The sequence below is a fragment of the Photorhabdus akhurstii genome (assembly GCF_019090985.1).
In the GTDB taxonomy this organism is placed as follows: Bacteria; Pseudomonadota; Gammaproteobacteria; order Enterobacterales; family Enterobacteriaceae; genus Photorhabdus; species Photorhabdus akhurstii.
In genome coordinates this window covers 2,479,871-2,537,541 of sequence record NZ_CP020335.1, presented here as the reverse complement: position 1 = coordinate 2,537,541, position 57,671 = coordinate 2,479,871, and the positions used below count along the sequence as shown (strand labels likewise).

52 protein-coding genes and 4 pseudogenes (2 of these 56 running past the window's edge) are annotated in these 57,671 nt (G+C 40.1%); 27 read left to right on the top strand and 29 right to left on the bottom strand.

Annotated features, from left to right (window positions below; all coding sequences use genetic code 11):
* On the bottom strand, positions 1-159 hold the start of the coding sequence (gene pntA, locus B0X70_RS11150; RefSeq protein ID WP_217471503.1) for a Re/Si-specific NAD(P)(+) transhydrogenase subunit alpha. The gene continues 1,371 nt to the left of window position 1, outside the view; 159 of the gene's 1,530 nt are visible here — the first part of the coding sequence; the start codon lies at positions 157-159; its stop codon lies beyond the left edge, outside the window.
* Between the two features lie 413 nt (positions 160-572).
* On the opposite strand from pntA, the gene ydgH reads away from it, so the two are divergent.
* Positions 573-1,526: a DUF1471 family protein YdgH gene (gene ydgH, locus B0X70_RS11145; RefSeq protein WP_036775644.1), complete on the top strand. Its 954-nt coding sequence runs from the start codon at positions 573-575 to the stop codon at positions 1,524-1,526.
* Between the two features lie 84 nt (positions 1,527-1,610).
* Here the strand turns inward: ydgH and stlE are convergent, their stop codons facing one another.
* From stlE to stlC, 3 genes are all read right to left on the bottom strand, one after another.
* Positions 1,611-1,853 (bottom strand): stilbene biosynthesis acyl carrier protein StlE, encoded by a 243-nt coding sequence (gene stlE, locus B0X70_RS11140; protein ID WP_036775642.1) that lies wholly within the window; start codon positions 1,851-1,853, stop codon positions 1,611-1,613.
* Positions 1,854-1,932: 79 nt separating this feature from the next.
* Positions 1,933-3,081 (bottom strand): beta-ketosynthase StlD, encoded by a 1,149-nt coding sequence (stlD, locus tag B0X70_RS11135; protein ID WP_036775639.1) that lies wholly within the window; start codon positions 3,079-3,081, stop codon positions 1,933-1,935.
* Positions 3,082-4,029 (bottom strand): stilbene biosynthesis aromatase StlC, encoded by a 948-nt coding sequence (stlC, locus tag B0X70_RS11130; RefSeq protein ID WP_036806319.1) that lies wholly within the window; start codon positions 4,027-4,029, stop codon positions 3,082-3,084.
* A 944-nt stretch (positions 4,030-4,973) separates the two neighbouring features.
* Here stlC and B0X70_RS11125 point away from each other — a divergent pair.
* Positions 4,974-6,365: an amino acid permease gene (locus B0X70_RS11125; protein WP_036775635.1), complete on the top strand. Its 1,392-nt coding sequence runs from the start codon at positions 4,974-4,976 to the stop codon at positions 6,363-6,365.
* Between the two features lie 376 nt (positions 6,366-6,741).
* Here the strand turns inward: B0X70_RS11125 and B0X70_RS11120 are convergent, their stop codons facing one another.
* Positions 6,742-7,584: an alpha/beta fold hydrolase gene (locus tag B0X70_RS11120; RefSeq protein WP_217471502.1), complete on the bottom strand. Its 843-nt coding sequence runs from the start codon at positions 7,582-7,584 to the stop codon at positions 6,742-6,744.
* A gap of 592 nt (positions 7,585-8,176) precedes the next feature.
* Here B0X70_RS11120 and B0X70_RS11115 point away from each other — a divergent pair.
* The 4 genes from B0X70_RS11115 to B0X70_RS11100 all read left to right on the top strand — a co-directional run bounded on the left by B0X70_RS11115 (position 8,177) and on the right by B0X70_RS11100 (position 13,086).
* On the top strand, positions 8,177-8,707 hold the full coding sequence (locus B0X70_RS11115; protein ID WP_036806324.1) for a fimbrial protein: 531 nt from the start codon (positions 8,177-8,179) through the stop codon (positions 8,705-8,707).
* A 114-nt stretch (positions 8,708-8,821) separates the two neighbouring features.
* On the top strand, positions 8,822-9,496 hold the full coding sequence (locus B0X70_RS11110; protein ID WP_217471501.1) for a fimbrial biogenesis chaperone: 675 nt from the start codon (positions 8,822-8,824) through the stop codon (positions 9,494-9,496).
* 37 nt (positions 9,497-9,533) lie between these two features.
* Positions 9,534-12,074: a fimbria/pilus outer membrane usher protein gene (locus B0X70_RS11105; RefSeq protein ID WP_217471500.1), complete on the top strand. Its 2,541-nt coding sequence runs from the start codon at positions 9,534-9,536 to the stop codon at positions 12,072-12,074.
* 19 nt (positions 12,075-12,093) lie between these two features.
* Entirely contained in the window at positions 12,094-13,086 is a 993-nt protein-coding gene (locus tag B0X70_RS11100) for a fimbrial protein (protein ID WP_217471499.1), read from the top strand.
* Positions 13,087-13,383: 297 nt separating this feature from the next.
* Here the strand turns inward: B0X70_RS11100 and B0X70_RS25960 are convergent, their stop codons facing one another.
* Positions 13,384-13,986, bottom strand: a complete 603-nt coding sequence (locus tag B0X70_RS25960) for a gp53-like domain-containing protein (protein ID WP_418889057.1) — start codon at positions 13,984-13,986, stop codon at positions 13,384-13,386.
* Positions 13,987-14,276: 290 nt separating this feature from the next.
* A pseudogene (locus tag B0X70_RS11090) lies at positions 14,277-14,579 on the bottom strand (helix-turn-helix domain-containing protein); the annotation flags it as partial.
* A 194-nt stretch (positions 14,580-14,773) separates the two neighbouring features.
* On the opposite strand from B0X70_RS11090, the gene B0X70_RS11085 reads away from it, so the two are divergent.
* Genes B0X70_RS11085 through B0X70_RS11075 form a run of 3 tightly spaced genes read left to right on the top strand, consistent with a single transcriptional unit; the run spans position 14,774 to position 16,245 of the window.
* Positions 14,774-15,139 carry a tlde1 domain-containing protein gene (locus B0X70_RS11085; RefSeq protein ID WP_036806337.1) on the top strand — a complete coding sequence of 122 codons (366 nt, stop codon included), beginning with the start codon at positions 14,774-14,776 and terminating at the stop codon, positions 15,137-15,139.
* Positions 15,136-15,669 (top strand): hypothetical protein, encoded by a 534-nt coding sequence (locus B0X70_RS11080; RefSeq protein WP_052105697.1) that lies wholly within the window; start codon positions 15,136-15,138, stop codon positions 15,667-15,669. The genes B0X70_RS11085 and B0X70_RS11080 overlap by 4 nt, the downstream gene beginning before the upstream one ends.
* 48 nt (positions 15,670-15,717) lie before the next feature.
* Positions 15,718-16,245 (top strand): hypothetical protein, encoded by a 528-nt coding sequence (locus B0X70_RS11075; protein WP_044467080.1) that lies wholly within the window; start codon positions 15,718-15,720, stop codon positions 16,243-16,245.
* A gap of 933 nt (positions 16,246-17,178) precedes the next feature.
* Here the strand turns inward: B0X70_RS11075 and B0X70_RS11070 are convergent.
* Positions 17,179-17,901 (bottom strand): hypothetical protein, encoded by a 723-nt coding sequence (locus B0X70_RS11070; protein ID WP_036806343.1) that lies wholly within the window; start codon positions 17,899-17,901, stop codon positions 17,179-17,181.
* 770 nt (positions 17,902-18,671) lie between these two features.
* Between B0X70_RS11070 and B0X70_RS25150 the strand changes: the two are divergent.
* Positions 18,672-18,755, top strand: a pseudogene (locus B0X70_RS25150) (type VI secretion system tube protein Hcp); the annotation flags it as partial.
* Positions 18,756-18,849: 94 nt separating this feature from the next.
* Here B0X70_RS25150 and B0X70_RS11065 read toward each other — a convergent pair.
* Together B0X70_RS11065 and B0X70_RS11060 are read right to left on the bottom strand one after the other, a co-directional pair.
* On the bottom strand, positions 18,850-19,572 hold the full coding sequence (locus tag B0X70_RS11065; protein WP_036775613.1) for a hypothetical protein: 723 nt from the start codon (positions 19,570-19,572) through the stop codon (positions 18,850-18,852).
* A gap of 11 nt (positions 19,573-19,583) precedes the next feature.
* Positions 19,584-19,934 (bottom strand): hypothetical protein, encoded by a 351-nt coding sequence (locus B0X70_RS11060; RefSeq protein ID WP_036775611.1) that lies wholly within the window; start codon positions 19,932-19,934, stop codon positions 19,584-19,586.
* A 620-nt stretch (positions 19,935-20,554) separates the two neighbouring features.
* On the opposite strand from B0X70_RS11060, the gene B0X70_RS11055 reads away from it, so the two are divergent.
* The gene (locus B0X70_RS11055; protein ID WP_036806349.1) at positions 20,555-21,088 is read left to right on the top strand and encodes a hypothetical protein; all 534 of its coding nucleotides are present in this window, start codon (positions 20,555-20,557) and stop codon (positions 21,086-21,088) included.
* A gap of 228 nt (positions 21,089-21,316) precedes the next feature.
* Here B0X70_RS11055 and hrpA read toward each other — a convergent pair.
* Positions 21,317-25,063 (bottom strand): annotated as a pseudogene (gene hrpA / locus B0X70_RS11050) (ATP-dependent RNA helicase HrpA); the annotation flags it as partial.
* Positions 25,064-25,348: 285 nt separating this feature from the next.
* On the opposite strand from hrpA, the gene B0X70_RS11045 reads away from it, so the two are divergent.
* The gene (locus B0X70_RS11045) at positions 25,349-25,951 is read left to right on the top strand and encodes an FMN-dependent NADH-azoreductase (protein WP_036806354.1); all 603 of its coding nucleotides are present in this window, start codon (positions 25,349-25,351) and stop codon (positions 25,949-25,951) included.
* A gap of 76 nt (positions 25,952-26,027) precedes the next feature.
* On the opposite strand, the gene B0X70_RS11040 is transcribed toward B0X70_RS11045, so the two are convergent.
* Genes B0X70_RS11040 through B0X70_RS11030 form a run of 3 tightly spaced genes read right to left on the bottom strand, consistent with a single transcriptional unit; the run spans position 26,028 to position 29,189 of the window.
* The gene (locus B0X70_RS11040; protein ID WP_036806356.1) at positions 26,028-26,354 is read right to left on the bottom strand and encodes a YdbL family probable chaperone protein; all 327 of its coding nucleotides are present in this window, start codon (positions 26,352-26,354) and stop codon (positions 26,028-26,030) included.
* Between the two features lie 13 nt (positions 26,355-26,367).
* Positions 26,368-26,565 carry a YnbE family lipoprotein gene (locus tag B0X70_RS11035; protein WP_036775603.1) on the bottom strand — a complete coding sequence of 66 codons (198 nt, stop codon included), beginning with the start codon at positions 26,563-26,565 and terminating at the stop codon, positions 26,368-26,370.
* Entirely contained in the window at positions 26,562-29,189 is a 2,628-nt protein-coding gene (locus tag B0X70_RS11030) for a YdbH family protein (protein ID WP_201447504.1), read from the bottom strand. Before B0X70_RS11030 ends, B0X70_RS11035 begins: the two co-directional genes overlap by 4 nt.
* Positions 29,190-29,430: 241 nt before the next feature.
* Here B0X70_RS11030 and B0X70_RS11025 point away from each other — a divergent pair, with 241 nt between their 5' ends.
* The 3 genes from B0X70_RS11025 (at position 29,431) to B0X70_RS11015 (ending at position 31,820) form a co-directional block, all read left to right on the top strand.
* Positions 29,431-30,435: a 2-hydroxyacid dehydrogenase gene (locus B0X70_RS11025; RefSeq protein WP_217471498.1), complete on the top strand. Its 1,005-nt coding sequence runs from the start codon at positions 29,431-29,433 to the stop codon at positions 30,433-30,435.
* Between the two features lie 21 nt (positions 30,436-30,456).
* Positions 30,457-30,873, top strand: a complete 417-nt coding sequence (gene hslJ, locus B0X70_RS11020) for a heat shock protein HslJ (RefSeq protein ID WP_036775598.1) — start codon at positions 30,457-30,459, stop codon at positions 30,871-30,873.
* A gap of 326 nt (positions 30,874-31,199) precedes the next feature.
* On the top strand, positions 31,200-31,820 hold the full coding sequence (locus tag B0X70_RS11015) for a hypothetical protein (protein ID WP_036775596.1): 621 nt from the start codon (positions 31,200-31,202) through the stop codon (positions 31,818-31,820).
* 68 nt (positions 31,821-31,888) lie between these two features.
* Here B0X70_RS11015 and B0X70_RS11010 read toward each other — a convergent pair whose 3' ends face one another.
* The 4 genes from B0X70_RS11010 to B0X70_RS10995 form a co-directional block, all read right to left on the bottom strand.
* Positions 31,889-32,530 (bottom strand): hypothetical protein, encoded by a 642-nt coding sequence (locus B0X70_RS11010; protein ID WP_040150527.1) that lies wholly within the window; start codon positions 32,528-32,530, stop codon positions 31,889-31,891.
* A 188-nt stretch (positions 32,531-32,718) separates the two neighbouring features.
* Positions 32,719-33,150, bottom strand: coding sequence for a cysteine cluster protein YcgN (locus tag B0X70_RS11005; protein ID WP_036775592.1), 432 nt, complete (start codon positions 33,148-33,150; stop codon positions 32,719-32,721).
* A gap of 24 nt (positions 33,151-33,174) precedes the next feature.
* A complete protein-coding gene (locus tag B0X70_RS11000; RefSeq protein ID WP_036806364.1) occupies positions 33,175-33,831 on the bottom strand; it encodes a fumarylacetoacetate hydrolase family protein in 657 nt (218 codons plus the stop codon).
* A gap of 264 nt (positions 33,832-34,095) precedes the next feature.
* Positions 34,096-34,368 (bottom strand): YcgL domain-containing protein, encoded by a 273-nt coding sequence (locus B0X70_RS10995; protein WP_036775587.1) that lies wholly within the window; start codon positions 34,366-34,368, stop codon positions 34,096-34,098.
* A gap of 140 nt (positions 34,369-34,508) precedes the next feature.
* Here B0X70_RS10995 and minC point away from each other — a divergent pair, with 140 nt between their 5' ends.
* The 3 genes from minC to minE are packed head-to-tail and all read left to right on the top strand — an operon-like array spanning position 34,509 to position 36,301.
* Positions 34,509-35,192, top strand: coding sequence for a septum site-determining protein MinC (gene minC / locus B0X70_RS10990; protein ID WP_036806368.1), 684 nt, complete (start codon positions 34,509-34,511; stop codon positions 35,190-35,192).
* Positions 35,193-35,215: 23 nt separating this feature from the next.
* Entirely contained in the window at positions 35,216-36,028 is an 813-nt protein-coding gene (gene minD / locus B0X70_RS10985; protein WP_036806371.1) for a septum site-determining protein MinD, read from the top strand.
* 3 nt (positions 36,029-36,031) lie between these two features.
* Positions 36,032-36,301, top strand: a complete 270-nt coding sequence (gene minE, locus B0X70_RS10980; RefSeq protein WP_036806374.1) for a cell division topological specificity factor MinE — start codon at positions 36,032-36,034, stop codon at positions 36,299-36,301.
* A gap of 143 nt (positions 36,302-36,444) precedes the next feature.
* Here minE and rnd read toward each other — a convergent pair whose 3' ends face one another.
* On the bottom strand, positions 36,445-37,572 hold the full coding sequence (gene rnd / locus B0X70_RS10975; protein WP_040150524.1) for a ribonuclease D: 1,128 nt from the start codon (positions 37,570-37,572) through the stop codon (positions 36,445-36,447).
* Positions 37,573-37,662: 90 nt separating this feature from the next.
* Positions 37,663-39,351: a long-chain-fatty-acid--CoA ligase FadD gene (gene fadD, locus B0X70_RS10970; RefSeq protein ID WP_036775576.1), complete on the bottom strand. Its 1,689-nt coding sequence runs from the start codon at positions 39,349-39,351 to the stop codon at positions 37,663-37,665.
* A 353-nt stretch (positions 39,352-39,704) separates the two neighbouring features.
* On the opposite strand from fadD, the gene B0X70_RS10965 reads away from it, so the two are divergent.
* Positions 39,705-40,238: a GNAT family N-acetyltransferase gene (locus tag B0X70_RS10965; RefSeq protein WP_052105699.1), complete on the top strand. Its 534-nt coding sequence runs from the start codon at positions 39,705-39,707 to the stop codon at positions 40,236-40,238.
* 97 nt (positions 40,239-40,335) lie between these two features.
* Here B0X70_RS10965 and B0X70_RS10960 read toward each other — a convergent pair whose 3' ends face one another.
* From B0X70_RS10960 to B0X70_RS10945, 4 genes and pseudogenes are all read right to left on the bottom strand, one after another.
* Positions 40,336-40,917: a Slp family lipoprotein gene (locus B0X70_RS10960; RefSeq protein ID WP_036806380.1), complete on the bottom strand. Its 582-nt coding sequence runs from the start codon at positions 40,915-40,917 to the stop codon at positions 40,336-40,338.
* A gap of 95 nt (positions 40,918-41,012) precedes the next feature.
* On the bottom strand, positions 41,013-41,708 hold the full coding sequence (gene tsaB, locus B0X70_RS10955; RefSeq protein ID WP_036806383.1) for a tRNA (adenosine(37)-N6)-threonylcarbamoyltransferase complex dimerization subunit type 1 TsaB: 696 nt from the start codon (positions 41,706-41,708) through the stop codon (positions 41,013-41,015).
* A 277-nt stretch (positions 41,709-41,985) separates the two neighbouring features.
* Positions 41,986-42,255, bottom strand: coding sequence for a type II toxin-antitoxin system RelB family anti-toxin transcriptional regulator (locus tag B0X70_RS10950; protein WP_246593491.1), 270 nt, complete (start codon positions 42,253-42,255; stop codon positions 41,986-41,988).
* 29 nt (positions 42,256-42,284) lie between these two features.
* Positions 42,285-44,197, bottom strand: a pseudogene (locus B0X70_RS10945) (ATP-dependent DNA helicase).
* 100 nt (positions 44,198-44,297) lie between these two features.
* On the opposite strand from B0X70_RS10945, the gene B0X70_RS10940 reads away from it, so the two are divergent.
* From B0X70_RS10940 to B0X70_RS10925, 4 genes are all read left to right on the top strand, one after another.
* Positions 44,298-44,642, top strand: coding sequence for a RidA family protein (locus B0X70_RS10940; protein WP_217471497.1), 345 nt, complete (start codon positions 44,298-44,300; stop codon positions 44,640-44,642).
* A 363-nt stretch (positions 44,643-45,005) separates the two neighbouring features.
* Positions 45,006-45,338, top strand: a complete 333-nt coding sequence (locus B0X70_RS10935) for a helix-turn-helix transcriptional regulator (protein WP_036775567.1) — start codon at positions 45,006-45,008, stop codon at positions 45,336-45,338.
* Positions 45,339-45,369: 31 nt separating this feature from the next.
* A complete protein-coding gene (locus B0X70_RS10930) occupies positions 45,370-45,738 on the top strand; it encodes a HipA domain-containing protein (protein WP_217471496.1) in 369 nt (122 codons plus the stop codon).
* A 357-nt stretch (positions 45,739-46,095) separates the two neighbouring features.
* Positions 46,096-46,332 (top strand): hypothetical protein, encoded by a 237-nt coding sequence (locus B0X70_RS10925; RefSeq protein ID WP_036775565.1) that lies wholly within the window; start codon positions 46,096-46,098, stop codon positions 46,330-46,332.
* 281 nt (positions 46,333-46,613) lie between these two features.
* Here B0X70_RS10925 and mdtI read toward each other — a convergent pair whose 3' ends face one another.
* The 3 genes from mdtI to zwf all read right to left on the bottom strand — a co-directional run bounded on the left by mdtI (position 46,614) and on the right by zwf (position 49,336).
* Positions 46,614-46,946, bottom strand: coding sequence for a multidrug/spermidine efflux SMR transporter subunit MdtI (mdtI, locus tag B0X70_RS10920; protein WP_269468763.1), 333 nt, complete (start codon positions 46,944-46,946; stop codon positions 46,614-46,616).
* A 1-nt stretch (position 46,947) separates the two neighbouring features.
* Positions 46,948-47,364 (bottom strand): multidrug/spermidine efflux SMR transporter subunit MdtJ, encoded by a 417-nt coding sequence (gene mdtJ, locus B0X70_RS10915; protein WP_036806396.1) that lies wholly within the window; start codon positions 47,362-47,364, stop codon positions 46,948-46,950.
* A gap of 496 nt (positions 47,365-47,860) precedes the next feature.
* Positions 47,861-49,336: a glucose-6-phosphate dehydrogenase gene (zwf, locus tag B0X70_RS10910; RefSeq protein WP_036775560.1), complete on the bottom strand. Its 1,476-nt coding sequence runs from the start codon at positions 49,334-49,336 to the stop codon at positions 47,861-47,863.
* Positions 49,337-49,679: 343 nt separating this feature from the next.
* Here zwf and B0X70_RS10905 point away from each other — a divergent pair, with 343 nt between their 5' ends.
* The 4 genes from B0X70_RS10905 (at position 49,680) to pyk (ending at position 55,327) form a co-directional block, all read left to right on the top strand.
* The gene (locus B0X70_RS10905; RefSeq protein ID WP_036775559.1) at positions 49,680-50,540 is read left to right on the top strand and encodes a MurR/RpiR family transcriptional regulator; all 861 of its coding nucleotides are present in this window, start codon (positions 49,680-49,682) and stop codon (positions 50,538-50,540) included.
* A gap of 600 nt (positions 50,541-51,140) precedes the next feature.
* Positions 51,141-52,043 carry a tail fiber protein gene (locus tag B0X70_RS10900; RefSeq protein WP_036775557.1) on the top strand — a complete coding sequence of 301 codons (903 nt, stop codon included), beginning with the start codon at positions 51,141-51,143 and terminating at the stop codon, positions 52,041-52,043.
* Between the two features lie 268 nt (positions 52,044-52,311).
* Positions 52,312-53,325: a tail fiber protein gene (locus tag B0X70_RS10895; RefSeq protein WP_217471495.1), complete on the top strand. Its 1,014-nt coding sequence runs from the start codon at positions 52,312-52,314 to the stop codon at positions 53,323-53,325.
* Between the two features lie 559 nt (positions 53,326-53,884).
* Positions 53,885-55,327, top strand: a complete 1,443-nt coding sequence (gene pyk / locus B0X70_RS10890; protein ID WP_036806405.1) for a pyruvate kinase — start codon at positions 53,885-53,887, stop codon at positions 55,325-55,327.
* A gap of 280 nt (positions 55,328-55,607) precedes the next feature.
* Here pyk and lpxM read toward each other — a convergent pair whose 3' ends face one another.
* Together lpxM and mepM are read right to left on the bottom strand one after the other, a co-directional pair.
* Complete coding sequence (gene lpxM, locus B0X70_RS10885; RefSeq protein WP_036775552.1) at positions 55,608-56,576, bottom strand: lauroyl-Kdo(2)-lipid IV(A) myristoyltransferase; 969 nt, start codon at positions 56,574-56,576, stop codon at positions 55,608-55,610.
* A gap of 157 nt (positions 56,577-56,733) precedes the next feature.
* Positions 56,734-57,671, bottom strand: partial view of a murein DD-endopeptidase MepM gene (mepM, locus tag B0X70_RS10880; protein WP_040150506.1) — the 3' portion only. 370 nt of this gene lie beyond the right edge of the window; only the last 938 of its 1,308 coding nucleotides appear in the window; its start codon lies off the right edge, out of view; it ends in the stop codon at positions 56,734-56,736.

Genomic DNA, 57,671 nt, shown 5'->3' with positions numbered 1-57,671 from the left:
TACTTGTTGGTAAGCACTATCTTCAAAACTGGCTAAACGCCCAGCTCCACTCTCAACAACGACATTAAATCCCAATTTCAGCAGGTGTTCCACAGTGTTCGGTGTGGCTGCAACACGTGCTTCATTGACAAGTCGCTCCTTCGGTACACCAATACGCATAATGTTCCCTTCCTAAAGCCTAAGATTAATGATGATTATTGCTTGCTACAGTTAACTTAGCGACTAAATTAACTTGATTACTGCCATCAGTAAAATCTATCAACAAATATTTTAATAACCAACTGAAAATATTATCGGTGATCGATCGCTAATGGGTAAAAAATAACTAAGTAGTATTATAATAAGTAGTACTATAAATAGTATTACCGGTGCAAATCGCACTTTTAACTGGCTCACTCCCTATGTTGCTAAAAACTTATGGCGCCCTATTCTATAAACTTGCATTCATACTGATAGCATAAATTCGTGGGACATTAGCTATTATTACATGTAATAATTATCGGCTATGTGATACACAACCATGTTCAGCAAGTTACAACTATTATTTAATGCGCAAGGTGGAAGGATTTTTTATGAAGCTGAAAACAACGATGATTGCAGCAGCGGTATTCTCATTAACGGGTATTACCACTGCTCAAGCAGCTCAGGAGTTATCCCCGGAGAAAGCAGCAGAGCTGAAACCGTTTAAACGTATTACGGTTACAGGCCCTTTTAATGCTATTTATGAAGCTGCCGATGCGGTTTCCCGTCGTGCGGACAAAATGGGTGCTGATGGGTTTTATATCCAAAGCCTTGATGATCTGAATAATAGTGGCAACCTGCGCGTTGTAGCTGATCTGTATCACAAAGATGCAGAGAAAATTGATAATTCACCTAAATATCGTGAGTTTCGCGGCATCAAAGAATTACCCAAAACAGAAGCTGTAACGCTGGAGCCATTCGATACGGTCACTATTAGCGGCTTTTATGACACTGAACCTGATTTGAAGGAAACCATTGCAAAAGAAGCCAAGAAAAAAGGCGCAGCGGCTTTCTTTATTGTTCGTCAGGTTTCAATCAATGATGGCGGTAATCAGACGGTTACCGCTTATGTTTATAAAGATGATGCGCCAAAACGCCAAATTCAGGCTGATGAAGCGGTTATCCCAGCAGATTCCGATTCTGGACGCACTGCATTGGCTGCTGGTGGCGAATCGGCTAAGAAAGTAGAAATTCCTGGTTTAGCCTCTTCAACTTCGACCAGTAATTCTGTTGGTCGCTTCTTTGAAACCCAGTATTCTAAAGGTGAGCGTTACACTGTCACCCTTCCTAACGGTACGAAAATTCAAGAATTAAATAAAATCAGCGCTGCTCAGATGGTACCTTTTGATTCCATCACCTTCTCAGGCTATTACAACAGCATGCCTGATGTTTCCTATGAAGTCGCTAAACGCGCCGCGGCTAAAGGCGCTAAGTACTACCATATTACCCGTGAATGGCAATCCAGTGGTGGAACCTCCACGATCAGCGCAGATCTGTTCAAATAACCCTATTGAACCAAAAACAAAAAAAGGCACACATGATAATCATATGTGCTTTTTTTATTCATAAAGATAATAAAGTTCTTCAAATTAGTTAGCGGATTCCAACTTCGAATCGATACAATCAATGGCGTTCTGTATCGTCACTATTTTTTCCGCTTCTTCATCATCAATAGTTATTCCGAAGTGCTCTTCCAGAGCCATAATCAATTCAACATTATCTAACGAGTCGGCACCTAATTCCTCGAATGTTTGTGTATTAAGAATCTGGGTTTCAGGTATTCCAAGTTGTTCTGCAACAACACTTTTGACACGATTCTCTAAATTTTCCACGCTGTATTTTCCTAGATGTACCCATTACGAGGGGAAACAGGTTGTTTCCCCATTCTTCATTAACACTAAGATTAAATATTTACACAACAGTCAGGTGCATGAATGCCCCTGTGAATCTGGCACTTTCAGGGATAAAACATAACAGACGCTGATCTTTCTTCAATTTACCCGACTTCATAAGCTCATCCAACATGATATAAATAGAAGCCGATCCGGTATTTCCTTTCATTGTTAAGTTAGTAAACCAACGCTCTTGTTCAATACCAAAATTAATATCTTCAAGACCCTTGGCAAATTTCATGCGGAAATATTCAGATGAGTAATGAGGCAAGAACCAATCAATAGATTCTGCCGATAAATTACGATCAGCAACTATCCGTCTCAATGGTTCGGTAAGTGTGAATTTAACAACCCTCTCATTTAAATATCTGACATCTTGTTTGATGCAGAAAACAGAATAGGCAAGCCAATCAGCCTGACTCATTTGAGCCCAACCTTTCAAACTGCCATCTGCTAACTTTTCTCCACCTGAGTACATACATGTCTCTTGCTCATTAGCAAAAGAGTAAATATCTATCCAATCAATTCGTAATGAAACACCATCAGGTCGAGGTTTGTTTTCAAGTAAAGCAGCGCCGGCGCCGTCAGAAAGCATCCAACGTAGAAAATCTTTTTCAAAAGCGATTTCAGGGCGTCGTTCCAGTTCTGCAACCCGAGCTTCGTTTTCACTCTGGAAATTGCGGGCATGCAATACAGTGGAAGGTACTTCCGACGTTGTTGAAACCGCATTACTTGTCGTTCCCGAGAGAACGGACAAATAAGCATATTTCATCGCTGTTATACCCGCAGCACAAGCACTGGAAGTTGAGATAACTTCACATGGTTTATTTTTGAGCTCTCCATGAACCATGAGACCATGACCCGGTATAATTTGATCAGGAGTACCACTGCTTGCTGCCAGAATTTGCATATCGTCTAAAGAGAAGTGTTCATCAACCAAACCTTTTACTGCCTCAGCCGCTAGTTGAGCAGATGTATAAGTTGCCTCACCTGTCTCTGGATCCAGTGCATAATGGCGATATTTGATACCATTATTGCGAAGGACTATATGACGAGATCTTGACGGACGACCACCAACAAAACCAAGAACAGATTCCATTGTATTATTATCTATTGGGTTTCCCGGCATAAACGCGGAAACTTTAGTGATATAAACGTTGTTACTCATTTACTTATTTATCTCCTTATCATCATAGCGGGCAGAACCAGAAGGTTGTTCATAGTATTTCTGTAATTCATTAAGACGTTCTTTAAGTAATGGGGTAAGCAAACGGCGAACAACCACTGAAATAGGAAAAACAACTAGTACCATCAATATCAAATAGGTTACAAACAACGCTAATAAAGAGCGTCTTACCCATATCCCTCGTTTGCCTACACGGCAAATCAGCCCGGACCAAAATCTAAACCCTCGATGCGCCGCACGTTCACCAAAAATAAAAGCTTGGTCGACAACCGCCGCACCCATACCTTTCAACATTGGAGCATCAACTTTCTCTTTATCCGTTTTGAGCGCTGCCAATAATGCATCACCAAAACGTGGAGCATCTTTAACATCTTCCTCCGATACGCCCGCCCGCGGTAAGCTAGGAAATGGCTGTCTTTTTCCTGTCATTAGCCATATTGGGGTTGTGAATACTGTTGCAAAAAAGTTTGCTTTATCAACAAAAACCACGTTATCGCGCAAATACGCTCCACTTTCATGCAACAATTTTTTGACAGTTTCCTGAGCTATCAACCACATGTTTCGGCAAGCAATAACTGTCACCACCGGTCGGCCATTAAGTACACGCTTTCCTTCTTTACTCTTAAGAAATGCTGTTATCGGAGGAGCCGGCGATAAATACCAAACCTGGTAGCCTAATATGACTAAATCAAAAGGTTCTTCGTCTTCCAGATTCAAAGGCGCTAGCTCAGGCGGATGCAACTGCACTGTTTCTGGGAAAACATCAACAAATTTGGAAAATTTCCAGGGAAACGCAAATTCTGGAATCGGTTTCAGAACAACTTCACGGATGTATATCTCATCAGACTCTTGCAGGGGTGAGATTAAACTTTTTACCACCTCGATCAATTGACCACTTTGGGAATATGACACTACAAGAACACGTTTCATATGTTCTAACCTTTATGAATATTTAATACTGAGCCATTCATCGGCACCTAAAAGATAAGAATTTGAATGACAGTTGTCCTCTAACCATCTGAGAATATTTTTTGGCATATGTACATATAATCATTCCTGAAAATTAAAAACATATACAAGAAAAACAAGTTAATAAATGGCAGAGTAATATTTTCACAAACAATATAAATCAAAGCAGTCGTTGTCAACATGATTTTTTTATTTTTATATAAGATTAGTTTTATATCACATTGTGGAAATTTAATTAGTTACTGATAGAAAAGTCAATGAAAAATATATTAACCTGAATATAAAATTAACAAAATCAATTAAATTTCAATAAATACTTAAATTAAATCAATAAATTAAAAAACACTCTAAATGTTTTAATTTAATGAAATATTTATAACATTATGAAATTACATACTCAATAGATTAATTTAACAAATTGACATGAAAACAAAAGATGATTATTACTTAGCAATAATATTGCATGACAAAATAAAAATTAGAGATGAAATTTTCCACAATCATTTTATTAAATTTTGAGATCGATCGAAAAAATTAAAATAAAAATTACTTAATTAGTAATAACACCATAGTACTTCATATTTATCACCTATTTACCTCAATACGACAAACAGCATTATAAAAATAACTCATATAAGCTTATAAAAATAAATTGCTTCTCACTACACTTCATCATCACCAAACTCACCATCAAACAATGCATAAATTTTATAGTTATTTGCATAGAAAACCATTGCATCCAGCTCATACCCTTCGTAGAATCCCCCTCTATTTCTAGGTTCAATCTGTCTATCTTTCCGTTCTATACAGCTTGGAAGCAACGAAAACCAGATACCCAGCTCATCTTTATGATCGGGTAATGAACTGGCTAATAATGCAGTTTATGTCACATTAGGAACATATCTTTGGAAAAGAAACTAGGTCTCACAGCTCTTACTGCTCTGGTACTCAGCTCTATGGTTGGTGCTGGTGTTTTCAGCTTACCGCAGAATATGGCTGAAATCGCCAGCCCGGCAGCGTTAATGATTGGTTGGGGAATAACAGGTGTCGGCATCCTGTTCCTGGCTACCGCACTGTTATTACTCTCTCGTCTTCGTCCGGATCTTGATGGAGGGATTTTCACTTATGCCAAAGAGGGCTTTGGTGAACTAATAGGCTTCTGCTCTGCCTGGGGATATTGGTTATGCGCAGTCGTTGCCAATGTTTCTTATCTGGTTATCGTTTTTGCCGCACTAAGTTTCTTTACTGACAAAGAGGGCATCGTCATCTTTGGTGATGGCAATACTTGGCAGTCCCTATTGGGAGAATCTATCCTACTCTGGTTCGTCCATTGGTTGGTACTCCGCGGCGTTCAAACCGCAGCCGGAATCAACAAATTGGCGACAATGGCAAAATTGCTGCCTTTAGGTGCTTTTATCATACTTGCCGCCATAGCCTTCAAAATGGATATCTTTAACCTCGACTTTAAAGGCATTGATCTAGGCGTTCCTGTCTGGCAACAAGTAAAAGACACCATGTTGATTACTCTTTGGGTCTTTATTGGTATTGAAGGTGCTGTTGTCGTTTCAGCCAGGGCGAAAAAACGGACAGACGTGGGTATTGCAACCATGCTGGCTGTCGTTGCAGCATTAGCAATATATATCTTGGTCACCCTACTCTCCCTTGGATTAGTACCACGATCTGAGTTAGCAGAAATACGCAACCCATCAATGGCAAACCTGATGGTGGGACTCGTTGGTTCCGCAGGCGAAATCATTATTGCCGCTGGATTGATTATCTCCGTCTGTGGTGCTTATCTGAGTTGGACGATCATGGCGGCAGAAGTGCCATTTATCGCTTCCCAACACGGCTCTTTTCCAAAAGTATTTAGCCAGCAAAACCGCAATAATGCACCGTCATCTTCATTGTGGTTCACTAATGGCGCGGTACAATTCTCTCTCGTTTTGATCTGGTTAAGTGGAAGCAATTACAATTCATTACTGGCAATTGCGTCAGAGATGATTTTAGTGCCCTATTTCCTTGTGGGAGCATTTCTTTTAAAAGTCGCTTTTGATCGTAGCAATAAAGGATTATTACTCATTGCCGTTGGAGCCTGTATTTATGGCATATGGCTACTTTATGCATCCGGTTTAATGAATTTGTTATTGTCTGTTGTTCTCTACGCACCAGGTCTTATAGTTTTTCTGTATGTACGCCATCAAAACCCGCAGAAAAACAGCTTACATCTGGCTGAAAAGCTCACTATTGCCGTATTGCTGATAACAGCAATCCCTGCCACTGGATTACTGCTCAAGTAGTCTCGTCAGATTCAGGCCATTACTTTCCTGTGATGGCTTTCTGGATTTTCATATAGCAGTTTGTCTGGTTTTTTGTTGTTCTTTCATATTTCTGTTGGTGTTGTGTTTAAAAGTATGTTGTAACTAATATTGTTAATACAACTTGATTGGTATGGTTTTTTAATCAATTTTGTCGACACAAGGTGTCGAAGAACAAAGCCAAGATGATTTTCAAAGCACCGATGTTGGTGGAGTATTCCAGCTCATCACCGGCATAAGGTGTAAAACTTGAGGCAGGATGTCTATTTTGCCTATTGGCATCATCCCTGATTGGGGCATTCACACCGCAACAAATTCGGTACGAATGCCCTGATAAGGACCAGATATTGTCCTTAAATTATTTCAGTTTGTCGGCCCAATCTGCAATTGCATCAGCTGTTTCAAGCGGCTTCTCCGCAGGTAGTGCATGGCTGGCCCCTTCAATCACTGAGACAGTAACGCGGTTCCCGAACTCGTTTTTCGCTTCCATCCGAGACGTTTCAGGTCTAAATGGATCGGAACTCGCCTGCAAATCGAGGATCGGCGCCGTCCCGCCCGCCCACCAATCCTTGCGATTGGTCAGCTTACGCGCCGAGGACTGACTTTTTATGACATCAGCATGCCAGCCCTCAAGCCAAGACGTCGGGTCATTGCCTTCCGCGAAGAAGGCAAGTCTAAGTTTCGCCAGCCGCTCTTCACGAGTGGATGTCGGATTACTAATCACCGTGATCGCATCCGAGAGCTCCGAGGGCCAAGATTTCGCTGCCCCTGCCAAAAGTACTATGCCACGCGTCATCTTAGGATAATCCGCGGCAATCGTTTTAGCGATCCAGTGGCCATAAGCGTGCCCTACTATGATTGCCTTACCTCCTTCCGCCGCAACCACGGCCGCAAAATCATCAGCAAAGTCGTGGAAGGTCACGTTTTCCATCGGACCAGTTGACCTTGAGATTCCGCGTGGTTCCGGCAAGGCAACGCGATAGCCACGCATCGCCAGCCGATCCGCGAGTGGCGCGAACTCCGCCGTTCCTCGCCCGGTTGAAGCAAGAATCATGAGCAATGGCCCCTCCCCTCGTACCGAATATTCGATCGATGCCACACCATTTGTGGCGATTTTTTGCTCTACTTGCATAGCCGAAGCAGGACGCGCGACTGCAAGAACGATGGACAAAAGGCCCAATACAAAGACGAACTGTTTCATTTTCCTTCCTTACAGTGTTAATTGCGTTGAGGATTCATACCTAAACTGAAATAGGTATTACCACAAACAATAAAATAGAAAGATCATATGAGAAAACTATAGAGTAATTTTTTCCAGATTACTTATCTCTATCAGAATAAACATGCTCAAAGAGAAAATGACATCAAGAGGTAATAACATCAAAATAATAGAACAAAAAAATAAATTCTTAAGCGTGATAAATTAATTGTGATTTATATCACAATTAATTTTATAACCAATTATTAACTAAAAGATATTCTCATTAATTAGCATAATGATTTATTACTTACAATAAATCACATTAATATTAAAAAATAATCCTGTTTAAGAAACAAAAACAGATAAAAATCTTAAATACAACACATTATCCAGTCATTCTTTGGATTTTTCCTAATTAATCGCTATGATCACCCGGCTTTATCCCAAAAAAGACACAGTTTGAGTTATCGTCGTTGTCATTGGGCAAAAGTCATAAATATTTACACGCTGTATTGATGTTTATACAGTTCCCATTAAATCAGTATTTCTATTTCCCTGACGCCGTGCTCGGCAGGGTTAGGATCTATTTAAAATGAAAGCTAAACTGATTATTTCATCCTTACTTGCATCTTCTGTATTTATTTCTGTAGCAAATGCAGCCGACGGAAAAATCAACTTTACAGGTAATATCATCGCAAATGCCTGTAAAATCGATACTGACTCTGCAAATCAAAACGTAAACATGGGAACAATTGGCTCAAATGCATTTAGTGGTGTAGATAGTACCGCATCAACAACACCCTTTAGCATTAAAATGAGTGACTGCCCACCAGAATATACTCATGCACAAGTTAAATTTGACGGGCAAATAGACAGTAGAAATAACAATCTTCTGGCCTTATCCAATGATAAAGGCCAGGCAGTCGCCGATGGTGTTGCTATTGGTATCTATGAAGAAGATAACTCAACGCTGATTCCTTTGGCAAAAGCTTCCAAATCTCAATCTTTTACTGATCAAAAAACAGCAGAACTGAAGTTCATTGCAAAATATGTTGCTACAGCTCAAACCATTAGCCCAGGCTCCGGTGATGCAGTCGCCAATTTTACGATTGTTTATAACTAAGACAGGCTAAATTTGGAACAGAACTTCATTCACGTTTTGCTTCTAATAAAGCAGTACAGGGCATGGATGCCCACAAAATAACGCATAAAAACACGATAAAACGGAGATATTACCGTGCAGTATCAACGCCTATTCACAATAATTTTTCTATATATTATCAGTGTAAATTTCGCTATCGCCGGTGTCGTCATTGGTGGAACCCGTGTTATTTACATGAGTGACAAAAAAGAAGCGTCTATTTCGATAAATAACCCAGAAAAAGATGCCCCTTACCTGATTCAATCTTGGGTCCAAGATGAAAATGATAATATGAAGACCCCTTTTATCGTTACTCCCCCCATCTTTAAACTCGCAGCAGGCCATGAAAATATCCTGCGTATTGTAAAAACAGCAAGTAATCTGCCTCAAGATCGGGAATCGCTTTTTTGGTTAAATGTAAAGTCTATTCCTACTTCTGTAAAATCAGATCAGAATCAATTACAAATAACAGTTAAGTCAAAGTTTAAATTGTTTTACCGCCCTGTCAATTTGGCAGAAAAGTCAAGTACCGCATACAAAGAACTCAAATTCCGTACGGAAAACAACTCATTGATCGCAGAAAATCCTACCCCTTACTTCATTTCATTCTCTTACCTTAAAGTAGATCAACATGAAATAAAACCTGTGGGCATGATTAAACCCTTTAGCCAATTAAGCTGGCCTCTGCCGGCAAAGAACATAAAGCAGGTAAATTGGAAAGCAATTAATGATTTTGGTGGCGTTACTGCCGAGGAAAAAACAACCATTTAATAAAACCGTTATATTAATTTATACCAGAAAGTTAATTATGGGAAAGTGCTCACAGCATAAGATTAATAAGCAACCATATGATATTGAACATTCATGGCTCTTATTATTGCCATTTATAGCTACGGGCGTATTTTTTTACCCTGCTAAAACTTATTCTGAAGATTATTTCAACATTCATGCACTAGAGATAGGTACTGATTCTGGTTCACCTGAAGATATTGATCTCTCTATTTTCACACAAGATGACTATCCGCCCGGTATTTACTGGGTAGATATTTACCTTAATAGAGACAAAATAGATACCAGGAACGTAACCTTTGTCACGATAAATAACAAATTACTGCCCAAGCTGACAATTAAGCAATTACAGGATATGGGAGTAAAAATTGATACATTTCCAGAGCTGTTCAGTTTGCCACCAGAAACAGAGTTGTCTGATTTAAGTCAATATATTCCATCAGCAAGCACTCTCTTCAATTTTAGTCAACAAAGACTGGATATCAGTATTCCACAAGCAATGTTAAACAATCAGGCAAGAGGTTATGTTTCTCCTGAATTATGGCAGCAAGGATTAACTTCATTACTAATTAACTATAATTATAGTGGTTCAAATACCTGGCAAGATAACCCATCTGGCTCTACGCAGACCCATTATCTGAATCTTCGAACGGGCGCTAATTGGCAAGCATGGCGTCTACGCAATTATTCTACCTATACCAGTCGTGACAAGAATTGGAAAAGTATTAACACCTATTTACAACGGGACATTCACGCACTAAAAGGACAATTAACCCTAGGTGATAGCTTTACCCCCTCCTATATTTTTGAAGGTGTCCAATTCCGCGGCTTACAATTAGCTTCTGATGACAATATGTTACCAGACAGCTTACAAGGCTTCGCCCCCAGTGTTCGAGGAATTGCCCAAAGTAACGCTCAGGTTACGATCAAACAAAACGGCTATATCATTTATCAAACTTATGTTTCACCGGGTCCATTTGTCATTAATGACCTTTTCCCAACCACAACAAGTGGAGATTTGGAAGTTATTATCAAGGAAGCCGATGGTCAGGAATACCGATCTACTCAATCCTTTTCAACTATACCGATTATGTTACGAGAAGGGGGACTCCAATATTCGATAACACTGGGCCAATATCAATCATCAAATAATCGTGGGCAAGAACCCAACTTTGCCCAAGGTGCATTAGTCTATGGTTTCTCGAATAACATCACTGCCTATGGCGGTACGATTTTTTCAAAAGATTATCAATCTATTGCTTTAGGATCAGGTTATAACCTTGGTATATTGGGTTCTCTCTCTTTTGACATCACTCATGCTAACACCGATTTACCATCCAATATAAGTACCAAAGGACAATCCTACCGTTTTCAATATGCAAAAGATCTTTCATTAACAGGAACTAATTTTACTCTGGCAGGTTATCGCTATTCAACACGTGGTTTTTACGATTTCAAAGAAGCCAATGATATAGATGACTCTAATAAAAGTGACTGGCGTTACCGTACCAATAAAAGAAGTAAATTACAACTGCATATTAATCAATCCTTGGGAGATTTTGGTAGTTTATATTTGTCCGCTCTTCAACAAAATTACTGGCAACAACCTGGCTATGAACGTAATATCAACGCAGGTTATAGCACCAATTATAATAATATTAATTACAGTCTAAATTATACCTATAGCCAACTTCCAGATACGAATAAAAATGAACAACTTTTTTCATTTAGCATACAGATTCCATTAGATCGCTGGCTAAAGAATAGCTGGACCAGTTACAATTTTAACACCAATAAAAACAAGGATATTTCCCACCAAGTCGGTTTAAGTGGTACCGCGCTGGAAGACAATAATTTAATCTATAGTTTACAGCAGAGTTACACAAATCACGGCACTGGCGCTGGCGGTCATATCCATGCGGAATATAAAGGAGCTTATGGTCAACTTAGTACCGGTTATAGTTATGATCGTCATTCTCACCAACTGAATTATGGCCTTCAAGGAGGAATTGTTGCTCACCCATACGGTATTACTCTTTCACAACATTTGGGAGATACATTAGCATTAGTCCGGGCTGATGGCGCTCAAGGAATAAAGATCCAAAATAATGTTGGTATTGCCACCGATTGGAATGGTTATGCAGTTATTCCTTATGTCAGCAGTTACCGGAAAAATCGGATTGCCCTAGATACTCATTCGTTAGCAGATAATGTCGATATCGACGTTAATGCCCAAACCGTTATTCCTACTCGGGGAGCATTAGTTCTGGCGGATTTTAAAACCCGGATAGGCCATAGAGCTCTAATCAATCTCTATTACCAAGAAAATCTTATTCCTTTTGGCGCGGTTGTCACATTAGAAAAACTCCGTGATATTGATGAAATAAATAGCGCGATTGTTAGTCATGAAGGGCAAGTTTACCTCACCGGTTTACCCGATAGTGGACGATTATTAGTTAAATGGGGTTATAAAGATATTCAGGAATGTGTCGTTAATTACAAATTACCAGAAAAAAGCCCTTTATCCGGTATTTACATAATAGAAGAGCACTGTAAATAACAACCTACAGGAAAATGCTATGTTTAATATTTACAATAAACTTAAGTATTTGTTCATTATCATCAATTTATTAATTGGTTTAATCGTTAGTTCTTATAGTCTTGCTGCTAACTGCCAATTTGAGAAAGGATTTAAGCCAGAAATCACTCATCTCTCTTTTGGAACCTTATATGTCCCAAGAGATCAACCTATTGGCACAACGATTTACGAATATCGTGCAGATGAATTAGCCAACAAAAACAATATTTTCTATTGCGATACAAACGTTAATACATCATGGGGATATACATCCTATAAAAGCGCAGATTATAACAAGGATACTATTTACGAGTCCGGTGTTCCCGGTGTTGGCATCAGAATAAATACCTGGGGTCCCGGCTATGGTATCGACTGGTTACCACGTATTGCTAATAACCCTGTAAGCTGCGACAATTCTGGTCGTTGGTATTGTGGTCAGACATGGGGTTATCTGACAATTCAGCTAATAAAAATAGCGCCAACAACAGGCTCTGGTTTTGTCAAAAATGAACAATTAATTCAAGCACGAGTAAATAACCACATCGTGCATACTTACCGTTTGGGAAATACCCGAATTATTACTAAAAGCTGTTCATTGAAGGATAGCAATATCACTGTTCCTATGGGCGATATTAAAAAAATCGATTTTTCTGGTATTAGCAGTACCGCAGGAGGGAAAGATTTTGAGGTTATTTTAGATTGTGATGATGATGTTCAGATTCAATTAATGCTTGACGGAAAGAGAGCAAAAAACAACTTATATCATGTATGGGCGCTTGATCAAAATGATAATCACACAACTGCTTCCGGTGTGGGTATGCAAATTCTTTACAACAACCAACCTGTCATTATCCACTCACAAATAAATATTGGTAATAGTTATTCAGGTGGGAAGTTATCTATCCCTTTACACGCCCGCTATTTTCAGACCGATCGCAATATTACTCCTGGGCAGGCAAATGTAACGGCAACAATGACATTAACTTATCAGTAATAAATTTATCTGCATCAGTTATAGAAATTTTATTTCTTGGCTGATGCCCTGTTATTTTATTGTTTTTATCTTAAAGATGCCAAGTGAAATAATGTGATCTTCACTTGGCAGATGGCAGCCTATAACTCTCCCATTAATACAAGCAACTAAACAGAAACACCCCGCTAAAGAGAATCCTAGTCATGCATTAAAAACTTTTTTAATCATATAGTTAACCTGCACGATATTATAAGTAAATAGTAAAAGTGTAAGCCAGAGTTGGTTTCAGCTTTCAGTTATTTACTTTAAGAATATTATTCAAAAACCTATTGCAAGATATTGTCCATTTATATTATTTGGCGGATCATTAGGAGTGAGAACCCATTCATTTCCAAGATAATCATTAGCCCGCCCACTCACCCAAGCCTGAAAACTATTTAATGACCCCCTACATGCTGCTGCCATTGGTAAACAAGCACGTCCAGTATCGATCATAACAACAGCTAGGCAAGCATGGTGAAAAGAAGTCGGTAGAATTACTGTGTTTTCAGTTAATACTTTAAATGAGTGTATTCCCCATTGAAGTATCAATCCACTGGGAAATTTCTGATAACCATTAGATGATAATTGAGAAGTAAACTGCTCCTTCGTATGATTCTTCAATGAATCTGTAAAAGCCTTATTAATGGTTTCCATATCCCCATTATCTTTAACATCATTCCCACTCTGTATGGATATAAAATTAGCTACAACAGATGCCATTGTTGATGACTGACGTAATACTTTATTTAATACATGAGTTGTAACATTATTTGGGGGAAACCCCGTTTTTAAACTTTGTTCCTCTTCATATTTACCTTGACTCACTACATTTGCATTATTATTAATAGAAAAAGCTTTAAAATCATTCTTGGGACTCATATATTCTCCTTGAATTAAATAACATTACTTTATAATTAACATATTAGAACGTTGTAAAAATCATTTATCTCAATTCACATCAATAAAAGTCTAGTTCAAAAAAACAATAATAGGATTTTATTTTAAATTAGGATATTAACTATTTTTATATAATTGATTGCAACAGGTAATTAAATATCAAGAAGTGATTATTCTCTCCCCTTTTGTATTTCTGGTAAACTCACATAATAAGCTACCATAATTACTATGATACAAATGCAACATCTTTAATCTGGAAGTAAACATGTTCGTATTCCCTTAAATAACTCATTCTTCAAATAATCAACCATCTGTTCAGGACTTAAATCTTTCCAAATTAACCGTTTTATCCATTTTTTTACTTCCAACGTTATTTTCACGGCTTTCTTAGCAAAATGATGATAAGCCAATACCTTCAAATGAACCATTCGGAGCAGTATGTTTGGACCTCTTGATTTTTCTTCAATTCTCTGCTGATGGTCGACGGGCTTCGCTTAAGTGACTCGGCAATGAAAAACCGTTTTTAAACTGGAAATCGGATATCTTTCTGTTGCGATCAGTTGCGTATAGGCCATAGTGGTTTTTTCTGTGGCGTGAAAGACACCTACTATAGCAACTGACCGCTTTTCTGAAAAATTGCGCTTATTAGTCGAATCCATTTCTCATAAATAAATTTACAAAAAATTTCTTTTATTTACAAAATTATGCTTTTAAAAATGTTTATTAAGTTTAAAGTTAAATTTATTAATATTTACTAATGGAAACAAGTATGACTTGGCAATATTCACAAAGCACTGGTGTACTTACACATAATGGCTCTTTTATTGCAAAGGGCTATAGCGGTCATGGCGCAGGGTTGAATAACCCATCCATGCAGGACGCATATTTAACAGGACCTATTCCACAAGGTCATTATAGAATTAACGGATACAATAATCATAAAGGCCCATATACTGTAAAACTCATTCCCATTTTAGGAACAAACACTTATGGAAGAGATGCTTTTAGAATCCACGGAGATAGAAATGATGGTTCATATCATCAAGCTTCTGAGGGGTGTATCGTTATAAACGGGGCAGAATTGAGAAAAAGTATTGCTTCATCCAGTGATGATATATTAGTTGTAGTACCATGAAAAAATTACTTCCAATACCAATAATAGCTTTAAACCTTTTAGCTTTTAATTCCTTTGCAACTGAGTTAGAGAAGAATAATCCATACCCTAATCTGACACCAAAGCAAGTTATTGAAAGAGTAAATTCAATGGGAGCAAGGAAATTCGTAACATCGACCTTACCTAATACCGATGACAGCACATGGGATTACATTTTATCCCATATATCAAGTGGTGATCCTGAATGGTTGAACATTGTTCCGATATTATCAACTGGGGTTGATGCAGGCTCAGCAGAAGATCTCACAATAGCTGTTGCAACAGCAATACCAAAGAATGCCTCTGTTGTTCTGTCTGTCCTTAATAATGCCAACATTTCAATTAGCACTGAATCTGTATGTTCATTGCCTTTTTATTCAGGCACCGAAGCAGAAATAAACAAATATATCGTCGAAAGCATCAGGGCACTTTACAAATCAAAAAAAGGAGAAAATTGTTTGAAAATACTTGTTAATACTATCGGTAAATCAAAAAAATTTCAGGAATACTAATCATGGCGTTTAGACATTCCCTTTTCTGGATACAATTTTGGTAGTTAAATGAAAAAACTGATTTTACTTTCAATACTGGTATCATTTAGCTCACTGGCCGCGGATCGTCATATTACAGCTACAAACCCATATCCGTATCTAACACCAGAGCAACTGATCCTACAAATAAAACAGCAAGGTGCAAGAGCAGTAATTGCAAATATGCCAGAAGGAGACAACGGAGAATGGGATTATATAACAGATCATATTGCAAGTGGAGATATAGCGTGGCTCAAAGTAGCACCTTTGCTTGCAAAAGGAAGTGATGCCCATTCATCAGAAACGCTATCAACAGCATTAGCAACTGCATTACCAAAAAACGTAAACGGAGTATTATCTATTCTTGATGATTCCAATATTTCAATTAGCACTGATTCTGTCTGTTCGCTACCTTTTTATCAAGGAACAGAAGCAGGATTAAATCAGTATGTCGTTGATAGTATTCGTGCACTGTATAAAAGTAAAAGTGGTGAAAAATGCTTACAAAAGCTTATTTCTGCCACAGGTAATTCAATATCGTTTTCTAACGGAGATTAATAATGGCTGCTCCTCTATAAATCGATAAAATAGCCATTAGTCGCGCATTAAATTCGCGACTATATGAAACATATTTGTCAACTAGAAAATATTTTGATAAATAATTGTTGGTGCAAAAAGGCTGAATATGAAAATAACCGTCATTAATAACGATACCCATATGGTTTTTTTTACATTTCGTTCTAATATGAAAAAATAGTTAACCAATATAGTTAAGAAGAAAAACATTACAATTGACATAAAAAGCATGGCGATGAATGGCATTTTGCACACCCTGTTTAAAAAAATCCATTAATGTCATCATAAATGAGAATGAGATGAATCATCAGTGGTAAAAATGGCGTTTTGTGACACAATTAACAATCATTTTCGATAAATTTTATTGATATATCGTTTAGGTTCGGGTGGTCAAATACGTCACAGATAACTTTGTGGCCGGGCGTGGAAACCCGATTAGCTAGATGACACAACAGTAGATGATCACATTGGTAAATAACTGACTACACTGGTTGGGCTTCGCTACGAAAAAATCACCTAGAAGCACAATGATGGAAATATAATCCATTCTGATAGCTGGAATAAAAGAATCTGAATAAGACTATAGAATATGATCTTTCCATATTATTCTATTAATGACGACAATTTAATGGTTATGTAAATAGCGTTTCATAATTCTGCTACACATGGCCTTCTTCAACCCATTGTTATATATGGAATTATTAGTGGTATAAGGTGTAGCACTATTTTAGAATCTTATTTACTATCCTATCACTATTGGTAAGATAATACCCATTTCCTCTATTGCCCTCTAATTATGGAATATTTAAGCAAACATAATAGACGATGAAGTGAACCTCTAATTGTTAAGCATTCAATTTTCAGGGTTCATTTCAGTCTTAAACGGCCAGATATAAAAAAACGCGAGAGGCAAGTTTATGAATGAGAATCTTTACTAATGATGTTAACTATATGGTGGCAAGATTCGGGCGATAAAGGTCTTGGGTCCCACTTAGATAACTCACTAACAGGCAAGTCTAAAGCACTCCAGGGAATAATACCATTAACCCCTATACCATATGGAGTTAATACATCTATGAACTGTTTTTTAATAACGTCGTAAATACGGACATCACCCAACTTAATAATACCAGAAGCCCACAAAGCACCACCTGCCAAGCTCTGAATATTGTCGCAAATAATATGTCCATGTTTTAATAACAAGATGTTATAAACCGAACGAGCCAAACCAGATCTCCGAAAATCTTCTGATACTTCAATAGCTCTTATCTGCTTGCCAGTTTTGGTTATCCCTTTATCGACAAAGTTAAAGTCATTATATGCAATTCTGCCAATTAAAGTGTCCTCTGATTCCTCATGCATATCAAGAGAAAGCAATTCATTAATAATCCGCTCAGAGCTATACCCACATTCTCTTAAGTGTTCGGCATATTCAGAGTAGAAATTAGCGGTCGAACAACCCATATAAACTATTTCTGAATAGTAATGATATTCACTCCCGACAAGGGCGTATTCTATAATTTTCAACAAATCATCTTCCAATGATAGATGATGAAATTCGTCTATAATATTCTCTGAAACACAACTTGGCTTTCTGCTCAAGTCCTTTGAATATGAACTAATAAGGTTAGGAGCCATCGCTATCCCTGTAAGATTTAATGGACAGTCGTTAGTTTGAAATTATCAATAAAGTTTTTAACAACGGATTCAATATGTTTCATGATGGCATCAATATTGCCATTGTATTCTGGATATTGCTTCTCAGGAGAAACAAGATATTTCACTCTTTCCCTTCTGACAACTAATTCGGCAAATGGGACCACATAGAAATTATCACTCTTATTATCATCTTTAAGAGTTACTATGAATAACTGCCTATTAACATCTTGTCGTTCACTGAGACGGAGAACAAAAAGAGTTTATTTGTATTATTATCTTTAAAAGAGTCAATAACTTCTGTTGAGTGGCTAATAGTCTGTATAGATCTGGTGTGTTCAGTCCTCATATAGCCTCCTAACATTATGAAATTCAAGTGAATAGATGATTAGCAGTTATCAAATTTATGTCACTTAACATGACATAAATTTATATCACATAACGTGATAATAGTTGGATTGCCCCCCTAGTTCAACAAATTTAACAACCAAAGTTGTGTTTTACTGCTCTGTGATGTACCAAAATGTTTCAGATTTTAAGCTATACTTACCTTGAGGTTAGGTTAGGAATTCTGATTTCTAAAATGTCTGTGCGGTAGTGCCCCAATCGTATAATTATCCAAAATTAACGTGAAGGTTTAGGTTCGGGTAAGTCAAATACGTCACAGATAAATTTGTGACCAGGCGTGGAAACCCGATTAGCTGGATGACGCAACAGTAGATGATCACATTAGTAAATAACTGACTACACTGGTTGGGCTTCGCTACGAAAAAATCACCTGGAAGCACAATGATGGAAATATAATCCATTTTGATAGCTGGAATGAAAAAATCTGAATAAGACCATAAAATAATTATTCTATTAATGACGACAATTTAATGATTATGTACTATCCTATCACTATTGGTAAGATAATACCTATTGGCAAGTTTATAAATGAGGATCTTTACTAATGATGTTAACTATATGGTGGCAGCAATCATGAGATATCGAGTTCGGTTCCCATCGAGAAAGCTCACTCATAGATAGATGCGTGGCGCTCCAAGGTTTAACACCATTAATCCCAATTCCACCTTCTGTTAGCACATCGACAAATTCATGTCGTATGGTGTCATATACCCTAACATCAGCTAATGTTATTATTCCACTCGCCCATAAAGTACCGCCAGCAACACTTTGAATGTTATCGCAAATAATATAATCGTGCTTTAAAACTAATCTTCTATATATTGAGCGTCCCAGACCTGCTGCCTGATAATCTGACGAAATAAACGCCCCCTTTATCTGCTTACCCGTCTTTTTTATACCACAGTCATAGAAAATAAAATCATTGTATGCAATGCGACCTATTAACTCATCCTCATCAGGATTGTGCATATCAAGATCTATTAGATGCTGGATGATTTCACCTTCGCTGTAGCCGGAATCAAGCATCTCAAGAGACTGAGACCTATAATAATCATCAGTGAAACATCCTAATCGAATGATCCCTATGTAGTAATGATACTCACTACCACTCAAGAGGTACTCAGTCACCTCTAATAAATCACCACCTTTTGATAAGTGGTAAAACTTTCCTACAATCTCTTCTTTTATACAGTCAGGTTTTCTACTTAAATCTTTGGTGTATGAATCGTTCAGGTCAGGGGCCATCTTTATCTCAGCTACACATTAGCAACAGGACTATATTTCTGAATAAAATCACAAACAGTTTTTTCAATACTGGTATTTATTGAAGGCAATCTATCTTTCAGTTCAGGATATTGATATACCGGATTTACAAGGTATCTTACTTTGTCTTTACACACTGTAAGTTCAGCATATGGGATCACTCGGAACTTGCTTGAATTGTCTGCATTTTCAACAGTAACGATAAACAGTTGACGCTTAATATCAACCCTACAGCTTAAGCGTCTAACAGAGAACATCCTTTGTGATGGTTCATCAAAAAAAGAATTGATGACTTCTGTTGAGTGGCTAATAGTCTGTATAGATCTGGTGTGTTCAGTCCTCATATAGCCTCCTAACATTATGAAATTCAAGTGAATAGATGATTAGCCGTTATCAAATTTATGCCACTTAACATGACATAAATTTATATCACATAACGTGATAATAGTTGGATTGCCCCCCTAGTTCAACAAATTTAACAACCAGAAGCCATCCCTAACTTGAGGTTAGAGCAGGTAGTTAGGAATTCTGATTTCTAAAATGTCTGTACGGCAGTGCCCCAATCGTAGTCATGATCTCATCCAATTTCAGAGACCTAAGTCGCTTTTATGACAGTTAACAGAAAGCCCCGATCAATAAAGATACATCCATATTGGTCACCGAATCTAACGGAAGTGCCTGGAACGAACTTAAAATAGGTTAAATTTAGGATGACAGGCCAGCCAATCACTGGTCCTCCGGCTTTTATGAATACTATAATTATCCAAAATTAACGTGAAGGTTTAGGTTCGGGTAAGTCAAATACGTCACAGATAAATTTGTGACCAGACGTGGAAACCCAATTAGCTGGATGACGCAATTACATAAAATTTGGAACCCACTCGCGTATTAGGCAATTAGAAAGATAGTGACAATGTAATATTGATATAATAAGCCACTATCAAAACAGCAACAGTGTTAAAGAATGACCAAGTATCATAGTCTCAAGAATAAAACCATTGGTGGAATCGGTAAGATTAGCAGTTATGACATTGAATTCACTTTTAACGGCAAAAAACCACAAACCTTTCGGTTGGTATTCTTTCCATTAACTGACGATGTTGTCGGAGCCGAAAGAATTGCTAAAGTGTACGATATTAATCCCAAAATTTTATTTGCTGTGTCTATTATCTTTTTCGATCAAGCTTATGAATTAATCCCTACGGACGAATTAAATGGTAGGACTCCATTTGATAAAATAGATAAAACTGTTCATTACAATAGAAATGAAAATAACTACCTTTTTAATGTTTTAATATCATACATTCTGGATTATATTGAAGAATCTAAAGTTCATTACTTGTACTTTAGTGGTTACAGTGATTCTCATAAAAGAACCTATGAAAGACTTTTACAAAAGGTACAATCAAGATTAATATTAGAGTATGAAGATTTAGGAGGAGGCGATTATGTTGTTAAAACGTGCTACAGCAACCAAGAAGAAGGCAACTCAGGCTGACTACGTTCGTAACCGCAAAAATAAAACCGCTATGGTTAATGCTTTCATTGAGGCTAACAAAGCCAAACATACGGAAAGTCCCTGCTAACCAGCTCATTCGTTTCAGTCTAAGTAAAAAGCCACCTTTAGAATAGGCGGCTTTCAGTTTGACTATTTAACTGACCTATAAAAACTGCATCGCAAATGTAAAACTTGGGACGCAGTTTAGAATATGACCTTCTTCTTTGATCAGGAAGCAATTTGCTCCATTGTTTGCAAAATTCTCTTATCCGAGACCGGATATGGCGTACCCAGTTGCTGAGCAAACAAGCTGATCCGCAGTTCTTCAATCATCCAACGAATCTCTTGTACCTCAGGCAACTGCTTTTGTTGCAGTGATAATTTTGCCAGCCATTGCTGCCACTGTTGCTGGACATTTTCGACACGCCCCATTTGTGCTCTATCTCTGTGCGGATCAATCGCTAATTTTTCAAGACGGCGCTCAATACCTTGTAGATAACGCAGGACATCCGGCAAACGTTTCCAACCATTAACGGTGACAAATCCTTTGAAAACCAGACCAGAAAGCTGCTCTTTGATATCCGATAACGCCAGGGCTAGTGAAATATCAATTCTCCCCTTAAGGCGTTTGTTAATAGCAAAAATAGTGGTGAGTATCTGTTCTACCTGTTTAGCTATTTCCACGACAGTATCGTTCAACTCAGCCCGAACTTTGTCCTGTAGCTGAATAAAATCCTGCTCATTCCAAGCTGGTCCACCATTCACTGCCATTAATTTATCCACACCACAGGAGATACAATCATCAATCAGATCCAGTACCTTGCCATAGGGATTAAAATAGAGTCCCAGTTTGGATTTATTCGGCAATTTCTCATGTAAGTATTTAATTGGCGAAGGAATATTGAGCAATAACAGACGGCGAGTACCTTCCCACATGGCAATCTGTTGCTCTAATTCAGTTTCAAACAATTTGATACCGATACTCTCTTTTTCATCCACCAGCGCAGGAAATGCTTTAACAGAGTAACCACCGCGTTTTTGCTCATATCGTCCCGGTAATTCACCAAAACTCCAGATATGTAGCCCACTCTGTTCAATTCCATCATCAGCAACAGAGGAAAGTGTCTCCTGAACTTTCTCTTTCAAGCGTAATTTCAGTGCAGATAAATCTTTACCCTCAGCGATAGTTCGATTCTTCTCTCCTACCACTCGGAATGTCATTTTGAGATGATCGGGTACTTGCTCTAACTGCCAATCATCACGTGACACCGTAACGCCAGTTATCCGCCGTAACTCCCTCTCAAGACTATCTAACAAAGTGGATTGAGGTTGAGATACTCGCTCCATAAATGCCTGAGCATAGTTTGGCGCAGGTACAAAATTACGACGAACCGGCTTTGGCAGTGATTTAATCAGCGCAACCACTAAATCATAGCGAATACCTGGGATCTGCCAATCAAATCCTTCATCCTTAACCTGATTCAGCACCGGCAGCGGAATATGAACGGTCACACCATCGGCTTGCGTACCTGGTTCAAACTGGTAACTAAGCCGTAATTTCAGTGCATCCTGACACCAGTAATTAGGGTAATCCAACGCACTGATTTTATCGGCATCACCTTTGATCAACATATTTTTTTCAAAGTTGAGCAAGTCCGGTTGCTCTTTACCTGTTTTCATCCACCAGCGATCAAAATGGCGGGCAGAAACTACATTCTGAGGTATCCGTCGATCATAGAAGCTAAATAGAGTTTCATCATCCACCAAAATGTCACGACGACGGGATTTATGTTCCAACTCCTCAATTTCCTCGCGTAATTTCAGATTCGCTCGGAAAAATGCATGTCGAGTTTGCCAGTCGCCTTCCACCAGCGCATGGCGGATAAACAACTCACGGCAGAGCATTGGATCAATTTTGCTGTAATTAACCTGACGATTAGCCACAATTGGCAAACCATATAAAGTGACTTTTTCCTTAGCCATTACCGCGCCCTGAGATTTTTGCCAGTGCGGTTCGCTATAATGATACTTCACCAGATGTGCGGCTAATGGTTCAACCCATTCAGGTTCTATCCGCGCAGCAATACGCCCCCACAAGCGGCTAGTTTCAACCAATTCCGCCGCCATTGACCATTTAGGCGGTTTCTTGAATAAACCAGAACCAGGAAAAATAGCAAAACGAGCATTACGCGCACCGGTATATTCCTGTTTGTCTGTATCTTTTTGGCCAATATGGGATAACAGCCCAGAAAGTAACGCAGTATGAATACTGCGGTAATCTGCATCCTGGCTATTTATCGACAAACCAATTTCTTTCACAACTTGTCGTAACTGAGCGTATATATCCTGCCACTCTCTGACCCTCAGGTAGTTAAGATAATCTTGACGGCAAAGCTTGCGAAATTGCGAAGAAGAAAGTTCCTTTTGCTGTTCTTTCAAAAAATCCCATAATTTCAGAAATGCAATAAAATCGGAGTCTTTATCAGCAAATCTACGGTGTTTCTCATCAGAAGCCTGTTGTTTCTCTAGCGGCCGCTCCCTTGGGTCCTGAATAGACAGCGCAGAAGTGATGACCATCACTTCACGCACACAACCATGATGACGAGCCTCCAATACCATACGCGCCAACCGGGGATCAACCGGGAGTTGAGCAAGCTGTCGTCCGATTAATGTAAGACGGTAATTACTCTTAGCCATTGCGCCTTGATTAATGGTGCTCTGATCAATAGCCCCAAGTTCTTCCAGAAGCCGAACGCCATCCTGAATATTACGTTTATCAGGCGGTTGCACAAATGGAAATGCGCTGACATCCCCAAGACCAATTGCCGTCATTTGTAGAATGACCGATGCCAAGTTAGTACGCAGGATTTCTGGATCAGTAAACTCCGGCCGAGAAAGGAAATCATCTTCTGAATACAGCCGGATACAGATCCCATCGGATACACGTCCGCAACGCCCTTTCCGCTGATTAGCCGACGCCTGTGATATTGGCTCAATCGGCAATCTCTGTACTTTCGTCCGATAACTGTAACGGCTGATACGTGCATATCCGGTATCAATCACATATTTAATTCCCGGTACAGTCAACGAAGTTTCTGCCACGTTAGTTGCCAGCACAATTTTCCGCCCCGTATGTGACTGGAAAATCCGGTTCTGATCACTGTTAGAAAGACGCGCAAATAGCGGCAGTACTTCGGTATGACGCAGATTCAGTTTATTCAGCGCATCGGCTGTATCGCGAATCTCCCTCTCACCACTCATAAAGATCAGGATATCCCCAGGCCCTTCCCGGTTGAGTTCATCAACAGCATCAATAATTGCCTCAAGCTGATCCCGCTCGCCATCATTATCTTCCCCCATCACCGGACGATACCGCACTTCTACCGGATAGGTTCGACCAGAAACTTCAATAATTGGCGCATGATTAAAATGACGGGAAAAACGCTCAGGATCGATAGTCGCCGAGGTAATAATCACTTTCAAATCAGGACGTTTTGGCAGCAACTGACGCAAATAACCCAGAATAAAATCAATATTCAGACTACGCTCATGCGCCTCATCGATAATGAGCGTGTCATATTGTTTAAGCAACCTGTCATTTTGCAATTCCGCCAGCAAAATACCATCGGTCATCAGCTTAACCAACGTGTTATCGCCCACATGATCACTAAACCGGACTTTATAACCGACAGCAGAACCCACCGAGGTTTCCAATTCTTCCGCCAAACGATTGGCAACCGCGCGAGCAGCCAATCGACGGGGTTGAGTATGGCCGATCAGACCTTTTATTCCCCGACCTAGTTCAAGACAAATTTTCGGGATTTGGGTTGTTTTACCCGAACCGGTTTCACCCGCAATAATGACAACTTGATGGTCACGAATAGCTTTGTAGATATCATCTTTCTTCTGGCTGACGGGCAAGTTTTCTGGATATTTGATCGTTGGACAAGCAGCCTGACGGTTAATGATTTTCTGAGACTCTTTCACTTATATTGATCCTTGTAACTTCTTAACTTTACTGATTAGCCAGCTTTTATTGATGATGCGGTTCTTATTGACGACATAGTAGCACATCTTATCTATTGGCAATAATTTCGGCGGATATTTCCCCATCACGCTATATCAACGTGGGTAAAAGTTTTTCAATAAATTTGAATGCTAAGCTCTAAATATTGCTCTATTACCAGAAGATAATAACTCATAGAATCACTATATCGTGATTAACAAGTGAATTACCAAAAGTTAATTTAAGGAATAAAAATGAGTAAAGTTCTGGTTCTTAAATCCAGCATTATGGCGCAGCATTCACATACTAACCAAATGGCAGATTTCTTCATTGAAAAGTGGCAAACCAATCATGCTGATGACACCATTAGGATACGTGATCTGGCCGCACAACCCATTCCTGTTCTGGATAATGAACTGGTTCATGCATTACGTCCAAGTGGCAGTGAAATGACTACTCGCCAACAAGAGGTATTAGCATTATCTGACGAACTGATTGCGGAATTGCAGGATAATGACATTATTGTTATCACTGCGCCGATGTACAACTTCCACATTCCAACCCAACTGAAAAACTATTTTGACCTGATAGCCCGTGCTGGCGTGACTTTCCGTTATACCGAAAATGGCCCTGAAGGTCTGTTAAAAGACAAACGGGTAATTATCTTGACCAGCCGTGGCGGCATCCATAAAGACGGCCCCAGTGATCTGTTAGTGCCTTATTTGCGTCTGTTCCTGAATTTCATTGGTCTCACTGATGTAGAGTTTGTTTTTGCCGAAGGTGTAGGGTTAAGTCTTGATGCAGCAAATCAAGCGCAACAAACTGCCCGTGAAGTTTTAGAAGCAATAGCTTCCTGACAGCCACGTTTTTGTTCATAATTCATACATTATCTATATTTATATTGCTGTTTTTTGCGCGTCATTCGACGCGCTTTTATTTCTTCAACCATTTACCATTAATACCAAGCACATATTCACCAGGTTCAGCTCTATTCACCAGTTTTTCGCCAGTAAGTTTAGCCACTTGTTCTGTAGAAATATTATTGCCAGCCGCAATTTCTGCGTATTTTTCCTTACGGGCCCGATTAATCTCTGCCACTAAAGCCTGTGCCTGACTATCTGCTTTTACTATAGCCAGATAACCACTGAACGTTTCACCCACCAGCCCTTCCTGCTTTGCTTCATTCAGGGTCATTCCTCCCACAAAAGGGCTGAACAATACACTTGCCAATAACAATATTCCCGTACCTGTTATCTTCATAATGCTAACCCCCCTAGAATAAACCCGTGTTATTCTTGAGCATCTCTTCAACTTGCCTGTCTACTTTTATCTGAATTTCATGCTCAATTTTGACATTCATATTAATATTAATGGGCTTCTCAGGTGTTGCCACTTCAAGGCGTATACAACCTGACAATATTAAAGATCCCATTGATAGTAAGAACAGCTTTGTTCTGGTTCGTTTTGTCATTTATCACTCCCATTTAATACAGATATATTCTGCTGTAACCAATCTTCAAGATTGTTGCCAAACCGTAAGCTACGCCATAAATGAAAGATATTCTCTTCATGATGGTAATTCAGCTTGACTTGCCGTTTTTTATCCCTTAATGAATTAACACCTTGAATTTCAGCACTAAGTGTCAAAACCCCTAAATTATTAAGACTGACTTGCGCCCGTAAGCGACTGATTTCTAAATAGCGTAACCAATCCATAGCGGCACCGGCGGAAATATTATCTTTGTTAATGGAATCTACCGTATCTTTATCCAGACGTAAGGTCATATGGTCGATATTGGTAATCCGACCTTGCTGAACTATCCAGCGTTCATTGTTAATAAACAACGGCAATTTTCCGCTGATTTTGCCGGACATCGCAAATTGTTTAACTTTCAACACAGTAAAAAGGCGACTTAACTCCAATTTATCAAGCGTCAAAATAGCCGGATGATGCTGAGGAAATCTTAATTTATCTAGGTTAATACGCCCATCCAACATACCTACATTTACATTAATCAATTCCAGCGGCTTTTGTTCCGATGGCGGATAAAATCCCTGTAAATCCGCCGTTAAATTATGCATTTCAAACAGATTATTAATTGTTTTCACTCGTAGCTGAACCGGCGATTTAACACCAAATTGCCAGATACTATCTTTCAGCCGCCACGGTAAGACAAAATTAAGGCCACTGATTTCACCATCTTTAAGCCACATGCTGCCATTTTTTACCACCCAGTGCCCTCCCGCGACAAAACCTTGCCCTTGTGTGGCAGAAAAAGCGGCCTGTGCATAAAGATCACCTGAGCGCAAGTTTATCCCTAAATCTTTAGGTACCAACGGCTGAAATGCAAGTAAGGATTGAGTAGGCCAACGCGCTTCACCACGCAATCTTGCTCCATCCCAACGACTGTAAAAAGGGATCGGGCCAATATTTCTTGATGAAAGATCACCATTAACAATAAAGTTGTTCGGGCTTTTCCCTGTCAATTTTGCTGTCAGTTCAGTGGGGGGCAGAAAGCCACCGGACCGAAACGATATTTTCTTCGTTGCCAGTCGTAACTCACCCTTAAAGGTGGGAGATTTCTCTGAACGTTGCCATTCCAATGGCTTTGTTAACTGTAGACGCGGCGTATCTACCTGAATCATGCCGTGTTTAATAACATTAAAGCCGGTAACCATTTCGTTGACGCTAATCAATGTGTCACGCCAGCGACCTTTTCCAGCGATATCCCATTTAGCCTGTAGTGACGGCAAATCGCCATCTCCCCAATAGTTCCAACGCCAATAGCCTTTATCCGGCATAAAATTCTCGGCATGACCATCAAGATGCAAACGGAATTTTCCCCAATCACGGTGTTGTGCATTAACAATCGCCTGTAACCGGCCAGTAAAACCTTCACGTGTCAGATAAGTTCCCGCTAACGGTGATCGAGCATCTTTAACAATAAACTTATCGGACAAACGCCCCCAAGTTCGAAACAACGAACCTGACTGGAAAGTCATTCTCGGATTAACCAGCGGACCACTAATTACCGCAGGCAATGACATAGCCATAATCATATCCTGCACATTAATCTGACCTGTTAATTGAAAAGGAAGTTGCATATTTAACGAGTTTATCCGGCCCGGTTTTATGGTTAACACTATATTCGCTTTACCACGTTTCCCCTGCGTGACCAAATTTATACGGCCACTAATCAGCAGGTTATCCAATCCTTGTTGCCAATGAGCAATCTTAATATTCACTCCACCCGCAAGAGGTTGTCCCGCACTCGTCCACCGCCATTTACCATCAGTAATATCAAACTGGTCTTGGTTAAACTGCCAAGGTAATTCAGCCAAAGGTACTACCGTCCCCTCTTCTCTGATAATAAGTTTGCCGGATTTCCCTTGCCAACCTAACTTGATATTTAGCGGGTGCATATATTGACTGGCAATAATTTTACCTTTTACTTCACCATGAGGAGGTAGTTTGTCCACATTAAGTGGTAAAGTCACTTCACCATTAAGGCTGATTTCCTGTTCTGGTAATTTAATTGCCAGTTGGTCAATAAATAACGATTCCTTACCATAAATATGCGCTGACAATTTAACATTCTTTCCCTGATAACTCAGTTTTTGCCCCTGAGGAGAGGAATTGAATTTTAGCTTTCCGGCAAAATCTTGCCAGGGATGAAAAGAAAGATTATCCACAGACAAACTTCCTTGTGGAATAAGAGCTAAAATATCAGCAACAGACAATGGAGCAAGGCCCTGAGTAGATTCGGGCAACTGATTTAGGCAATGGATATCTCCATTAATATCTGCGGCATTTAATTGCCAATGATAACTGTTATCTATCTCTGAATATGGGTAACTAACAGATAATCGCGATACACGAATGAGCCTGCAATCTTTCACCTGCAATGAAATATCAGCCAGTTGCAAAGCCCCATTTTTCCATTCTGGTTGTTTCAATGAAACCGTCATACCTGGAGGTAACCAATGACTGGTGACTTTAGGCAACCAATGAGGAATAGAAAACCATCCCGCCGCCATCAGCAATACCAGCAACATCAGTATGGTAATGAATATCTTTAACCCTTTGGTTATCAAGTTCTTTCCTCTCCTTATTAAGTCTTAGATCGGTTACTTCTATTGTTATTCCATAATTTAGCAGACAAACCTTAAACTAAAATATTGATTATTAAGCAAATTGTGTTGAACATATAGGGGAACAACAAGCAATACACTTATAGAGTTAATTAATTTATTGGTTTATTTAACCCTTTACGTCAGCAATAATTTAAGCCCAAAACAATTTATTAGCTACTTAAATTATAGCGGAGATAATCCCATGAAATTAGTCGTTTACAGTACCAAACAGTATGACTATAAACATCTGGAGCAGGTCAATAAAAAGCTCGGATTTGGTTATGATTTCGAGTTTTTCGACTTCCCTCTCAGTTCAAAAACTGCCAAAAACGCTATTGGCGCAGATGCTGTTTGTATTTTCGTCAACGATAATGCTGACCGTGAAGTGCTTGAAGAATTGGCTGAAATGAATATAAAAATCCTCGCATTACGTTGTGCAGGTTTTAATAATGTTGATCTGGATGCGGCTGAAGAATTGGGTATTCAGGTTGTACGGGTTCCAGCCTATTCTCCTGAAGCTGTTGCTGAACATGCCGTCGGATTAATGTTGTGCTTAAACCGCCGTATTCACCGAGCTTATCAACGTACCCGTGACGCCAATTTCTCTCTTGAAGGCTTAATTGGTTTCAATATGCACAACCGTACAGTAGGAATTATCGGAACCGGGAAGATTGGTATTGCTACCTTACGTATTCTTAACGGATTTGGTATGCGTCTGTTAGCTCATGATCCCTACCCCAATCAAACTGTTTTGGAGCTCGGTGCTAAATATGTCGATCTGGATACGCTGTATGCACAATCCGATGTCATATCCCTTCATTGCCCGTTAACACCAGAAAACCATCATCTGCTGAATGAAGTTGCTTTCAGCAAAATGAAAAACGGCGTAATGATCATCAATACCAGCCGAGGGGCTCTGATTGATTCCGTGGCAGCCATTAATGCATTAAAACAACAAAAGATTGGCGCTCTGGGTATGGATGTTTACGAGAATGAACGCGATCTCTTCTTTGAAGACAAATCTAATGACGTAATTCAGGATGATATTTTTCGTCGCTTGTCTTCATGTCATAACGTGCTGTTTACCGGTCATCAGGCATTTCTGACAGAAGAAGCCTTAACCAGTATCAGTGAAATTACGCTGGGAAATATCCAGCAATTACTCAACGGGAAAAATTGCCCGAATATTGTTAGTAAGTACCCTTAAAATAATATATAGGAGATAAACATGAAAAAAATATTACCTTTGGCAACAGCAACTTTATTGTTAGCCACATTCCAAGCTTCAGCGACAGAAAACGTGTCAGTTAATGATTTACAACATCACAAATTTGTCCTGGTGAGCGTTAACGGAGAAGGCGCGCAAAATCAAGATGGTCGCGTACCAACTATTGAGTTCGGTGAAAAAATGCATATTTCTGGTTCCATGTGTAATCTCTTTATGGGTCAAGGCAAACTGAAAAATGGTGTACTGACCGTTAAAAACTTAGCCAGCACTCAGATGCTTTGTTCTGATGATAAATTAAATCAATGGGATTACCTGATTGGTAAAGTATTAGCCGATGGCGTTAAAGTGAAGTTGAAAGGTCAAAAACTGACACTCTCTCACTCCGATAATACATTGGTTTATAAACTGAAAGATTAAGTTCAGTAATTAAAAACTCATTTATAAAGTTAGCATTAAACATTTAACAGAGTGAAATTCCTTGAATGGACTCAAGATTAAACTCTGTTTGTCTAAGTGTTTTATGTTTTATTTAGGTGCCGAAAAATACTTTTCGGCACCTATAGATATAATATCTAAGAATAAATTTATCACTGACATTGATATTTTAAATATTATAGGAGAAAAAAATCGACAAAAATAGATAATGTAATTTACTTTTAACTTATTCCTTCCAATTTAAATAAAGAGTTATACGCTTTTAAATTTAATAGATAGTTTACTAACTAAATAAAAGGAAATAATTTATGTCTAATATTACATCGACAGATATTCAATTTATCGACCTCATGAACGAAATGCGTCAACACGCAAAGCATATGTTAAATGACTCTAAAACTGAACAATTTGTGCCATCGACACCTGAACTCCAGGCATATGCAAATATACTTGGGGAACAATATGAAAGTGTAGATATTACCGAAAATAAGGAAATAGATGGTATTATTAATCAATTGAAAGATTCAGTGAAATCTGGTGCTAATTCAACAACAAACGTTTCCAAGGCAAGTGTAACTGATAGCACACAGAAATATCAGGAAGCAATTGCCGCTGATCCAGACAACGCAGACCAAGACTGGATCGATAACATGAATAAATCTCGTCAAAGAACCAAAGATGAGAACAACAGACAAATTGATACAAGTTACGATAAAGCCATTCAATTTGGGTTACAATTTCCTAACGCCAGAGCAGCAATCCAAAGTTTTATGGAAAAAACTAATGCATTCTTCTCCAGTTTGTTTGGCAGGCTTTCAAATTTTATACTTGATGCAGCCAGGCAACTCTCTGAATGGATAAGCAGAGCATGGGAATCAATTAAATCGTTCTATGATAAAATTAATGCTTGGGTTTCCGGTGCTTTGTAATTAACTAATAATGGTTCGAATTAGCTCGAACCATTATATTCACCTCAGATACAACTTGGAAAAATTAATTACTTATTAGGCAACTTGATTCTGGAAATAATCGCCAGTCTATCCATATAATATTCCGCATTACCCCATAACCAACTCTGCTCTTTACTGACATCATCTTCAGCTAAAATATTTCTTAACTCACAGGTCATAACATCATAACCGTAAACATAAAGCCCAAACTGTAACGCCTCATACATTCTGGCTTGCCAAAAAGAGGTGCCTTCTATTATTTGACTTATATTTGAAGCGACAACATCATAGGTTTTAATCAGATAGTGGAAAAAGATTTTAGCAGCCAAATCACTTAATGCTGCTTTATGCTGCGGTTTCCTCGTTCGCCACACAAGTATCTGCGAAGCGGGACGACAGTTAAGCACTAGGTCACTTATTACAATCACTTTATTGTAATAAACCACTTCTTTTGTTTCATCACTAAGTAACGCTAATTCAAAGTAAGGTTCATCTATATCATCCAAATCTAACCGGTTATCAACCCTGATTAACCGGTAACCTGGAGGAAAAATGAGTTCATCCACATCATGCACAATATTAGTACCAGAGGAATCAAGAGCATCATACAGAACACGATTGAACTCTAACTCACTCAATTGGATGAAATCATTGGTAATCTTTTCTATGTTTCCCACATGTATTGGCATACTTTATGCCTCCTATAATAGACCACAGGTTCAATTACCTAATGGTAATAGTATAGACGCAATTATATACAATCAACCTTTAGTTTATTCTTGGCGGATACACCCATTGGATAGCTTAACTCAGGAACAAGCCCCAACGAGGGAAACACAAAAAATAATTTGTTAAATTATAGTTAGTTAGATCATTATTAAGGTTTATTAATAATATGATCTTCCCACTCTACAACATCAATTTCTCGTACAGCGATATGCCTAACTGAAATTCTTTCGCTATGCATTGCTGATTTGGAACCTTTAATCAGAGGATGCCACGGTAACAATGACTTCCCTTCTTCAAGCAAACGATATGCACAAGTCTTCGGCAACCATTCGAAAGTCGGCAAATTATAACGGGTTAACTTGATACAATCCGGCTCATATCTGAAACGCTCTTCGTAATTTTTGCATTGGCACGTTTTTATATTGAGCTGATTGCAAGCAACATTAGTAAAATAAATTTCATCGGTATCATCATCCATCAATTTATGTAGGCAACACTGCCCACAACCATCACATAATGATTCCCATTCTTCATCCGTCATCTGATCTAGAGTTTTTACCTGCCAGAAAGGCTGAGACATAACTTCTACTATTCCTTATATTATTCAAATCACCCTGGTAGTGAGTGAATTGTCATTCAAAGTAACCTTTAACACATCACCGGCTTCCAGTGCTCCAACACCTTCCGGTGTGCCAGTGAGAATCACATCCCCCGGCCGCAAAGTGAAAAAGTGCGACATATGGCTGATCAGGGGAACGATTGGTGTCAGCATATCACTGCTATCACCGTTCTGCCGTAGCTCATCATTGACTGTCAGTGAAAACTGGACATTCTGTGGATCACCAAAATGGCTTATTCGAATAAACCCAGATATCGGACAAGAGCCATCAAACGCCTTACTTTTTTCCCACGGTTGACCTGCTTTCTTAAACTTAGATTGCAAATCACGCAAGGTGAGATCCAACGCAACAGCAAAGCCGGCGATCGCGGCGCTAACTCGCTCTTCATTTGCCTGTTTCAATGGTGTACCAATCAATACAGCTAGTTCAACTTCATGGTGAACGGCGCCAAAATCCTTTGGAATTGCAATTGGCTGATGTATATCACACAGCGCAGTTTCTGGCTTAATAAAAACGATTGGCTCTTCCGCTGGCTGAGCTCCCATCTCTTTAATATGTTTAGCGTAATTACTACCAACGCAAACTACTTTATTGACAGGAAGATCCAGTAATGCCCCCTGCCAGTCTCTGTGTTGATACATATTCGTTCCTCACTCTGGTTTATTAGGCAACACACCCATAATTATAGCACTTATTGCCATATCTCATCGGCCACCACGCCAAGACTCATCGCAAAATAAGGAGCACAGGAAACGGAAAGAGGTTACCGCTATTCAAAGGAAATTTTTCCTCTAAAATACAAACCTGATTGTTGTCCTTTAAAAGCACGGCTCACTGTGAATATTGTGGTGGTTAATAAAACCGCGATGACGATTAACTTTGCTCATCAAGCTCTTGGATTCTTCTTATTTTTCCATCTGGTTCAGATGTGCATTCATTAAGTTTTCAACCGGAGGTGGGATTTGCAGGTAAAAACCTTGCTCAATTAACGATATTTTTACCTTTTCTATATCAGCGCCTGCCAGTTTCTTTCTGTCTGCCAGAGAGATCATCATTGTATATTGAGGCTGACCAAAACTTTTCAGTAGCTCTTCGGGGACGCGAGAGAAATTATCTCTTTTTTCAACATAAAGGTATGTTTGCTCTCTTTTCGGACTTCTGTAGATCACACAAATCATTATAATAAACTCTTTTAAATTCAGGTCACAACTTGCTTGAATAATTCAGTAATTATAACATGTTTATTGTATTTCAAAATATCGTATCCCAGAGGTTGTTCTGGGGTGATCTCAAATTTGCTGAATCTGAGTCAGGATAGATGTCACAGTCGCCAATTGAGCTAAAAGGCAGTAATTTTACGCTTTCGGTTGTTCATTTACACAGTGACCAACCAGAAATCATTCTACAGGCCCTACAGGAAAAAGTGGAACAAGCACCGGATTTCCTGAAAAACGCGCCTGTTGTCATTAACATCTCCGCTCTGCCGGCAGACGCTGATCTGAAAGCGCTGCATCACGCTATTGATTCAGCAGGATTCCGTATTGTCGGAATGAGTGGTTGTCGTGATGAGCAACAACGCAGAGCGGTAATACAAGCATCCTTACCACTACTAAGCGAAGGCAAAAAACAAAAAGCCTCAGCAAAGGAAAATAAACCGGCAGAACCTGAGATTAAAAAAACTCGCGTAATTAATTTACCAGTTCGCTCAGGTCAAAGGATTTATGCCCAAGGCAGTGATCTTATTGTCACCAGCAATGTAAGCGCTGGCGCCGAGTTGATTGCCGACGGCAATATTCACATCTATGGCATGATGCGTGGTCGGGCGTTAGCCGGTGCATCCGGTGATCAGGAGTGTCTGGTTTTTTGCACCCATTTAAATGCAGAACTTATCTCTATCGCAGGGCAATATTGGCTCGGCGATAAAATCCCGACTGAATTAGCAGGAAAAGCCGCAAAACTTAGCCTGGTAAATAATGAATTAACTATTGAACCTTTAATCTAGCCCTTTTAATAAGGAATCACTTCATGGCACGCATTATTGTTGTTACATCAGGTAAAGGTGGCGTTGGCAAAACCACTTCAAGCGCGGCCATTGCTACCGGCCTTGCTCAAAGAGGTAAAAAGACCGTCGTTATCGATTTTGATATCGGCCTGCGTAACCTCGATCTAATTATGGGATGTGAACGCCGCGTAGTTTATGACTTCGTGAACGTAATCCAAGGTGACGTCTCGCTTAATCAGGCATTAATTAAAGACAAACGTACCGAGAACCTTTATATCTTGCCTGCATCACAAACCCGCGATAAAGACGCTCTCACCCCTGAGGGCGTTGAGAAGGTTTTAGTTGATCTGGACAAACAAGGTTTCGATTTTATTATCTGCGACTCCCCGGCAGGGATTGAAAGTGGCGCGTTGATAGCACTCTATTTTGCTGACGAAGCGATCATCACAACAAATCCTGAGGTCTCTTCCGTACGTGATTCGGACCGTATCCTGGGTATTCTGGCTTCTAAATCTCGACGAGCTGAACGGGGTGAAGATCCCATTAAAGAACATCTGCTATTAACTCGCTATAACCCAGGCCGGGTGAGTCGTGGTGATATGCTAAGTATGGAAGATGTTCTGGAAATTTTATGCATTCCTTTAATCGGTGTTATTCCAGAAGATCAATCTGTACTGCGTTCATCTAACCAAGGGGAGCCGGTTATTCTGGATACAGAATCCGACGCAGGAAAAGCGTATACAGATACTGTTGAACGTTTATTAGGAGAAGAGCGTCCTTTCCGTTTCATTGAAGAAGAGAAAAAAGGCTTCTTAAAACGCCTATTTGGGGGGTAAAACATGGCCTTGCTAGATTTCTTTCTGTCGAGAAAAAAGACGACAGCAAATATCGCTAAAGAGCGGTTGCAAATTATCGTGGCAGAGCGTCGCCGTGGTGATGCTGAGCCTGCTTATCTGCCTGATATGAAACGAGATATCTTGGCGGTAATCTGTAAGTACATACAGGTAGATCCAGATATGCTCTCTGTGCAATTCGAACAGAAAGGTGATGATATTTCCGTGCTGGAACTTAATATAACATTACCTGAGACAGAAGAAGCTCAAAAATAACACAGAAAGGCAGCTGTTTTATCACTACCGCCATCAAAGTAACCAAGCTCATTATATTATATGGCAGTCTGAGGTGGGGTAACCCTAACGGGAACCCCTTTCTCGCGCTTTAGCCTAGCATCAAGCTAATGCTCTGATATGGATTAATCAGGATAGTTCGCCAGAATCTCTGCAACAGGTTCAGCCAGCAACTCTCCCCGCCATCCACTAAGCAGCTCAGGCTTGCCATTTAATTGTTTCAATTTCCAATGAACACTGAGTAATTGATTAATCTGACGACGAGATGCCAATAATTCAGAATTAAATCTATGCTGCTCACTTACCTGATGGATCAGCGCTTTAATATCCTTAAACGCTTTACGATAACCAGGTTGATCAATCAGGTTCGTCACTGGCGGCGGGCATTCGCTTTCAGGGATATTTCCACTTTCAGCGACCATTGCCAATAGACGACGGCCATGACAACGAATCTCCTGCCCACTTAGCCCTAACGCATCCAACTCTGCCAAAGAAGTTGGCATATAACGCGCTACCTGCCACAGGTTTTCTTCACGAATGACGAAGTTCACGGCTAAATCGCGTTCTCTGGCCTGATTCAAACGCCATGCAGCCAGTTTTTTCAAACACGCAAGCTGCTGGGGGCGTAATTGACAGAGGTTGCCTATCTGCTTATAAGCAGATTCTGGTTCTAATATCTCTTTACGGCGTCGACTGATAAGCTGACATTCACCCGTCGCAGCCTCCATATATCCGGCCTGCGCTGTCGCAGTCATCAGGATATCCGCCAAAGGCAACAGATAATAAACATCCGCTGCCGCATATTCGCACTGTTTTTCACTTAACGGGCGAGCAAGCCAATCAGTTCGGGATTCGCTTTTATCCAGCTCGACATGAATATATTCAGCCACCAGCGCGGCAAAGCCACATGAAAGCGGGCGCCCAATAAAAGCCGCCAGGACCTGAGTATCAATCATCGGTTCAGGCAAACATTGGAAAGCATTCAGAAAAACTTCCAAATCTTCACTGCCGGCATGCAACAGCTTCAATATTTGAGGATGAGTAATTAACTCACGGAAAGGTTGCCAGTTGGTGATATTAAGTGGATCAATCAGAGAAAGTTGTTCGCCATCATACAGTTGTATCAAACCTAATTGTGGATAATACGTCCGTGTGCGTACAAATTCAGTATCCAATGCTACTTTTGAGTATTTTTTTGCCCTTTCGCAAACTTGCTGCAACTGAGCATCTGTGGTGATCAACTGATAATTCAAAACATAGTTCTCTTAGCCATTCATGGAATAAGCACGACAACGCCGGCTGATACCGGCGTTGTCGTGCTTATCAATATTATGAAGAGGATCTCAGGCTATAGCTACATTCCTGACCTTTTCCTCTTCATCACGCAGTTCCCTGCGAAGAATTTTACCTACATTAGACTTAGGCAATTCATCCCGGAACTCAATGATCTTCGGTACTTTATACCCTGTTAGATAACGACGGCAATGGGTTCTAAGCTCATCCTCGGTCAAACTAGGATCTATCCGAACCACAAACACTTTGACAGTTTCACCGGAACTTTCGCTTGATACACCTATTGCTGCTGACTCTAGCACTTTAGGGTGAGCTGATACAACATCTTCAACTTCATTAGGATACACATTGAAACCAGAAACCAAAATCATATCTTTTTTACGATCTACGATATGAATGGAACCCTGTTCATTAACATTCGCAATATCACCCGTTGCTACCCAACCATCTTTCAACACTTCTTCTGTTGCATCAGGGCGATTCCAATAACCAACCATCACCTGTGGTCCACGTATCCACAATTCCCCCTGCTGGCCCATCTCTACCTCATTACCATCATCATCCACAAGTTTGATTTCCGTTGAAGAGACCGGGAAACCAATACTGCCAGTATAATGTTTCGAGTTATAAGGATTACAGGAAACCAAAGGTGAACATTCTGTCAGACCATAACCTTCAAGCAGATTGGTGCCTGTCACTTTTGCCCATTTCTCAGCAACCGCTTTCTGTACCGGCATACCACCACCAACAACCAGACGCAGCGTAGAAAAATCAAGCTTCTTAAATTCTTCATTATTCAACCAGGCGTTAAACAACGTATTCACCCCGGTGACAGAAGTGAAAGGATAACGACCTAATTCTTTAGCCGTACCCGTAATATCACGCGGGTTAGTGATCAGAAGATTACACCCACCCAAGTAAATAAGTAACAAGCAATTCACCATTAACGCAAATATGTGATAGAGAGGCAACGCCGTAACAATCAGCTCTTGGCCTGCACGTAATAATGGAGAATAAACCGCTTTTGCCTGTTCAAGATTTGCCAATATATTACGGTGAGTCAGCATAGCACCCTTAGCTACGCCGGTAGTGCCGCCGGTATATTGCAGAAAGGCCAAATCATTACCGTTAATCTCCGGTTTTACATATTGCATGCGATAACCCCTCTGTATCGCACAACGGAATGAAATGGCATCAGGCAAATTATACTTCGGCACCAACCGCTTAATGTATTTCACCGCAAAATCGACCAACGTACCTTTAGGACGAGATAGTTGGTCGCCCATACGCGTCAAAATAACATGCTTAACTTTAGTATTAAAAACGATCTTTTCCAATGTATGGGCAAAATTGGAGACGATCACAATAGCGGAAGTGCCGCTATCATTAAGCTGATGTTCAAGCTCACGCGGCGTATACAGCGGGTTTACATTTACAACAATCATACCTGCACGCAGAACACCAAACAGTGCAACGGGATATTGCAGCAGGTTTGGCATCATCAGAGCAACGCGATCTCCTTTACTTAATCCCAAACCATTTTGCAAATATGCTGCAAATGCCCGACTACGCTCTTCCAACTTACGGAAGGTCATAATCTCACCCATATTGATAAATGCAGGTTGATCTGCATAGTGCGCTACGGCATTTTCAAACATCTCAACCAATGATGCATAACGATCCGGGTCAATTTCCGCAGGAACATCCGCCGGATAGTGTTTTAGCCAGACTTTCTCCAAGGTAGTACTCCTGAAATTTTAATTGCTATGTTATCACTCGCCTAATAAATAACGCACGCCTTGATTTAACAAATTATTAACTCAGCGTACCAGTTTAAAAAAGAAACATTGTTCAGGTTGAGATACACATCACTAATTTCATGTTAATCCTTATACATAAAAACAAAGAGAATGGTGTCGTCTGTAAATTATTTTTAATTATCAGTATATTATTGCTCTAGTTAATATTTAACTTAGTAGCTATTGGTTATACATTGACCTACTTATTTTTTGCTTAAGATAGCATTTTTGAAATAGCATTTATTGCTTTCGTCTATTCCAATACGCTATTAGAAATATAATGGTAATAAAAAATGATTATAAATAACATTACAGTCAGAAGGGCAACCTATGAAGATAGTGCAACTATCAGCAATATAGAGCACCAAGCAGCTTCTCTTTTTCCAGAAAAACTCTTACCAAAAGCACTCGGTGACCAAACCCTATCCACGTATGAAATTGAATCAGGTATTCAGGAACAGCAACTTTGGGTTGCTGAAAGTGATCAAAAGCTGGTTGGATTTGCGCTAATCCGACGTTTAAATCAATTGATGCTGCTAGCTGAGATTGATGTGTTGCCAAAATATAACGGGCAAGGTATTGCCAGTACCCTGCTTAGCTTAATCATTGAGCAATTAGAACAGAACAGGGAAACCACTCTTTATCTCACAACTTTTCGTGATTTTATGCCAAGCCGTAAATTATATGACAAATTCGGTTTTGTCATACTACAACCGGATGATATTCCTGATGAACTACGAAAAATTCTGGCAGAAGAAATGACTGCGGGTTTGGGTGCAAGAATTGCAATGAAATTAACGATCAATCCAAAGATAGATAGGAAATAATAGATAAATTACCGCCACATATTATTGCGGCGGCTCAAATTGGAAATAAAGTTACAATGTCACAAAGTCTATATCGACAATCCCGATTAAGATAACTCTATCTGGTCAAAATAGTCTCAACAGGTGCGGGGTCGGGGTAATACCAATTCCATCCCCAACCTGAATAATATGGATAGCCATAATAATTCCAAGGCCCCGGGCCATAAGGCATCAATACTCGCTGAACAACTTTCCAGCGTTGATAGCCCATCGCATTAATCACAACATAATCGTAATCCGCACAACCAATTTTTCCCTTTTTTAATCCCACTATCGGACCTACGATAGTGACGTAATTTCCTTTAAAATCGTCAGGATCAAGGAAATCATTAATATAAACATAGATACGGCCAAGGGAAGGCTCATCTAGCTCTGGACTAGCATCCGATGCTAATGGCAATGATGATATTTCCAGACGAGTATGGTGATTTTCATTCACTACACCAAGTACCTTGCCGCCGAATCGCCCTTCCTGACCGATAAACAGCTCAGGCGTACTCTTAACAGAAAGTAGATCTTGAACAGGTGTTGGTGACGTTCCTTTTACTGAATCAGGAACGGTAATACAGCCTGTAAGCATTACAGCACCTAACAAAATTAGCGCCTTAATACTCGTCCGGTAGTTTATTACTCTTAACATAACCACCTTCTCCTGAAAATTGTCCCAATCATTATGTTTAAAATAACTCTATCTATTTGATACTCTCTTTTACTACAAGTTTCATCAATCGATACTTAACGACCTGGTAATTTTTTCCAAGTAACTTCATTACGCAAGTATACCGGTTCAGCATGTTCTACGGCCGTCATCTCACCGTTTTTCCACATCTGTATCGCCAGAGGCAACATATCTTCAGCATGAGGTAATGTGATTCTGCTATCAGTTAGCGCTAAATAACTTGCCATCAACTGAGGATAAGCCTGCCAGCCAGTACCAGCAACTACCCAATCACCATTCAATGAGGCCATGAATGCCTGCACCTGTTCCGGCCTCAACACAGCTTCTGTTTCACTCCCTTGCCATTCACCTTGCTGATTACGGATATATTTCCCCCAGTAAACTTCCCCCATCCGAGCATCAATGGCGGTTAATACCTGAGTTGCACCTAGCAGACGAAAAACACCTTGAGCCATTGCATTGAGCGTTGACACACCAATCACCGGCAGTTCAGCTCCAAGAGCCAAGCCCTGAGCAATACCCACACCAATGCGTACACCGGTAAAACTACCCGGCCCACGGCCAAAAGCTAAAGCATCGAGCTGCTGTAAACTCATCCCCGCTTCTGCCAAAACAGATTGAACCATAGGTAAAATACGTTGCGTGTGTTCACGTGGAGAAATTTCAAACTGCGCCAAAACGGCACCATCATTCCAAAGAGCAACAGAACAGGCTTCCGTTGCAGTATCAATAGCCAGAATTCGTACAGGCATGCCTTAAGCACCTCGGCAAGAAATATAATCCAAAATAAGGCGCTATTTTATCATAACCCTGTCGATTTTACCCAGTTGGCAGCCATATGAAGGCCATTACCCTTTGCCATATGTACACAGGGTAATTGTGTCTTTATGAATTATCAGATAGAAAAGAAATTCAGTTTACCTGTACTCCATCGCTTCCTAACGTGATTTGCTATTACAATATGGAGCGATTCTTAATCATGTCACGCGATAGCCTGAATTCCGTTCTTCTTAACTATCGTAAGCAACCTCAGGGCTGGACCTCCGGTTTTTTTGTTCCACGCTCCCAGTCTGATATAAGATTTTTGCTCACATTCAAATATCTGGCAAAAACAGGCTGTGACAAATGCTCCCGCTCACGAAAAGAACGTATTTCCTCTGGAGAGAGCGATTCTATGGGAGTCAAACAGGCAGCATCAAACTCACGCATGGTTTGCTTATTGACAGCCCCTATTTCGCTTAGTGCCTCCATCGTTTCGTGAATTGCAGCAAACGCATCACTACGATATTTTTTAACCATATTTAGTCACCTCCGAAAAATGACCTTCTTTAATTAGGAGATTGCCGGGCTTGCAGGAAAGCGACCGCTTTCGTTAAATCTCGGGTTCGTGGTGAAGGTGGCAAACTATTCAGAAAAACTTCACCATATGGACGCATCACTAAACGATTATCACAAATGACAACAACGCCATAATCATCAATATCACGAATAAGCCGCCCGACACCTTGTTTTAAGCTAATAACCGCGTCCGGCAACTGAACTTCATTAAATGCATCACCGCCTCTCAGTTGGCAATCTTCAATACGGGCTTTTAGCAGTGGATCATCCGGTGCCGTAAAGGGCAATTTATCGATAATGACACAGGAAAGCGCCTCGCCGCGCACATCGACACCTTCCCAAAAACTGCTGGTTGCCACCAATAAAGCGTTGCCGGCGGCAATAAATTGCGAAAGTAGCTGACCTTTGCTGGTTTCACCTTGAACCAAAACCGGCAATGTCATATTGGCACGGAACTCTTCGGCCAGACCGCGCATCATCTGGTGTGAAGTACATAAAAGAAACATCGGCCTTTATTGATTTCAATGAGTGGTTTGAGCATCTCTGCCAACCATTTTGCACTACCAGGCTGATTTGGTGATGGTAGATGACGGGGAACGCAAAGTAGTGTCTGACTTTGATAATCAAATGGACTTGGCAGTAATAACGTTTTCGCCTCTTTTAAACCTAGCCGTTCAGTGAAGTGGGAAAGTTGCTCATTAACAGAGAGTGTAGCTGAGGTGAACACCCAACAACCTGATTGCTCATTAATTATTTCACTAAATTTGTCGGCAACAGACAGCGGTGTGAGTGCTAAAAGAAAATGGCGACCATAACTTTCAAACCAATAGCTATAACCGGGGATAGTCACCTCTTTCAAGCGTTTAAGACGATTACGATAAATTGTTGCCCTTTCAAATGCCGCATCCAACATGACTGAACGCCCTAAAGATAATTTCATCACGTCATAACAAAGCTCAAGCGCATCATCAAGCAATACTAATGCTCGCTGGACTTGCGGATTTTGCAATAGTTCCCGCAAATTACCCCGATAACCGTTCTCTCCTAACGCCAGCCGGAAATCTTGAGTGCTCTGACTCAGACGATCTGCGCTCTTTTGTAATTGAACTTGATCCCGAACTTCCGTGCGATACGCCATAATGATGTCTCTGGAGAGATCCATCAGTTGGCGACTACTTAATTGCTGACCAAAATATTGACTGGCGATATCAGGGATTTGATGTGCCTCATCAAATATTTTGACTTCTGCTTGCGGGATCAACTCGCCAAATCCCGTTTCTTTCACCACCATATCCGCCATAAACAGATGATGGTTAACAACAATAACATCCGCCTCCATTGCCCGGCGACGAGCTTTGAGAACAAAGCATTCCTGATAACGCGGACAATCACTACCCAGGCAGTTATCGTTCGTACTGGTGACCAACGGCCAAACCTGGCTATCTTCCGCCACTTGGTGACAAGTACTGATATCACCCTCTTCAGTTTGTGAAGACCAGCCTCTTAGCCGAACAATATCTGCCAGAATTTCTGCTTCCAATTGCCCGCCCCCAAAAGAGTGCTGTTCCAACCGTTCCAAGCACAGATAATTTGCACGGCCTTTCAACAACGCCAATTTACCGGTGAAATTAATCGCTTCAGCGACGGTCGGTAAATCACGATTATAGAGCTGATCCTGTAATGCCTTAGAACCTGTGGAAATGATAACTTTCTGCCCAGAACGCAACGCGGGTGCTAAATAGGCAAATGTCTTACCAGTTCCCGTACCTGCTTCTACGACCAATTGTTGATGGTTTTTAATCGCACACTCAATAGCCACTGCCATTTCTCTTTGAGCATCACGAGGTTTAAAGCCTGTTATTGCTTTAGCAAGGGCGCCATTTTTCGCAAAATCGTCTGACACAAATCGTCTCTTTCAATAGAATGGATGGAGATTATGCCAATAGTATGTTCTGATCACCACCCAAAATCAGGCAGATAGTCATTCACAGAAAGGAGTATCCATGACAATTAAACGTATTGATCCTCAAGATCGCTGGTCCGAAGCGGTAGTTTACAATAAAACCATTTACTACACCGCCGTACCGGAAAATCTGGATGGTGATATTACTGAGCAAACAGCGAATACACTGACCGCCATTGATATTATGTTACAGCGTCTCGGTTCTGATAAAAGCAAAATTATCGACGCCACTATTTTTCTGGCTGATGGAAAAGAGTTTGCTGGCATGAATGCTGCCTGGGATGCATGGGTTGTAGCAGGAAATGCGCCAGTACGCTGCACCGTTGAAGCTAAACTAATGAACCCCAAATATAAAGTCGAGATAAAAGTTATCGCAGGTATTTAATATTAATTTTGGGATATTCTCTATCGCCTACATTTATATTTCAATTATATGAAAGTTATTCAGAATATCCCAATAGATGTTACTAATGTAAATAAGATATAACTTTCTCCATTAATTTAGTTGCAATAACATTTTAAAATAAAATATTAATCGACATTTTCATTAACTATATTATTCATTGTTCTAAATGGAATGTTATAAACTCAACAACTCTAACCTTCCTCCTATGCCTTGAACTATAAGATGTGACCATTATAATGCTCATCTAATATTGACATTCTCATTTTGACAAACCATGATTATGACCATTATAGTGTTCATTAAGGCCATCAATGACCACTATAATGGTCAACAGGAGGAAGTATGTTAAAACATAGAGCCTATTCAAAATTCTCCCAAGAGGCAGTTATGTTACTCGGAGAACAAATCAAGTTAGGTAGAAAACAACGCCATTGGTCAGAAAAGAATTTGGCAGAACGTGCTGGTATATCCAGAACCACGCTACAAAAAATTGAAAATGGGGATATGGGTTGCTCCATAGGATTAGCATTTGAGCTGGCCAACCTTGTAGGTATCAACTTGTTTGACAATGATAAATTTCCTATCTCAACACGTATAGAACAAACAAGAGATAAATTAGTTTTATTACCACGGCGTATTCAGGAAAAAAAGAGAGAGGTATACGATGATTTCTAACAACAAAAAATTTGTTTAGTCCCAACATTTAATGGCTAGTTATGAAAAATTTGCCGAGATTATACGATATCGTTTCACTAATCCTCAGAAAACATCAGAAGAATTATTTTCACGATTAACCCCTGCTTATGATATATGCCCTCAAGGTAGATCGGGTAATGAAGCATCTCAAGCAATGCTAATAGTCGGAAATAAAAATCTAAGTCAATTACAAACTTGTTTGGAAACTGCGCATAACTTTAATATTTCAGAGCAAAAAGCAAAAGAAATATTTAATAAACAAATATCAATAATCCAAGATAATTGGAATAGTATCTGTGAAGAAACTGAATTAAGTGAAATAGATAAAAAATTGCTCTGGCATAGACAATTTTTAAATCCATTCTCTATAGCTTTTTGAGAATTTTAGGAACCTGCACATAAATTCATTATAACGGGCCAAAATACCTACTTTATTTCAGCAATGGTCCTTAATAATTCATTTTAGAAATATATGTTATATTTGAGCCGATGATAATACTCTGATGATCAATGTAAATAAAATAGTTTCCAATATTGCTTATCACAAATAGCGTTAATTTCATCTGGTAGAATTAACTCACCAAATGGATTTTCTATTATTTACCTTTTCAATGTTGAATTATACTTATACGTCGTCCATACTTTCTAATAAGCACATCAATGTCGGGCCACTGTTGAGTGAATATAAACATGGCCTAATCTTCAATAACTTTTATCACTTGGTATGGAGCATTCTATGGATGTTTGTTCAGGTTGTCATGAGCCCCTTCATGATTCCGTTGTTGCGGAAGTAGAAGGCAAGATCTATAAAAGTTGCCCATCTTGTTCCACCGCAATGGGTCAACATGTTTTTTATCGTTATAAAGACTTTGACATGAAGGAAATGGGGAATGGCCGCTATATTGTTCAGTCTTGTTGTCCTGGTTGTTGTGTGAAAGATGGCCATAAACCAGACGTCTGTTTTAGCTGTTAAAAGTCACTTTTATTCATATCTGCTGGTTATTATGCAAAATAGTTGCTAGTTGCATGCCAGCAGATAATATAAGAAATAAACAATAAAATTCGTTATTTAAAAACCTGAACGCTAATAATGTATCTTTATCCTGATTTTCAGAGTTAAAGCGGGAGGAGTTATACAGTATTTAATCAAAATACCTGAGCAGAGAAAAAAATAGTTATAAGCTGCATCAGGAGCGACAAAATTAAAACAATCTCTGTGAATCATACTCCCCCCAGATTGGGTTATGCCACGACTTAAGCCATCTTGATCATCACCATGCCCAACAGCAACAAGGCAATTCCACCCCAACCTTTACAATTCAAACGCTGATTAAACATAATCCAGCCAGCAGCAACTGTCGCAATGATACCGAAAGCGCCCCATAAGGCATAAGCAATGGAAAGCTCAATTCCCTTCACTGCCTGAGCAAGCGCACTGAACGCCCCAAGGACAACAATAAGCGAGAGAATCCCCATCCAAGGACGTCTAAAACCATTAGAAAGTTTCAGTAAAATATTCGCTAAAATATCCAACGCGACAGCAAGGAATAAGAACGCCGCATGCCACCATTCAAATTGTTGCAACATGTTATGCCTCCTTTATTTTACTGTTTTTGGTTGTTGCGACACTGACAGCCTTATTTGCCATCTGTTTCACTACTTCTGCCGATTTTTTAACTGCCGCTTTTCTAGTGCCGGATTTAATCAACATAATTCCTGTTATCAGCAGAGCCAAACCACCTACTTTCATCAATGATAGTGATTCATCAAACCACATAACACTAAAAACAGTAATAAATAAAATGCCAACCCCTTCCCACAAAGCGTAGGCAACGCCTAATGCAACTTTTTTTACCGCCATCGCCAGCAAGATATAGGATGTGGCGATCATGATGTACATAACAGCCATGCCAACTACACCACCGGAAACGCTGGCATGTTTCATCGATAAGGTACCGATAACTTCGGTAACAATTGCCATTGCAAGGAATAACCAATAAATCATTTTCTTTCTCCTGACCACGTAAATACGCACGTCAAGACGCAAGCTAATAAATGATCTAACTCATCTATGCATGAGATGAGAAATAATAACCTGACGTTTTGACGAAATAGAAATACCGGTTGAGAACCGGTTAACAGGAGTCAGACGCTATAATGCACCACACCAGTAATGCTCACTGGATAAAATGGCAGAAAGGAAAAGCACGTGGGTGGAACTTTGAAACTTGACGCTTTTGGCGCTGTTCATGATATCTCATTCTTTCATCGCACTGATATTCCGCGCGATATACGAAGAATCCTCATAAATAGTGTTAGTGTTCCTATTACTTCTACCATACGAAATAATAGAAAGCAACCACTCAATTTTGCTCATTTTTTATCTGATAAACAGAGTTGAATCAAAAAACAGAATTGATATCAACATAAGCTGATACCTTGTTGATAACAACCCAAGCCGCTTACAGCGCGGCTTGAGCTTCAACAGAAAGGTTTATCAATTACTCAAACTCATTCCACGAACGACCATCGCGAGTGATCATAGCAACAGAAGCAACCGGCCCCCATGTTCCCGCCTGATAAGGCTTAGGCGCATCATTATCCGCCGCCCATGCATTCATAATAGAATCAACCCATTTCCAAGCTTCTTCCACCTCATCACGACGAACGAATAGCGCCTGAATACCCCGCATAGCTTCCAGCAACAATCTCTCATAAGCATCTGCCAATGGAATATGGTTAAACGTTTCAGAGAAACTTAGATCCAGCTTAGTGGTTTGCAAACGATGCTTGTGCTCCAGCCCCGGGGCTTTGTTCAGAACTTCGATATCAATACCTTCATCCGGTTGCAGACGAATCGTCAGTTTGTTCTGTGGTAGTTGCTGATAAGATTCAGAGAACAAATTCAGCGCGGGCTTTTTGAAGTACACCACCACTTCAGAACATTTCGTTGGCAAACGTTTACCCGTTCTCAGATAGAAAGGCACCCCGGCCCAACGCCAATCATCAATATCGACACGGATAGAAACAAAAGTTTCCGTCCGACTGGACTTGTTCGCCCCCTCTTCCTCCAGATACCCCGGTACCTTGTGCCCTTGAACAAAACCGGCAGTGTATTGACCACGTACTGTTTTCTCCCGCACATTCGTGTGATCAATACGACGCAGAGAACGCAATACTTTTACTTTTTCATCACGAATACGGTCTGTCGTCAGATCTGCCGGAGGAGACATAGCAATCATGGTCAATATTTGCAACAGGTGATTCTGAATCATATCGCGCATTTGCCCAGCTTGGTCAAAATAACCCCAACGGCCTTCAATACCGACCTCTTCAGCTACCGTAATTTGTACATGATCAATTGTCCGGTGATCCCAGTTATTCACAAATAGGGAATTGGCAAACCGCAGTGCTAATAGATTCAATACGGTTTCTTTACCCAGATAATGATCGATACGATAAACCTGACGCTCATTGAAATATTTTGCTACTTCATCATTAATGGCTTTAGATGATTCAAGATCAGTCCCTAAAGGTTTTTCCATCACAACCCGGTTTGGCTCTTTATTTAACCCGGCAAGGCCCAATCCGTGACAAACCGAACCAAAAGTGCTTGGCGGCATGGCAAAATAGTGAATTGCTGGCTGGTGCCCTTGATTAAGAATCGCTTTCAGTTTGGCAAAATCTTCCTTTTGATTAACATCCAGATTGCAGAACGCCAAACGTTCACTCAATGTCTTCCATAACTCTGGATCTAATTTTTCCGGCAAGAACGTATTTAAAGCTTCTTCAACAACCTTGGTATACGCCTTTTTATCCCAATCAGCCCGGCCAACACCGATAATTCGGGTTTTTGGGTGGATATAACCCGCTTTCTCAAGCTGGTAAAGGGAAGGCAATAATTTCCGGCGAGCCAAATCCCCTTTAGCGCCAAAAATGACTAAATCACAAGCCTGAGCTGTAGAAGTAACCGCCATATGTATCTCCTCATTGCGGGATATTGTAATTTTGTTACAGCATTAACCAATAATGTACTCTTTTGACTATGGCGCGTAAACAGCGATAACGAATAACCACGTCCCTCTGTTAACAATATGTTTTATCAATGATAAAAATGTGATAGCTTTATGTAACTTTACAACGTTTATGAAAGATAATTACCAATGTGAAAGTTAGACACTTGTCATACTTTTATGAAAAACATTAAATTATTGTGACTTCCTACTGCCAGCTTCAATTTGCTAATAGTATATTTTCATAAAAATTTATATAGATTTCTCATCTGAATGAAATCGTCAAAACCACAGGTAACTGCGTTTTATGAATACACTGGAACGAGTCCAAAATAGTATCGAATTCTTGAGTAAATCAGAAAAAAAAGTGGCGCAGATAATCCTGGCTTCACCACAAACTGCAATTCATGCCAGTATCGCAACGCTGGCAAAAATGGCGGAAGTCAGTGAACCCACAGTAAACCGTTTTTGCCGCCGTCTGGATACCAAAGGTTTTCCCGATTTCAAACTCCATCTAGCCCAAAGTCTTGCCAATGGCACGCCTTACGTAAATCGCAATGTTGAAGAGAGCGATACAGTTAGTGCCTACACCAATAAGATATTTGAATCGGTAATGGCAACTCTGGATACCGTCAAAAACAATTTGGATATCACAGCCATTAACCGAGCTGTCGATTTACTGACTCAAGCCCGAAAAATCTCATTTTTTGGCCTAGGGGCTTCTGCGGCCGTCGCCCATGATGCAATGAATAAATTTTTCCGGTTCAACATTCCCGTTATCTATTTTGATGACATTGTGATGCAACGAATGAGCTGTATTAACAGTGCCGAAGGTGATGTCGTCGTACTCATTTCCCATACCGGCAGAACTAAAAGCCTGGTGGAAGCAGCACAACTTGCGCGAGAAAATGATGCGACCGTTATCGCAATTACCTCCCAAGATTCTCCCCTCGCCCACGAAGCAACGCTCGCCATTCTTCTGGACGTCCCGGAAGATACAGATATTTATATGCCAATGGTCTCAAGAATCGCTCAATTAACCGTTATTGATGTTTTAGCTACGGGTTTTACCCTGCGCCGTGGTTCAAAATTCAGAGATAATTTGAAAAGAGTCAAAAAGGCGCTACGAAATTCACGCTTTGATAAAATTGACTTTCCCCCGACCTGAAAATAATCCTCTCGCTATACCCTATGGATTTCAAGATGCATTGCGACGGCAAGGGAGCGAATCCCCGGGAGCATAGGTAACTATGTGACCGGGGTGAGTGAGCGCAGCCAACAAAGAGGCAACTTGAAAGATAACGGGTATATTAGGCTGACTCGCAACAATTGCGTAGTCAGTGATCGTTTATGGCTCATTGAGCACCAGTAAATAATTTACACTAGCCGAGATAAACAGGAGTTTACAGAATTATGGCAAAAAAATCCTATATTACTTAGTTAATTCAATAAAATAATGACGGTTTAAAGTGTAAAGACTAAACTAGAGAGTATCATTATAAAAAATTACCGAAAATATATGAAAAGCAGGAAGATAAAAATAACTTTCAAATGTTGAATGTAAATCATTTAGATATTTACCCGATCAACAGTTTCATATTTTTTATTGCCACCTATTATATAAAAACTATTACCCCCTTAAGTTATAAGAATAATTTATTATGCTTTTTACGAGCTAAACTATTATTGACATATACTGGTGAAGATGAGTTTTTCAATAATTCAACATGCTACTTATAAACGCTATTATTTAATCTGAGGAAAATATATGAATCCCAAGAGTGATTTTAAAGCTTTTTCTATTGGTAACAATGCTAATGTAGTCAGTCAAGAAGCCTATGAAGAAAGCCGAAGTTTGAAAACTGGGTTTCCCCCAGACAATATTACTATTCATGTGCTAAACAAGGTATTACGTCAAGCATCAACCATATCCTCTGTCGTTGCTAATTTTATCGCGACCCAATCTGGCAATGATATTTTAGATGATGGTGATATAGTTAAACTGATTGCTCAATTAAATAGAGCGTTAGAACAAAAAATTACAACAACAGTACCAAGTGCCTCATTAACACAACAAGGCGTTATTCAACTCACAGACAATACAGGCAACAGTAATACCCTTGCGGCAACGCAGAAGCTTGTTTCTGATGTCAATCAGAATGCGAATAACCGACTGGCAAAAGACCAAAACGGTGCAGACATTCCTGATAAAGATGCTTTTGTGAGAAACCTCAGTTTGTTTGAAAAACTGATCCCGGTAGGGGTACCACTCCCCTGGCCGACTGCCACCCCACCAGAAGGATGGGCACAATGTAACGGCGCTTCTTTTGATAAAACAAAATATCCGAAATTAGCGCAAGCCTATCCTAATGGAGTATTACCCGATTTACGTGGTGAATTTATTCGTGGTTGGGATAGTTGGCGTGGTATTGACAACGGACGTAGTATATTGAGTTTTCAATATGATGCGTTCAAAAGGCATAATCATAGTATTTCTACCACTAACAGCGATCAAACCTCTCTTCAATATCCAGACCCCGTGCGTGGCGGTATGCATGGCGATCCTAATGATCGAGGCGGCTTAGGGGAATATAAATCTATTGGGATGAATGGTGATAATGAAACACGTCCAAGAAATGTAGCATTTAATTACATTATAAGGATGGTTTAATTAATAAAACCGCATTGAAAAAAATAATATGGTTATTAGCATCTTTTCAGATGTTGAATATAAATGGCTTAGATATTTATCTGCTCATATAATTTCGGATTTTTATTTCTATCCATTATACAAAAACAATTAACCTCCTAAGTTACAAGGACACTTTATCATAATTTTTCCTAGCTAAACTATCATTAAAATAGGTTTCAGGAAATTATTTTTACAATAATTTAATACATTGATTATAAAATAATATTATTTAATTTAAGGATAATGTATGAGTGCCAAAAATGATTTTAAAGCCTTTTCTATTAGTAATAATGCTAATGTAATTAGCCAAGAAAGATATGAACAAGATCAGAGTTTGAAGACTGGATTTCCACCAGAAAATATTGCTACTCATTTACTAAACAAGGTATTACGTCAGTCATCATCCATATCCTCTGTTATCGCTGATTTTATTGCGACACAATCTGGCAATGATGTTTTAGATGATGGAGATATAGCTAAACTCACTACCCAATTAAATAGAGCATTAGAGCAAAAAATCACAACAAAAGTACCAAGCGCCTCATTGACACAACAAGGTGTTATTCAACTCACAGACAAAACAGGCAACAGTAATACCCTTGCGGCAACTCAGAAGCTTGTTTCTGATGTCAACCAGAATGCAAATAACCGGCTGGCAAAAGACCAAAACGGCGCAGACATTCCTGATAAAAATGCATTTGTGAAAAATCTTGGCTTAATCGAAACCATTATTAACGCCCAATATCCTGTAGGAATTGTGGTTTGGTTCGCTCAAAATAAAAACCCAAATGTGCTATTTCCGGGCACTACCTGGGAATATATTGGTGAAAATAAAACAGTTCGATTAGCTAGCGCCAATGGTTCCGATATTTTATCAACCGGCGGCAATGATTTGATAAGCCTGACAGCGGCACAAATGCCAGCACATAATCATACATTTTTTGGGACAACGAGCACATTTGATTATGGCACCAAAACCACCAATATCGCCGGAGAGCATTATCATGATAGTGGGTGGGGTGAAACTACTGGTGGGCGTTATGGTCATTTCGACGGTTCTAAGAACAATCAGGGATCAAAATCTACAGATTGGAACAATGCCAAATTTAACACTAGCACTAATGGTGCCCACTCTCATACGGTACCAATAGGGTCACATGACCATACAGTTTCAGGTAATACCGGAAATTCTGGTGCCAATGCCGCGATTTCAATTACTAATTCATATGTTAAGTTAATGGGATGGTATCGAAAAGCATAAGACCCCTGCCTCCCCCAGACTGCTCACAAACCTTACACAAATAAATAACTGTCTCTTGATCATAAGTCTGACTTAAGAGACAGTTCCATCCCATCATTATCAAGAAAAATTTATTATTTACATAGTTTACAGCATCCCTATTCTGGATGTTTTTCTCCTCCAGTCCCCAAGTATTGCCAGATTCCAGTAAGCCTAAATCACTACACCTTTCATTATCAAAATCTTTAGAGACATTAGATTATTGATAAATCGGGAACAAATCGTGATAGGATAGAAATACGGCAATAAATATCCGTTAAAAAAGGGTTAGCTGATTCGCTAGGGCATAGCGATTGTGTAAAACGTTCCCCCTGTCGTTCCCCTATAGCTGACACTGGTCAATAGGCACTACAGTGAAAAGTATCATGATAAGTTGATATGGGTCACAAAAGTAATCTATAAACAGCCTTGATAGTTGGATTGCCGAAGAGTTTTTTTACTCGTTTTATAGGATAATTAATAGATTATTGATTATTTTTATATAACCAATACCAATACTCACAGGTCAACGGAGTAACACATGTCCAGACGGCTCAGAAGAACTAAGATTGTTACTACACTTGGTCCGGCTACCGACCGCGATAATAATCTTGAAAAGATTATTGCTGCGGGTGCAAACGTAGTCCGCCTCAACTTTTCCCACGGTACCGCCGAAGATCATCTCCAGAGAGCCAGCAAAGTCCGCGAGATCGCAGCCCGCCTGGGGTGCCATGTCGCTATTCTTGGCGATCTTCAAGGGCCTAAAATCCGCGTATCAACGTTTAAAGAGGGCAAAATTTTCCTGAATGTCGGAGATAAATTTCTGCTTGATGCCAATCTTGGTAAAGGCGAAGGCGATAAGGAGAAAGTCGGTATCGATTACAAAGGATTGCCCACGGATGTTGTACCGGGTGATACTTTGTTGCTGGATGATGGGCGTGTTCAACTCAAGGTATTAGAAGTTCAAGGAATGAAAGTCTTCACGGAAGTCACTGTAGGCGGCCCGCTATCTAACAATAAGGGCATTAATAAACTGGGCGGTGGATTATCTGCGGAAGCCCTAACCGAAAAAGACAAAGAAGATATTATTACGGCGGCCAGAATCGGCGTTGATTACCTAGCCGTCTCTTTCCCCCGCACCGGAGAAGATCTTAATTATGCTCGCCGACTGGCGCGAGACGCGGGCTGTGAAACGCAGATCGTGGCGAAAGTTGAACGCGCAGAAGCCGTTAGCAGTGATAAAACCATTGATGAAATCATTCTGGCTTCTGATGTCGTCATGGTTGCTCGTGGTGACCTTGGTGTAGAAATCGGTGATCCAGAGTTGGTTGGCGTTCAGAAAAAATTAATTCGCCGTGCCCGTCAGCTAAATCGTGTAGTGATTACCGCGACTCAGATGATGGAATCTATGATCACCAACCCAATGCCTACTCGTGCAGAAGTGATGGATGTGGCAAACGCCGTTCTCGACGGTACTGACGCCGTAATGCTCTCCGCTGAAACCGCTGCGGGCCAATACCCTGCCGAAACGGTTGCCGCAATGGCGCGAGTCTGTCTCGGAGCAGAAAAAATGCCCGGCCTCAATGTATCAAAACATCGGTTAGACACCACTTTTGACAGTATCGAAGAAGCCATTGCGATGTCTACCATGTATGCGGCAAACCATCTAAATGGGGTTAAAGCCATTATTGCCATGACTGAATCAGGCCGCACCACTCGTATCATGTCTCGCATCAGTTCTGGTCTCCCCATATTCTCTATGTCCCGTCATGAGAAAACCTTAAACCAAACAGCGCTTTACCGTGGCGTTACACCGGTTTATTGCAGCAGTCATACTGACGGCATTACAGCGGCCAATGAAGCGGTTAATCGTCTGCGCGATAAAGGTTATCTGGTTTCCGGCGACCTTGTTCTGGTTACTCAGGGTGATCAGATGGGGACAATTGGCAGCACTAACACCTGTCGTATTCTTGAAGTGGAATAAAGCGCTACAACATTTTGCGCAAAGTTTTCGGGGGATTTGGTTAGATAGAGAAAAGTGGCGCATCCCATTTAATCCAACAGTAATTCAGTAACTCGACGGTAAAACAGACTTTTACCGTCTTTTATAACATTTCATGTAATCCTAATTGCTTATAGTAATGCATCATAGTAATAAATGACTCGTCACAAAACCCCCTAATCGTTGGATGCCATGTCCAATATTAGGGGGACAAGACAAACTTTCAAGCCGTGATAATAACTCTACATCTTTGTAACGAAAATCACAGGTCTTCTCTCCCATATGGCCCAATATCACCGGCTTTCCGAGTCTTAAGTAATTTAAGTATCCAGGTATATTGTTCAGGATTCGGTCGTACCAATTGCTCCAACTCTTCATTCATCCGGCGAGCAATAAAAGCGTCATCTTTGCCATCAATATCATCCATCGGTGGACGAATATAAATATCAAGTTGATGGGTACGGTAATTATAAACCGGAAACAACGGCACAATAGCAGCACGACAAACCTTCATCAATCGCCCAATTGCCGGCAATGTCGCTTTATAAGTTGCGAAAAAATCAACAAATTCACTGTGCTCCTCACCATGATCTTGATCAGGCAGATAATATCCCCAGAAACCCTGGCGAACAGTAGCAACAAATGGTTTAATTCCAGCATCACGAGAATGTAAACGGCCACCAAAGTGATGGCGAACTTTATTCCACAGATAATCTGCAACCGGGTTTTTCTGGTGATGGAACATGGCTGATATTTTCTGTCCACCCTCAGACAGTAATATAGCTGGAATATCCACCGCCCAACCATGAGGCACCATGAAAATAACGTTTTTCCCCTGCGCTTTCAGTTGAAGAATAACTTCTTCCCCATGCCACTGCGTCCGGCTTAATGTTGATTTTGTACCACGTAAACAAAGTTCAGCCAACATAACAAAAGGTTGAGGTGCGGTAGAAAACATCTCATCAATCAATGCTTCACGCTGTTGCTCCGTCAGTTCCGGCATACAGTAACACAGATTTATTCTTGCTCTACGACGTGCCCCTTTCGCTAACTTACCCGCCAACCAGCCTATTTTAGCCAGCAGAGGATCACGCACTCTAACCGGCAGGTAAGCCAGCCCGGCCAACGCACCAATGCCCAGCCATAACCCCCAGTAACGAGGATGCAGGTAAGATTTATGAAATGTCGGCACATAACCAACTTTACTGTCTGTATCTGTTTCTTTATACATGAGCTAACTCTTTTAAAACAAAAAGATCATTGTTCATTTCACATGTACAGGGGGCTATATCAACGATATCAACACACCTTTTTCTGAACATAAATAAAACGACAGCGGATGATAGCAATCATCCGCTTTAAAGTCTGTTACTAATGAACAATTAAACTCAATCTAACAGAAGCTGAGGCGTGACCTCTTTTACCGTTGCCAGGAATTCCGAGCGTTCTTTACCACTCAAACCACCAGAGCGCGGCAATTTCGCCGTTAATGGGTTTACCGCCTGCTGATTGATCCAGAATTCATAATGCAAATGTGGACCCGTAGAACGACCGGTGCTACCAGACAACGCAATACGATCACCCCGTTTTACCTTCTGCCCTGGTTTCACCAACAGCTTTCTCAGGTGCATATAACGCGTGGTATATTGGCGACCATGACGAATGGCAATAAAGTTACCTGCTGCTCCATTATATTTAGAAACAATCACCTCACCGTCACCCACCGCCAAAATAGGCGTTCCCACTGGCATAGCAAAATCCACCCCTTTATGTGGTGCAACCCGACCAGTGACTGGATTCACACGCCGAGGATTAAATTGGGAAGATACCCGAAATTGCTTAGTAGTTGGAAAACGCAAAAATCCGCGCTCCAGACCGGAACCTTGACGATCATAAAAACGCCCATCTTCCGCCCGGATAGCATAATAATCTTTACCACCACTATTTAGGCGAACACCAAGTAATTGGCTCTGTTCACTGCGACCATCCAATATTTCACGGGACAGCAATACAGAAAAACGATCACCTTCATGTAATTTACGCAAATCAATTTGCCATTGCAGTGCCTTGGTGACTTCACGAGCTTCACTGCTGGTTAAGCCGGCATTTAAAGCACTGCTGGTAAAGTTACTATCAACAACGCCAACAACGACGCTGTTTTTCCACTCCCCTTTCTGAAACTCTTTTGTTTCTTTAAACAGATCGCCTTCACGGGTATAAATGCGCGTTTCACGGCGGGAAACACCCCAAGTCAGAGTTTGCAAGTCACCCGCTTCATTGACTGTCCATGACAATGGCTGGCCAATGTTCAGCCCCCGTAACACTT

Bases quoted from the DNA above. Each gene is read 5' to 3' on its own strand.
- B0X70_RS11010 (WP_040150527.1), bottom strand. From the start codon at position 32,530: ATGCCAATACATGTGGGAAACATAGAAAAGATTACCAATGATTTCATC.
- B0X70_RS11075 (WP_044467080.1), top strand. From the start codon at position 15,718: ATGAAAAAACTGATTTTACTTTCAATACTGGTATCATTTAGCTCACTG.
- stlC (WP_036806319.1), bottom strand. From the start codon at position 4,029: ATGAAACGTGTTCTTGTAGTGTCATATTCCCAAAGTGGTCAATTGATC.
- B0X70_RS11065 (WP_036775613.1), bottom strand. From the start codon at position 19,572: ATGGCCCCTGACCTGAACGATTCATACACCAAAGATTTAAGTAGAAAA.
- B0X70_RS10895 (WP_217471495.1), top strand. From the start codon at position 52,312: ATGAGTGCCAAAAATGATTTTAAAGCCTTTTCTATTAGTAATAATGCT.
- tsaB (WP_036806383.1), bottom strand. From the start codon at position 41,708: ATGCCTGTACGAATTCTGGCTATTGATACTGCAACGGAAGCCTGTTCT.
- B0X70_RS11035 (WP_036775603.1), bottom strand. From the start codon at position 26,565: ATGACAAAACGAACCAGAACAAAGCTGTTCTTACTATCAATGGGATCT.
- B0X70_RS11085 (WP_036806337.1), top strand. From the start codon at position 14,774: ATGACTTGGCAATATTCACAAAGCACTGGTGTACTTACACATAATGGC.
- B0X70_RS11055 (WP_036806349.1), top strand. From the start codon at position 20,555: ATGACCAAGTATCATAGTCTCAAGAATAAAACCATTGGTGGAATCGGT.
- B0X70_RS11025 (WP_217471498.1), top strand. From the start codon at position 29,431: ATGAAATTAGTCGTTTACAGTACCAAACAGTATGACTATAAACATCTG.
- B0X70_RS11005 (WP_036775592.1), bottom strand. From the start codon at position 33,150: ATGTCTCAGCCTTTCTGGCAGGTAAAAACTCTAGATCAGATGACGGAT.
- B0X70_RS11015 (WP_036775596.1), top strand. From the start codon at position 31,200: ATGTCTAATATTACATCGACAGATATTCAATTTATCGACCTCATGAAC.
- mdtJ (WP_036806396.1), bottom strand. From the start codon at position 47,364: ATGATTTATTGGTTATTCCTTGCAATGGCAATTGTTACCGAAGTTATC.
- minC (WP_036806368.1), top strand. From the start codon at position 34,509: ATGTCACAGTCGCCAATTGAGCTAAAAGGCAGTAATTTTACGCTTTCG.
- lpxM (WP_036775552.1), bottom strand. From the start codon at position 56,576: ATGTATAAAGAAACAGATACAGACAGTAAAGTTGGTTATGTGCCGACA.
- B0X70_RS11120 (WP_217471502.1), bottom strand. From the start codon at position 7,584: ATGAAACAGTTCGTCTTTGTATTGGGCCTTTTGTCCATCGTTCTTGCA.
- ydgH (WP_036775644.1), top strand. From the start codon at position 573: ATGAAGCTGAAAACAACGATGATTGCAGCAGCGGTATTCTCATTAACG.
- B0X70_RS11115 (WP_036806324.1), top strand. From the start codon at position 8,177: ATGAAAGCTAAACTGATTATTTCATCCTTACTTGCATCTTCTGTATTT.
- B0X70_RS11045 (WP_036806354.1), top strand. From the start codon at position 25,349: ATGAGTAAAGTTCTGGTTCTTAAATCCAGCATTATGGCGCAGCATTCA.
- B0X70_RS11040 (WP_036806356.1), bottom strand. From the start codon at position 26,354: ATGAAGATAACAGGTACGGGAATATTGTTATTGGCAAGTGTATTGTTC.
- minD (WP_036806371.1), top strand. From the start codon at position 35,216: ATGGCACGCATTATTGTTGTTACATCAGGTAAAGGTGGCGTTGGCAAA.
- B0X70_RS11070 (WP_036806343.1), bottom strand. From the start codon at position 17,901: ATGGCTCCTAACCTTATTAGTTCATATTCAAAGGACTTGAGCAGAAAG.
- pyk (WP_036806405.1), top strand. From the start codon at position 53,885: ATGTCCAGACGGCTCAGAAGAACTAAGATTGTTACTACACTTGGTCCG.
- B0X70_RS11000 (WP_036806364.1), bottom strand. From the start codon at position 33,831: ATGTATCAACACAGAGACTGGCAGGGGGCATTACTGGATCTTCCTGTC.
- B0X70_RS10925 (WP_036775565.1), top strand. From the start codon at position 46,096: ATGGATGTTTGTTCAGGTTGTCATGAGCCCCTTCATGATTCCGTTGTT.
- B0X70_RS10905 (WP_036775559.1), top strand. From the start codon at position 49,680: ATGAATACACTGGAACGAGTCCAAAATAGTATCGAATTCTTGAGTAAA.
- B0X70_RS11060 (WP_036775611.1), bottom strand. From the start codon at position 19,934: ATGAGGACTGAACACACCAGATCTATACAGACTATTAGCCACTCAACA.
- B0X70_RS10930 (WP_217471496.1), top strand. From the start codon at position 45,370: ATGGCTAGTTATGAAAAATTTGCCGAGATTATACGATATCGTTTCACT.
- B0X70_RS10940 (WP_217471497.1), top strand. From the start codon at position 44,298: ATGACAATTAAACGTATTGATCCTCAAGATCGCTGGTCCGAAGCGGTA.
- B0X70_RS10995 (WP_036775587.1), bottom strand. From the start codon at position 34,368: ATGATTTGTGTGATCTACAGAAGTCCGAAAAGAGAGCAAACATACCTT.
- minE (WP_036806374.1), top strand. From the start codon at position 36,032: ATGGCCTTGCTAGATTTCTTTCTGTCGAGAAAAAAGACGACAGCAAAT.
- B0X70_RS11105 (WP_217471500.1), top strand. From the start codon at position 9,534: ATGGGAAAGTGCTCACAGCATAAGATTAATAAGCAACCATATGATATT.
- B0X70_RS10960 (WP_036806380.1), bottom strand. From the start codon at position 40,917: ATGTTAAGAGTAATAAACTACCGGACGAGTATTAAGGCGCTAATTTTG.
- zwf (WP_036775560.1), bottom strand. From the start codon at position 49,336: ATGGCGGTTACTTCTACAGCTCAGGCTTGTGATTTAGTCATTTTTGGC.
- B0X70_RS11100 (WP_217471499.1), top strand. From the start codon at position 12,094: ATGTTTAATATTTACAATAAACTTAAGTATTTGTTCATTATCATCAAT.
- B0X70_RS10935 (WP_036775567.1), top strand. From the start codon at position 45,006: ATGTTAAAACATAGAGCCTATTCAAAATTCTCCCAAGAGGCAGTTATG.
- B0X70_RS25960 (WP_418889057.1), bottom strand. From the start codon at position 13,986: ATGAGTCCCAAGAATGATTTTAAAGCTTTTTCTATTAATAATAATGCA.
- B0X70_RS10950 (WP_246593491.1), bottom strand. From the start codon at position 42,255: ATGGTTAAAAAATATCGTAGTGATGCGTTTGCTGCAATTCACGAAACG.
- mdtI (WP_269468763.1), bottom strand. From the start codon at position 46,946: ATGTTGCAACAATTTGAATGGTGGCATGCGGCGTTCTTATTCCTTGCT.
- B0X70_RS11080 (WP_052105697.1), top strand. From the start codon at position 15,136: ATGAAAAAATTACTTCCAATACCAATAATAGCTTTAAACCTTTTAGCT.
- stlD (WP_036775639.1), bottom strand. From the start codon at position 3,081: ATGAGTAACAACGTTTATATCACTAAAGTTTCCGCGTTTATGCCGGGA.
- hslJ (WP_036775598.1), top strand. From the start codon at position 30,457: ATGAAAAAAATATTACCTTTGGCAACAGCAACTTTATTGTTAGCCACA.
- B0X70_RS10900 (WP_036775557.1), top strand. From the start codon at position 51,141: ATGAATCCCAAGAGTGATTTTAAAGCTTTTTCTATTGGTAACAATGCT.
- B0X70_RS10965 (WP_052105699.1), top strand. From the start codon at position 39,705: ATGATTATAAATAACATTACAGTCAGAAGGGCAACCTATGAAGATAGT.